This is a genomic window from Bifidobacterium thermophilum (assembly GCF_037482445.1).
Classification (GTDB): Bacteria; Actinomycetota; Actinomycetes; order Actinomycetales; family Bifidobacteriaceae; genus Bifidobacterium; species Bifidobacterium thermophilum_B.
This window is the reverse complement of sequence record NZ_JBBHLY010000002.1, coordinates 57,672-115,342: the sequence shown is the minus strand read 5'-3', so window position 1 is coordinate 115,342 and position 57,671 is coordinate 57,672. Positions and strand designations below refer to the sequence as shown.

43 protein-coding genes, 1 tRNA gene and 1 pseudogene (1 of these 45 only partly in view) are annotated in these 57,671 nt (G+C 62.9%); 30 read left to right on the top strand and 15 right to left on the bottom strand.

Annotated elements, in window-relative coordinates:
- The 3 genes from WD012_RS02275 to murI form a co-directional block, all read right to left on the bottom strand.
- A protein-coding gene (locus tag WD012_RS02275) for a Fic family protein (protein ID WP_339562170.1) crosses the window boundary here: on the bottom strand, positions 1 to 99 show its 5' end (the start). Its footprint begins 1,233 nt before the window's first position; only the first 99 of its 1,332 coding nucleotides appear in the window; it begins with the start codon at positions 97 to 99; the stop codon falls past the left edge of the window.
- A 361-nt stretch (positions 100 to 460) separates the two neighbouring features.
- Positions 461 to 1,306 (bottom strand): patatin-like phospholipase family protein, encoded by an 846-nt coding sequence (locus WD012_RS02270; protein ID WP_339562169.1) that lies wholly within the window; start codon positions 1,304 to 1,306, stop codon positions 461 to 463.
- A gap of 771 nt (positions 1,307 to 2,077) precedes the next feature.
- The gene (murI, locus tag WD012_RS02265) at positions 2,078 to 2,854 is read right to left on the bottom strand and encodes a glutamate racemase (protein WP_339562168.1); all 777 of its coding nucleotides are present in this window, start codon (positions 2,852 to 2,854) and stop codon (positions 2,078 to 2,080) included.
- A 369-nt stretch (positions 2,855 to 3,223) separates the two neighbouring features.
- Here murI and WD012_RS02260 point away from each other — a divergent pair, with 369 nt between their 5' ends.
- Both WD012_RS02260 and dapF read left to right on the top strand, forming a co-directional pair.
- Positions 3,224 to 4,333: a hypothetical protein gene (locus WD012_RS02260; RefSeq protein ID WP_339562167.1), complete on the top strand. Its 1,110-nt coding sequence runs from the start codon at positions 3,224 to 3,226 to the stop codon at positions 4,331 to 4,333.
- A gap of 132 nt (positions 4,334 to 4,465) precedes the next feature.
- Positions 4,466 to 5,365 carry a diaminopimelate epimerase gene (gene dapF, locus WD012_RS02255; RefSeq protein WP_339562166.1) on the top strand — a complete coding sequence of 300 codons (900 nt, stop codon included), beginning with the start codon at positions 4,466 to 4,468 and terminating at the stop codon, positions 5,363 to 5,365.
- Between the two features lie 16 nt (positions 5,366 to 5,381).
- On the opposite strand, the gene WD012_RS02250 is transcribed toward dapF, so the two are convergent.
- Positions 5,382 to 6,086 (bottom strand): vitamin K epoxide reductase family protein, encoded by a 705-nt coding sequence (locus WD012_RS02250; RefSeq protein WP_422614344.1) that lies wholly within the window; start codon positions 6,084 to 6,086, stop codon positions 5,382 to 5,384.
- Between the two features lie 105 nt (positions 6,087 to 6,191).
- On the opposite strand from WD012_RS02250, the gene WD012_RS02245 reads away from it, so the two are divergent.
- Positions 6,192 to 7,115, top strand: coding sequence for a PHP domain-containing protein (locus tag WD012_RS02245; RefSeq protein WP_339562164.1), 924 nt, complete (start codon positions 6,192 to 6,194; stop codon positions 7,113 to 7,115).
- Positions 7,116 to 7,241: 126 nt separating this feature from the next.
- On the opposite strand, the gene WD012_RS02240 is transcribed toward WD012_RS02245, so the two are convergent.
- Together WD012_RS02240 and WD012_RS08530 are read right to left on the bottom strand one after the other, a co-directional pair.
- Positions 7,242 to 7,466, bottom strand: coding sequence for a DUF3107 domain-containing protein (locus WD012_RS02240; RefSeq protein ID WP_026502769.1), 225 nt, complete (start codon positions 7,464 to 7,466; stop codon positions 7,242 to 7,244).
- 871 nt (positions 7,467 to 8,337) lie between these two features.
- Positions 8,338 to 9,576: pseudogene (locus tag WD012_RS08530) on the bottom strand (phosphotransferase); the annotation flags it as partial.
- A 705-nt stretch (positions 9,577 to 10,281) separates the two neighbouring features.
- Between WD012_RS08530 and WD012_RS02230 the strand changes: the two are divergent.
- Positions 10,282 to 11,802, top strand: a complete 1,521-nt coding sequence (locus WD012_RS02230) for an ATP-dependent helicase (protein ID WP_339562163.1) — start codon at positions 10,282 to 10,284, stop codon at positions 11,800 to 11,802.
- An 89-nt stretch (positions 11,803 to 11,891) separates the two neighbouring features.
- Here the strand turns inward: WD012_RS02230 and WD012_RS02225 are convergent, their stop codons facing one another.
- Positions 11,892 to 13,505, bottom strand: a complete 1,614-nt coding sequence (locus tag WD012_RS02225; protein WP_339562162.1) for a zinc-dependent metalloprotease — start codon at positions 13,503 to 13,505, stop codon at positions 11,892 to 11,894.
- A 167-nt stretch (positions 13,506 to 13,672) separates the two neighbouring features.
- On the opposite strand from WD012_RS02225, the gene WD012_RS02220 reads away from it, so the two are divergent.
- Together WD012_RS02220 and WD012_RS02215 are read left to right on the top strand one after the other, a co-directional pair.
- A complete protein-coding gene (locus tag WD012_RS02220) occupies positions 13,673 to 14,521 on the top strand; it encodes a YlbL family protein (RefSeq protein ID WP_422614337.1) in 849 nt (282 codons plus the stop codon).
- A 159-nt stretch (positions 14,522 to 14,680) separates the two neighbouring features.
- The gene (locus WD012_RS02215; protein WP_422614336.1) at positions 14,681 to 15,112 is read left to right on the top strand and encodes a DUF3052 domain-containing protein; all 432 of its coding nucleotides are present in this window, start codon (positions 14,681 to 14,683) and stop codon (positions 15,110 to 15,112) included.
- An 819-nt stretch (positions 15,113 to 15,931) separates the two neighbouring features.
- Here WD012_RS02215 and WD012_RS02210 read toward each other — a convergent pair.
- Positions 15,932 to 16,005 (bottom strand) — tRNA-Val (locus tag WD012_RS02210).
- 180 nt (positions 16,006 to 16,185) lie between these two features.
- Here WD012_RS02210 and WD012_RS02205 point away from each other — a divergent pair.
- The 7 genes from WD012_RS02205 (at position 16,186) to WD012_RS02175 (ending at position 24,592) form a co-directional block, all read left to right on the top strand.
- The gene (locus WD012_RS02205; protein WP_339562160.1) at positions 16,186 to 17,988 is read left to right on the top strand and encodes a DivIVA domain-containing protein; all 1,803 of its coding nucleotides are present in this window, start codon (positions 16,186 to 16,188) and stop codon (positions 17,986 to 17,988) included.
- A 250-nt stretch (positions 17,989 to 18,238) separates the two neighbouring features.
- Positions 18,239 to 19,423, top strand: a complete 1,185-nt coding sequence (dxr, locus tag WD012_RS02200; protein ID WP_339562271.1) for a 1-deoxy-D-xylulose-5-phosphate reductoisomerase — start codon at positions 18,239 to 18,241, stop codon at positions 19,421 to 19,423.
- A 29-nt stretch (positions 19,424 to 19,452) separates the two neighbouring features.
- Complete coding sequence (ispG, locus tag WD012_RS02195) at positions 19,453 to 20,670, top strand: flavodoxin-dependent (E)-4-hydroxy-3-methylbut-2-enyl-diphosphate synthase (RefSeq protein WP_422614342.1); 1,218 nt, start codon at positions 19,453 to 19,455, stop codon at positions 20,668 to 20,670.
- Positions 20,671 to 21,098: 428 nt separating this feature from the next.
- Entirely contained in the window at positions 21,099 to 21,341 is a 243-nt protein-coding gene (locus WD012_RS02190) for a hypothetical protein (protein WP_339562158.1), read from the top strand.
- Complete coding sequence (locus WD012_RS02185; RefSeq protein ID WP_339562157.1) at positions 21,338 to 23,074, top strand: alpha/beta hydrolase family protein; 1,737 nt, start codon at positions 21,338 to 21,340, stop codon at positions 23,072 to 23,074. Before WD012_RS02190 ends, WD012_RS02185 begins: the two co-directional genes overlap by 4 nt.
- A 1-nt stretch (position 23,075) precedes the next feature.
- A complete protein-coding gene (gene recO / locus WD012_RS02180) occupies positions 23,076 to 23,798 on the top strand; it encodes a DNA repair protein RecO (protein ID WP_339562156.1) in 723 nt (240 codons plus the stop codon).
- Positions 23,799 to 23,800: 2 nt separating this feature from the next.
- Complete coding sequence (locus WD012_RS02175; protein WP_339562155.1) at positions 23,801 to 24,592, top strand: isoprenyl transferase; 792 nt, start codon at positions 23,801 to 23,803, stop codon at positions 24,590 to 24,592.
- A gap of 102 nt (positions 24,593 to 24,694) precedes the next feature.
- Here WD012_RS02175 and WD012_RS02170 read toward each other — a convergent pair whose 3' ends face one another.
- From WD012_RS02170 to WD012_RS02150, 5 genes are all read right to left on the bottom strand, one after another.
- On the bottom strand, positions 24,695 to 25,822 hold the full coding sequence (locus WD012_RS02170; RefSeq protein WP_339562154.1) for a LacI family DNA-binding transcriptional regulator: 1,128 nt from the start codon (positions 25,820 to 25,822) through the stop codon (positions 24,695 to 24,697).
- A gap of 392 nt (positions 25,823 to 26,214) precedes the next feature.
- Positions 26,215 to 26,598 (bottom strand): thiamine-binding protein, encoded by a 384-nt coding sequence (locus WD012_RS02165; RefSeq protein WP_339562153.1) that lies wholly within the window; start codon positions 26,596 to 26,598, stop codon positions 26,215 to 26,217.
- A gap of 154 nt (positions 26,599 to 26,752) precedes the next feature.
- The gene (gene thiD, locus WD012_RS02160) at positions 26,753 to 27,580 is read right to left on the bottom strand and encodes a bifunctional hydroxymethylpyrimidine kinase/phosphomethylpyrimidine kinase (protein WP_422614341.1); all 828 of its coding nucleotides are present in this window, start codon (positions 27,578 to 27,580) and stop codon (positions 26,753 to 26,755) included.
- Positions 27,581 to 27,594: 14 nt separating this feature from the next.
- On the bottom strand, positions 27,595 to 30,396 hold the full coding sequence (gene thiC, locus WD012_RS02155; protein ID WP_339562151.1) for a phosphomethylpyrimidine synthase ThiC: 2,802 nt from the start codon (positions 30,394 to 30,396) through the stop codon (positions 27,595 to 27,597).
- Between the two features lie 280 nt (positions 30,397 to 30,676).
- Complete coding sequence (locus WD012_RS02150; protein WP_339562270.1) at positions 30,677 to 31,603, bottom strand: hydroxyethylthiazole kinase; 927 nt, start codon at positions 31,601 to 31,603, stop codon at positions 30,677 to 30,679.
- Positions 31,604 to 33,066: 1,463 nt separating this feature from the next.
- Here WD012_RS02150 and WD012_RS02145 point away from each other — a divergent pair.
- Positions 33,067 to 34,383 (top strand): acyltransferase family protein, encoded by a 1,317-nt coding sequence (locus tag WD012_RS02145; RefSeq protein ID WP_339562150.1) that lies wholly within the window; start codon positions 33,067 to 33,069, stop codon positions 34,381 to 34,383.
- Positions 34,376 to 36,253, top strand: a complete 1,878-nt coding sequence (locus WD012_RS02140; RefSeq protein ID WP_339562149.1) for a hypothetical protein — start codon at positions 34,376 to 34,378, stop codon at positions 36,251 to 36,253. The genes WD012_RS02145 and WD012_RS02140 overlap by 8 nt, the downstream gene beginning before the upstream one ends.
- A 184-nt stretch (positions 36,254 to 36,437) precedes the next feature.
- Here WD012_RS02140 and WD012_RS02135 read toward each other — a convergent pair whose 3' ends face one another.
- Both WD012_RS02135 and WD012_RS02130 read right to left on the bottom strand, forming a co-directional pair.
- Positions 36,438 to 38,726 carry a type IV pilus twitching motility protein PilT gene (locus WD012_RS02135; protein WP_339562148.1) on the bottom strand — a complete coding sequence of 763 codons (2,289 nt, stop codon included), beginning with the start codon at positions 38,724 to 38,726 and terminating at the stop codon, positions 36,438 to 36,440.
- Positions 38,727 to 38,815: 89 nt separating this feature from the next.
- On the bottom strand, positions 38,816 to 40,576 hold the full coding sequence (locus WD012_RS02130) for a GspE/PulE family protein (RefSeq protein WP_339562147.1): 1,761 nt from the start codon (positions 40,574 to 40,576) through the stop codon (positions 38,816 to 38,818).
- 255 nt (positions 40,577 to 40,831) lie between these two features.
- Here WD012_RS02130 and WD012_RS02125 point away from each other — a divergent pair, with 255 nt between their 5' ends.
- The 15 genes from WD012_RS02125 to WD012_RS02055 all read left to right on the top strand — a co-directional run bounded on the left by WD012_RS02125 (position 40,832) and on the right by WD012_RS02055 (position 57,418).
- On the top strand, positions 40,832 to 41,326 hold the full coding sequence (locus tag WD012_RS02125; RefSeq protein WP_339562146.1) for a type IV pilin protein: 495 nt from the start codon (positions 40,832 to 40,834) through the stop codon (positions 41,324 to 41,326).
- 247 nt (positions 41,327 to 41,573) lie between these two features.
- Positions 41,574 to 42,338: a prepilin-type N-terminal cleavage/methylation domain-containing protein gene (locus WD012_RS02120; protein WP_339562145.1), complete on the top strand. Its 765-nt coding sequence runs from the start codon at positions 41,574 to 41,576 to the stop codon at positions 42,336 to 42,338.
- Between the two features lies 1 nt (position 42,339).
- Positions 42,340 to 43,050 (top strand): PulJ/GspJ family protein, encoded by a 711-nt coding sequence (locus WD012_RS02115; RefSeq protein ID WP_339562144.1) that lies wholly within the window; start codon positions 42,340 to 42,342, stop codon positions 43,048 to 43,050.
- Positions 43,051 to 43,356: 306 nt separating this feature from the next.
- Complete coding sequence (locus WD012_RS02110; protein ID WP_339562143.1) at positions 43,357 to 43,827, top strand: prepilin-type N-terminal cleavage/methylation domain-containing protein; 471 nt, start codon at positions 43,357 to 43,359, stop codon at positions 43,825 to 43,827.
- 191 nt (positions 43,828 to 44,018) lie between these two features.
- Positions 44,019 to 45,278, top strand: a complete 1,260-nt coding sequence (locus WD012_RS02105) for a type II secretion system F family protein (protein ID WP_339562142.1) — start codon at positions 44,019 to 44,021, stop codon at positions 45,276 to 45,278.
- Between the two features lie 92 nt (positions 45,279 to 45,370).
- Entirely contained in the window at positions 45,371 to 47,935 is a 2,565-nt protein-coding gene (locus WD012_RS02100) for a hypothetical protein (protein ID WP_339562141.1), read from the top strand.
- On the top strand, positions 47,935 to 48,825 hold the full coding sequence (locus WD012_RS02095; protein WP_339562140.1) for a prepilin peptidase: 891 nt from the start codon (positions 47,935 to 47,937) through the stop codon (positions 48,823 to 48,825). Before WD012_RS02100 ends, WD012_RS02095 begins: the two co-directional genes overlap by 1 nt.
- 24 nt (positions 48,826 to 48,849) lie before the next feature.
- Entirely contained in the window at positions 48,850 to 49,896 is a 1,047-nt protein-coding gene (pilM, locus tag WD012_RS02090) for a type IV pilus assembly protein PilM (RefSeq protein ID WP_339562139.1), read from the top strand.
- Positions 49,893 to 50,891, top strand: a complete 999-nt coding sequence (locus WD012_RS02085) for a hypothetical protein (protein WP_339562138.1) — start codon at positions 49,893 to 49,895, stop codon at positions 50,889 to 50,891. The genes pilM and WD012_RS02085 overlap by 4 nt, the downstream gene beginning before the upstream one ends.
- Before the next feature lie 15 nt (positions 50,892 to 50,906).
- Positions 50,907 to 51,560: a type 4a pilus biogenesis protein PilO gene (gene pilO, locus WD012_RS02080; protein ID WP_339562137.1), complete on the top strand. Its 654-nt coding sequence runs from the start codon at positions 50,907 to 50,909 to the stop codon at positions 51,558 to 51,560.
- A gap of 558 nt (positions 51,561 to 52,118) precedes the next feature.
- Entirely contained in the window at positions 52,119 to 53,639 is a 1,521-nt protein-coding gene (locus WD012_RS02075; RefSeq protein WP_339562136.1) for a glycine--tRNA ligase, read from the top strand.
- A gap of 217 nt (positions 53,640 to 53,856) precedes the next feature.
- Positions 53,857 to 55,038 (top strand): tRNA dihydrouridine synthase DusB, encoded by a 1,182-nt coding sequence (dusB, locus tag WD012_RS02070; RefSeq protein ID WP_339562269.1) that lies wholly within the window; start codon positions 53,857 to 53,859, stop codon positions 55,036 to 55,038.
- Between the two features lie 118 nt (positions 55,039 to 55,156).
- Positions 55,157 to 56,476, top strand: a complete 1,320-nt coding sequence (gene ftsZ, locus WD012_RS02065; RefSeq protein ID WP_422614335.1) for a cell division protein FtsZ — start codon at positions 55,157 to 55,159, stop codon at positions 56,474 to 56,476.
- A 32-nt stretch (positions 56,477 to 56,508) separates the two neighbouring features.
- The gene (locus tag WD012_RS02060; RefSeq protein WP_339562135.1) at positions 56,509 to 56,991 is read left to right on the top strand and encodes a cell division protein SepF; all 483 of its coding nucleotides are present in this window, start codon (positions 56,509 to 56,511) and stop codon (positions 56,989 to 56,991) included.
- A 136-nt stretch (positions 56,992 to 57,127) separates the two neighbouring features.
- Positions 57,128 to 57,418 (top strand): YggT family protein, encoded by a 291-nt coding sequence (locus WD012_RS02055; RefSeq protein ID WP_339562267.1) that lies wholly within the window; start codon positions 57,128 to 57,130, stop codon positions 57,416 to 57,418.
- Positions 57,419 to 57,671: the final 253 nt, after the last annotated feature.

Below are 57,671 nucleotides of genomic sequence, written 5' to 3'. Positions count from 1 at the left end.
TTCAAGTCTGGAAGTTGCGAGTCGATTGTGATTGATGAAAGCATCATGCGACCGGTCGGCGTGGAAAAGCCGTGCGAGAGTCTTATATTCTCCTGCCATGATGACGCTCCTGATCTATTTTTTGCTTCTTAATTATAGAAAGTATAAAATAGATGCCTGTGGCATGCTGCGTCGTGTTTGGAAAACTTCATTTCCAGCACAATTCAGCGTTCATGGTAACAGCAGCTTGCATACCAATGCTTGGAATTATCATCGGCAATGGTTTCGTTTGCTTCTCAGACCTCGCTTGCCCATACCCATGACCATGCCCATCTCCATGACTGTGCAAGTCATGCCGTCGATTCCCGATATCTAGCCGTGGTACCTTAGCGACCCGTGTCGGCGGGTTGTTGGGACGTTTCCTCAGCAACTCGCCGAATCGGGTCACACCCAAAACGGGCGAAATCGCGATTCGTGATGTTCAGCTCTCCAGGAACGCCGGAATCGCCTCGGCAGCGGCATACCCCGCCCGGTACATGCGTTCGAGCCCTTCGAACTTCTTGGTCAGCGTGGACAGCCCGTACAGGGACTCCGGCGCGATGATCAGCGCCTTGCCCTCCTGCTCGTATCGTTTGGCAAGCGCCACCTCGTCGTTGTAGGTCTGGTACCGGTTGAGCAGCCGGTCGGCGGCGGCCGGATACGTGTGTTCCAGAATGCGCGAGGGCATGATGTCCTTTTTCTGCTCGCGCAGCACGTCTTTGAGCCGGGTGAGGATCACTACGACCTTGTCATACCCGTCGTCGAGCGCTTTCTGCACGGGTACGGGGTCGGCGATTCCGCCGTCATAGTAGGGTACGCCGTCGATCACGTACGGCTCGCAGGCGACCGGCACGGCGGATGACGCCTTCATGATGTCGAAATCATCGTAGTGCACGTCGGATTTGTCGAAATACTTCGGCTGGCCGGTTTCGGCGTTGCAGGCGACCACGGTGAATCCGGTCGGGTTCATCTCGAACGCGTCGAAGTCCACCGGGTATTCGCCGTCATGGTTCGACAGCGTGCCATACACGTAGTCAAGCCCGACAAAACTATGGTTTTTCGCGAAGTTCTGGACACTCGCATACTCTTTGCGGTTGGCGTACTCGGTGTAGAACTTGTGGCTGCGGTAGGGCTGGCGCGCGATGTACCCGACCATGTTGGCGCTTCCGGCGGACACGCCGTAGCAATGGTCGAAGTCGATGTGCATTTCCATGAGCCGGTCCATGACCCCGGCCCCGAAGATCGCCCGATATCCGCCGCCGACATCGATAAGCGCCGTTCTTGCCATTTCGTCTCCCTCACACCTGGTGGTCTCGTTGGGCGCATGAGTGGCATGCGCGCATACTGGCGAGCTTACGAGCCATACGTGGACAACGGAACCAAAAAACAGACAGATAAAGCTGAAATGTCGTACGCGCGTGTATTGGGCGGATTGCAAGGTATCCGCCGCTACCGGCCATGGTGGGATGGCGGCGTCATCCGCCTGTGGTGTGACAGCCCGATCGCACGGCGGGCCAGTAGGCGGGTGATACCTGTCGGGTTGCGTGGTTATCTGGCTGTGGTGCAATCAGGCTGTCGCACGGTGGGCGGTTAGGTGGGTGGTGCTGTCAGGTTGCTTGGGTATCTGCCTGCCGTGTGGCGGCCGGGTCGCATGGCTGGCTGATATGGCGGTGGCGCTGTCGGGTTGCGTGGTTATCTGTTTGTGGTGTGATGGCAGGGTCGCATGATGGGCGGATGTGGTGGTGCTGCTGCTGGGTTGTCTTGGTTATCTGGCTGTGGTGTGACGGCTGGGTCGCATGGCGGACTGATATGGTGGCGACGCTGCCGGTTGTCTTGGGTATCTGCCTGCCGTGCGACAGCCTGATTGCACCACGGCGCAATCAGGGCAGAAGCGCCGTTGATGCTCCCGGCTAACCTTCCCGTCGTGCGACAAGCCGGTTGCATCACAGGCGGATACCTCACTCATCCGGCATCCGGCACTGCCATTCGGTACTTGGCACCCGACACCCCGCCCTCGGCCGGCCCGGCTGAGGGCGTCCCGGCCGAGGGCGTCCCGACGCTACCGCGTCAGCAACTGGCGCATCAGCGTCGCCATGTGCTCGCTGGAATCGGAGTTGGCCAGTGAGACGCCGCCCTCCGCATCTTCCGGCGCGAGCTTGCCCAGCGCCTCCAATACCACACGCAAGTGGCGCACGGTCCCCTCATTGCCGTCGATGATCGCGGTGCTGCTGGGCATCAGACGGCGGAAATACTCGCGGAAGAACGGGAAATGCGTGCAGCCGAGCACCACGGAGTCAATCGTCTCGAGGTCGTAGCCATCAAAATACCCGTGCAGCGTGTGTTCGACCAGCTCCCGGTCGTCCAGCCGCCCATGCTCCACGATGTCCACCAACGCCGGGCAGGGCTGCTTGTAGATGACGTTGTCGGCATTGAACCGTGCCATGAGCCTGGCGAATTTCTGTTCGCGCAAGGTCAGCGGGGTAGCGGCGACGATGACATGCTGGGGTACGCCGTGCCCACGGTCGCACGCGACCTTGAGCGCCGGCTCCATGCCGATGATCGGGATGTCGAATTGTTCGCGGAGCGCGTCCACCGCCGCCGAAGTCGCCGTGTTGCACGCGATGACCACCGCCTTGACGCCTTCGCGTAGAAAATCGTTGACGATGGCGAATGACAGGCGGCGTACTTCCTCAGGGGTCTTCGTGCCATACGGCGCGTTCGCGGAGTCGCCGAAATACAGGACCTGCTCGTTGGGCAGATCCTTGACGAGCTCACGCACCACCGTGATGCCGCCCAAACCGGAATCGAACACGCCGATCGGTGCAGTGGAAGTCATGGATCCTCCTTGTCAGCTGTCGCGGGTGCGCTCCCGGCGGCGCCCGCCTGTGCTGATGTTGCCTGTATTGACGGGACTATCGCGATAGTAACACCATCCACGCCGCATCGGCTATGGGCCGGCCCGCCGAAATGGGCGCTGGCGCATACGCTATCTGTATGGCGAAATCCCATAGGCGTGTTGGGCGTGTCGACGCAAAATGTCGAATAAACGATGTCCGATGTCGCAAGCCGTGACTGATAATACGGAATAGAACTGACCATCACCGTGGGATGCGGGAGCGTGACTGCGCACAGCGTGGCAGCACCGCACTGCGGGTGGCGTACCGGACCGTCCATGGACGATACGCCGTGGAGCCAAGGGGACGATATGAAGAATCCAAAGTATGTCGGTATCCTGATTGCCGCGGCGATGCTGCTTGCACCTGGCTCGGCGATCGTGGCGAATGCGGCGCAACCCGCTGTCAGCGCACCGGCGGCCGCCGCGTCTGCCAACAGCACTAAGACGTCGACAGACGACGCATACCGGAACGCAAAAGCCCAATACACCGCCGCACAGGACGCCTACAACCAGGCCGTGGCAAGCCATGAGCAAGCCCAGAGCGACAACCGCGCGGCCCGGCAGCGGTTTGCCGCCGCGACGGCGGCGTTCGACAAGGCCAATGCGAGCAAAACCCAGGCGCTCGCCGCCGGCGCCGAGGCCGTTGCCGCAGCCAAGGCCCTCAAGAGCGCACAGGACGTCGTCGCCGACGCCTATGCGAATGACGCGTCGGTCAGGCTCAACAACCCACCATGCAGCGACGCCGTCAAGCAGGCGGATGCCCGGCTCGACCAGGCCAAGCAGGCCCGGGATGCCGCACGGCAAGCCAATATCTCGGCCCTCGAAGCCAAGCGTCATGCCGACGAACAGGCCGATGCGGACGCCCCGGCGCGCGTGAAGGCCGGCGAGGAGCTTGCCGCCGCCACCAAGGCGAAGGCAGATGCCGCCGCCGCGCTTGTCCGGACCGCGGCGGACGTGGCGGCCGCCAAGGCCGCGTTTACCAAGGCGAAGCTCGACCTTGCCGATGCCGTCGGCAACAAGGTGGCCGGCGATACCGTGAAGAACGCGAGCGACAGCACTGCCGATACCCAGCAGAACACGGCCGGCAACCAGACCGGCAAGGGCGTCACCGCCTCGGCCGACGGCCGGCAGGCTCCGGCCGATGCCGCGACCGCGAAGAACAATGCGACCAATGCGACGAAGAACGGTGGCGCCGGCACGTCCGGCGCCTCGCAGCCCGGCAATGCCGCGTCCGCCGCCACACAGCAGGGCGGCGTCGCCGGAGCGCTCGCCAAGACCGGCATCAGCCCGACCGCATTGATCATCGCGGCATGCGCGCTGGTCGCGGCGATCCCCGCCATCCTGTACGCCCGTCGCGTCTGGTCGATGTACACCGCCAGCAAGACCGCCGGTACCGCATCTGACGCCGACGCCCGGTAATCCTCTCTGCTCTCCGCTCTTTGCGACATGGCAGGACCGCTCCATTGAGTGACGCCGTGTCGCTGTGCGTCGCTGTCCCGCCATCCGGTTCGCGCCGGGCGATTCCTCCCCACGCATGGGTAGACTCGGGGCATGAGTATTCCACAGACGGTTGTCAAGGCGCACGCCACCGGCAACGATTTTGTCATCTACGCGGATCCCGACGGCACGTTCGAGCCGACGCCGGACGAAGTGCGGTTCCTGTGCGACCGGCATTTCGGTATCGGCGGCGACGGCCTGCTGCGCCTGACGCGCCCCCGTTTCGTCAGCGACCTTGATGCCGGCACCGCCGCGCAACTGGAGGCCGATGGGGCCGAATGGTTCATGGATTACCGCAATGCGGACGGTTCCTTGGCCGAGATGTGCGGCAACGGGACGCGCGCGACCGCCCTGTTCGCCCAGCGTCTGGGCTATGCGGACGGCGTCGGCGGTGAACCGTTCCGCCTGGGTACGCGCGCTGGGGTGAAGACCCTGGTGTCGCTGGGCGATGTCGCCCCGTGCGGCCGTGACGTCTTCCGCGTCGACATGGGCCGGTGGAAGCGTGGGACAACGGACGCGTTCAGCGTGACGATTCCGGGTACCGACGGTTCCGCCCGCGGCACGTTCGTCGACATGGGCAATCCGCATGTGGTCAGTGTGATCGGCGACGGCGTCTCATCCCTGCCCGCGGTCGAAGACCTGAACCTGGCTGTCAAGCCGGTGGTCGACCCGGTGCTGGAAACCGACCAGAACGCCGAATTCGTTCACGTTGACGCGACTGATGCGGCGTTGGACAGGGGCAGCGCCACCATGCGCGTCAACGAGCGTGGCGTGGGGGAGACCCTTTCGTGCGGCACCGGCCTGTGCGCCACGGGCGTCACGTTGCTTGCCAAGACCGGCATCCACCATTGGACGATCACGGTGCGCGGCGGCACGCTGCTGGTCGATGTCAGCGACGATCGCGTGTTCCTCACCGGTTCGGCGACCCTCGTCGGCCGCGTAGAACTGCTCTGACCCGCATGCCTCGCGGTCAGCGGAAGATCGCGCTGCCGTCCTTGACCAGGATGATGGCGATGATGGCGAGCACCCACACGACATCGGCCATCAGGTCGTAGTTCAACCGGTAATACGTGCGCAGACCGCGCCCGCCACGCGGGATATCCTGCACGGTGACGGTCGCATGGCTCAACGCCATGAACTGGATGGTGGTCGAGAACATGAGCCCCAGGCACCATGGGCACAACGCCCGGATCACGAACAATGACTGCACGGTCAGCCAATAGGAGAACAGGATCGCGGCCAGCCCGCCGAGCCACGTGCAGGTGGCGAACCACCGGGGCACCCGCACCCGTGCGAGGCCGATGACCGCGATGGTGACGAACACGCTTTCGGCCGCGATGCCGAAGAACGCGTTCGGGAAGCTCAGGTCGCCGAGTCTCACGAGTTCCGCCTGCCAGGATCTGGCGACGTCGGAGCAGGAGAGCACGCTGTTGATATCGCAGCCGAGCAGCTGGTTCGGCCGGCGTGCCAGACGCAGCGTCTCCGCGGACAGCATGAACGAGACGAACAGCGCCGCCGCCGACGCGATGAGCATGATCAGATACGTCCATGTGCTGCCGTGCCGCCAGCCGGAAAGCGCCGGGCCGGTGGCCCCGTCCTGCCGCCGGTCTGCCTGCGGTTGTGTGGTGTCTGCTGTGGTGCGTCCGCTCACGATGCTGCCTTTCCTGTCAGTCATGCCGGTGCCGGTCTTCTTGGCCGGCAGGCGTGTATGATGCCGTGCCATGCCACGCATCCACGCGTGTCGTTGGCCGGTTCTCTGTATTCAGCTTACGATGGTCGTATGACTCTTGCGCGAATTGCCGATACCTCGTCGTGCGATACCTTGCCGTGCGATACCCCGCCATCCGCCGGCTGGGACCTGCACTGCCACACGGTGTTCTCGGACGGCCGGCAGACACCCGAGGACATGGTCCGTGAGGCATGCGACCGCGGGTTGCATGGGGTGGCGATCACCGACCATGACACGACGACCGGCTGGCAGGACGCCGTGGATGCGGCGGAACGCCATCATCTGCCGTTGATCCGCGGCACCGAGGTGACGGCCGACGCTTCAGGCGTATCCGTGCACATGCTCGCCTACCAGTACGACCCGCGCAATGCGCGCGTCACCGACTTGTTCGTTTCGCTACGCAAGGCGCGGCTCACGCGCACCAGGCGCATGGTCGAGCTGATCGCGAAGGATTACCCGATTACCTGGGATGATGTGCTCGCGCAGATCCGCGAGGGCGACGAGACGACGGTCGGCCGCCCGCATATCGCCGACGCGCTGGTTGCCGCCGGTGCCTACCCTGACCGTTCCGCCGCGTTCGCCGGCGCGGTCGGCTCACGCAGCCCGTACTATATCCCGACCCCGTCACCGGATGCCGCCGACGTGGTGCGCGCGGTTCGCCAGGCCGGGGGCGTGAGCGTCATCGCACATGCCGGCGACCCGAGCCGCAACCGTACGCTGCTGTCCGACACGCAGATCGAGATGCTGATCGACGCCGGACTGGACGGTCTTGAAGTATGGCACCGCGGCAACCCGCCGGAACAGCGCGCACGCCTGCTGGCTATCGCGCGGCGGCACGGGCTGCTGGTCACCGGGGGGTCGGACTGGCACGGCAAGGGCGGCAAACCGAACCGGCTGGGGGAGAACCTGACCGATGACCAGACGGTCGCACGCATCATCGAACGGGGCGCTATACCGGCAATCCTGCCGCACTGAACCCCCGAACCGGGAACGCCGGTACATCCCCCGTCCGACGCTTGGACATACGACAATGCCCGGCTCCCAACCGGGGAAGCCGGGCATTGCATCAGCACGGAACGAGAATCTACCGCGTCCTGCAGGTCACAGCGCGCCGAAACCGACGGCGTGCTTGGTTTCCGACCCGATCAGCGCATACCCGAGTGCGGCGCCGGGAACGACGATATGCCGTCCCTTGGTGTCCACCAGGTCGATGATCTTGCCGTTCGCGACCGCGTCATCGATGATGGCGCTCACATGCTCGGCAGTGTCGTCGGAGGTGAAACTCACCGGACGCGCCACGTTCTGGATTCCCAGCTCGATATCCATATCTGCTCCTGTCATACGAGGGTCATTCGTTGATTCTATTGTGCCTATCGCCGGCGGGTTACGCCTTCGGCGTGGTGTCGGCGCTGTGGCCGGCGTGATCAGCCGCGCCACTGTCCGCATCGCTGTCCGTGCTGCTGTCCGCATCGTCGGCCGTATGCTCGCCGGAACCGGTTTGGGGGCCCGGCCCGCCCTGCGCATCCGGTGACGCGCCATCGGTGCGGTCACCCCGGTCGGTCTGGTCGGTCTGGTCGGTGTGATTGCCGGAATCGTCCGCCGGCCTGTCCTGTGCATCATCGGCATGCTGTACGGAGGCCTCCAGATTCCGCCGGGCGTCACGCATCGCCTGCTCCTCACGCTCGAGCAGCGGGATGAGGATGGTTTCCGGCGCATGCTCGGTTCCGGCGCCGTCATCATGGCCGGCCATGCCGTCGGTCGCGCGGAACGCGATGGTCTCGGCGGCACTGTCCTGGAACGCTTCGGCCTCATCCTGCCCCTCGGCCTTCACCCTGACCTGCGCTTCGATATATGTCTGCATGCGCCCGGCGTCGTTCATGGCCCCGTGCATGGCTCGGCCCGCTGTGGCGCCGACCTGCTGGACCGGGAATTGCGCCGATTGTGCGGTACGGGGGAGCGGACGCCCGTCCTGCCCCTGCGCCCGCCCGGCATGGTCCGCCGTTGCGGCGATGGCGTCGCTTCTGGTGTCGTCGCGCGCATCCGTGGAGGCTGTGGCGTCCGCGATGCTTGCGGAGCGCATGCTGTCTGCGGTGCCCGCCGAGGTGTGCGCGTTGCCCAGACGGATACCCCGGATACTGAAGCTCGGCGGCTTGATCGCGATCGTGGGCTCGTTGCCATGCCCGCCGGTATGGGCCTGTACCGGGCGGCTCGCCGTCGAATCATCTGCCGGCGCGACATCACGCTCACCGGCGGCATCGTGCTGGGCCGCCTGGGTGGCTGGGGCCGCCTGGGCGATCTGGGCGGAACCGGTACGGTCCGTCTCATTGGTCTGATCGCCTACACCGGCATTCGTATCATCATCATCCCCGCCGGTCGTATCGCGATGGCGCTGTTCCTCGCGGATCTGCGCATCCCTGCGCTCGCCGGCATCCAGCAGCGTGCCCACGGTGATAGTGCTCGGTGGCTTGGTGCCGGACCGGTGCATAGACGCCGCGGTCGACCGCGAATCCGTGGCAAGGCTCAGCTGGTGGGCGAGTCGTTCGACCTGCGCCTTGAACTGGATGATTTTCTGGCTGTCCGCGTCGGCGAGCGCCTGGATGAATTCGCCGACCTGCTCCATTTGCAGCCAGAGGTTGGCACGCAGCATGATCAGGTCGTCGAGCCGCGAGCCGAGCATGCGCCCATACGCCGACAGCACGGCGTTGCGATGCGATTCGTCGAGCTTGCTGAAGATCCATGCAAGGTCGCGCGCCGGATCGTTGACCTGCATGTCCTGCCAGTTCGTGACGGCGGTGATGGTCGAGCCGGAGAACAGCACGTCGCCGTCATGGAACCCGCCGTGTACCAGGCATGTGGAGAACGACCACAGGCCGTCGGTGTCCAGGACGGCGGTCCAGCTGGAGGTGATTTCCGGGGGGATATGCCCTGCCTGGCGCAGGCGTTTGATCCATGCGACCAGTTGGGCGCGGATCTGCCCGGTCGCGTAGACGGGGTAGTGCTCGCGTTGGATGAACGCCGGGTTCAGCCGGTGGATCGCGCCGATGGCCGTGCCGATGCTCGCGCAATCGTCCAGGGTCAGCAGGTCCAGCGGCCGGGCGGTGCCTTCGCGGTGCGGGCTGATCATCACCGCCGTGGTGCCGGTGGGGCCTTGGGGGTTGTCGCCCTCGGAGCTGGCGAGGACCTGGTCCACGGCGAAGCCGAGCGCGGCGGGCTCCTTTGCCCGTTGCAGCGCCTGTGCGGCTCTGGTCCGCCCGTGCAGACGCTTGCGTCCGGCATCGGTGTCGCTGGCGTGCACGTCGTAGAGGCGTCCGGAGGCGTCCTGGACGACGGCATGGTCGATGCCTCTGGCTTCATCGGTGGCATTGCCCTGGTCGCTGGCGCGCACGCCCGCCACGGAGATGTCCGGCATGACGGCCGATGCCAGGGCCGCCAGCATAAGATCGCTTCGCTGATTCACAGTTCCACAGTAATACAGGGATTCGCCCGAATCGAGCAGCATACGGCATTTCGGGACGTCGATGTCCCTTCCTGCAGGCTTCTCGCAGGCATATTTCCTGCGGCGAGGCGCGGGGTATGGCGATGGCGCGGGATGAGGTTGGCGTGGCTGGGTGCTGGCCGATGGCATATCGTGTGGGGTGGACTCACGCACCCGGCGGGTGGCTGTAGTGCGGGTGGCTGTAGCGCGTGTGGCTGCTGCGGCGGGTGGGAGTTTGGCGAGGATTGGCCGACTGGACGCTGTTCTCCCGCGCGAGTTGCGGGAGTTTATCGAAATCCCGCGCCCCGGCGACAAATCTCCCAACAGGAACGTTGGAATCCCGGGATTCCTGAAAATCGGCCCGGAAGCCGTTCGCGGGAGAACACCACCGGATTCGCGCATCCGCGATAAACTCCCGCGAAACCGTGGGACTTTGCCCGCAAGACGGTTTATCCACGCAGATGTCCCGCACTGGCATGGGAGTTTGCCGGATATAGGCCGCTGTGACACAGACTCCCGTCCATGCAAACCGCAACGGACAAGCCCGTGCCGTTCCCGCGCGTTGCGGATCGGCTTTACAGGTCACTCCGACGGGTCGGCCCCAAGCCCCCAACCGCTCCGCGGTGTGCTTGCGTCCGGTCGTGCCGGCTGACACAATAGCGAGGTATGGATGATTCGGTTGACGAGGATGTGCTCGCAGGGCTGGATGATGCGCAGCGCCAGGCTGCCACGACGCTTGACGGCCCGGTGCGCATCGTGGCATGCGCCGGTGCCGGCAAGACGCGCACCATCACCCGGCGTATCGCCTACGCGTGCACGTCGGGCGCGTGGGATGCCCGAGGAGTGCTCGCCGTCACGTTCTCCGTCAAGGCGGCCGCGGAGATGCGCGCCAGACTCGCCTCGCTCGGGGTCGGCGACCAGGTCACGGCGGCCACGTTCCATTCGGCGGCGCTGCACCAGCTTCGCCGGGTCTGGCCCGACGTGTGCGGCGAGGCGCCGTTCCCGCATGTCACCAACCGCCCCCAGGAGCTGACAGTCCGGGCGTTGCGCCGCACCGTCAACCCGGAAGGCCTCGACCCGTCCCAGACCGGTACGTCAGCGGTGCGTGACGTGCTCGCCGAAATCAACTGGTGCAAGGTCCAGCTCATCGCCCCGGACGATTACGCGCGGGTGTGCGCGGCGATCGGCCGCCGCCCGCCCATCGGCCTGGAACCCGCGCAGTTCGCCGACGTGTATACGGCCTATGAGCTCGAAAAATCCTCGAAAGGGGAGATCGATTTCAACGACATCCTGCTCATGGTGTGCCATGTCATCGACGATGATGCTGATGCCGCGCGCATCATCCGCTCCTCGATCCGCTGGCTGACGGTCGACGAATACCAGGATGTCTCGCCGTTGCAGCATCGCCTGCTGACCCGGTGGCTGGGCGATAACCGCGATATCTGCGTGGTGGGCGATCCCGCGCAGACCATCTACTCGTTCGCCGGTGCCAGCAGCTATGACCTGCTGCACTTCACCGAGGAGTTCGCTCCCGTCGCGGCGGATATCAGCCTGTGCACGGATTACCGTTCCACCCCGCAGATTGTCGGATACGCGAACAGGGTGCTTGCAGCCTCGCCTGACCGTGCGGATTATCTGCGCCTGGAATCCGGCCGCGATGCCGGCCCGCGCGTGGCCAGTACGCGATACGCCGATGACGGGCAGGAGGCGCAGGGGGTGGCCGCGCGCATCGCCCGGCTGGTCGCCCAGGGGGTGCCTGCCTCGGATATCGCCATCCTGTCCAGGATCAACGCACAGCAGCAGACGGTGTGCGCGGCGTTGCGCGCGCAGAAGATACGCTTCCGTGTCCGCCGGGACGCGGGCTGGCAGTCCTCGTCCCTGGCGGATGACGCCCAGGAGAAGGCCGCGATGCTGGAGGCGTTGGGGGTTGCCGGTACCCGTGGCGCCGTGACGGTCTCCACGATCCACGCCTCCAAAGGCTTGGAATTCCGGCACGTGTTCCTGATCGGATGCTCCGAGGGCCTGTTACCGTACGGCTCGCCGGCACCCGGCGAGGCGCTCGAGGAGGAGCGTCGCCTCATGTATGTGGGGGTGACACGAGCCGAGGACACACTGCACCTGTCGTTCGCCGACCGCCAGTCAAGCGACAGCGGGGCGAGCCGTCGTCCCAGCCGGTTCCTTGCCTGAGCGCCCCTGGAATCCTGCGGATCCGGCGGGTGTCTGGCCGTGTGACCGGCGTGGCCGCATGACGCAACGGCTCTTGTGGCGTGACGGGTCTAGCGGAGGTCGCCCGACTCGGCCGCGGGGGTGTCGCCGCCCTTGCCATCGTCGTCGCCGTTGCGGCTGCCGCCGTCATCACCGCTGGTCTGGCCATCGGGGGTGTCCGCATCCGGTTGGCCGGCCTCGCCGGCATCCTGTGCCTCGCCCGCATCCGTCCCGTCATGCTGGCGGGCGTCCTCGTCCAGCAGTTTGGTCAGTTCGGCGTCCCAGTCGATGCTCGACGTGGCCTGGCCGCTGTTCGCCGCCTGGCCTGCGGACGCGCCCGCCGGGGGTGTCGCCGCCCGTGATGCGTCATCATCGGCCAGGTGTGGCAGCAGATCGGGGTGCGACCATTTCGCGTCGCGCTCCTCCACGCCCGACCGTGCGTCGATGCCCGCCCACAGGTCGGCTGCCTCGCGCAGACGCTTGGGACGCAGCTGCAAGCCCAGCAGTGATTCGAAGGTGCGTTGCGCGGCACCGCCGACCGCCCGTTCGCGGCGCATCATCTCACGCAGCTGGTCGAGGTGGGGCAGGTGCGCCATACCGGCCTTCCACGTGACGCAATCCACCCAGCCCTCGACCATGGTCAGCAGCTGTTCGAGGCTTGACAGCGCCTCACGCTGCTCCGGGGTGTCCGGAATCGCCACATTGGTCAGGTTCACGGCGCCGGAGAAGGAATCGGGGTCCATGATCTGCGCGTCGCGCAGCTGCTCCTCCATCGCGTCCAGGTCGATGCTGGTGCCTCGCGCATACTTGCCGATAAGCGCCTCGAACCGCGGCATGAGCCACGGCACGGCGGCGAACAGGCGGGCATGCGCCTCCTCCTGCAAGGCGAGGAACGCGAGCACCTCGCTCTGGTCGATGTCAAGCGAGCGCGCGTATTCGATGGCGTTCTGCGCGATCAGCCCGCCGGCGGGGTTGCCCAGCAGCGGCACGCCCTGGTCGAAACTGCCGCGCACCTCGTGCGACAGGTCGCCGGCGGCGTGTCCGAGCTGCATGGCGAACGACGTGTTCGCCAGGAGTTTCACGATCTGCCCGGGATCCTTGAGATTATCCGGGATCGGCAGCGGGACGGGGCCGGCGTAAATCCCGGCGATCTCGCCGCCGAACGCGTCCCCCAGCCGTTCGGAGACGACCGAGGCGAGCGCATCGTTCATCGCCGAGGCGACAGGTGCCGCGAAGGTCGCCCACGAGTCCAACGTCCCGTTGACCCAGTCGGCGCGTGTCAGCACGTCCGGCTCGCCGGGCGCGGGATCGAAGGCGCAGGCGCTGTCGAGCCACAGGTTCGCCTCGCTTGCCGCACGCCGTACGCTCGCGGCGTCCTGCGCGTTGACGGTACGCCATGAATCCTCGCCGTTGGCGCGTTCCAGCGCGATGGTATTGGCGAGTTTCACATTGATCGGTCCGCGGTCGACCGCCTGCCGCATATCCGCCAGCGAGTTGAGCCCGCCCTGCGTGAACGCCTGCATCATCGCACGCACCTCATCCGGCTTGGGAAGCTTCGACGGGTCCTGCGTCGCCAGCTGGTCGCGGACCTCCTGGGGAAGCTGCGAGAGCTGCTGCCAGGCCATTTCCCCCTGGATTTGGCCGAAACAATCGATGAGCCACTGGTGTATCGCGTTTTCGTCCATGACCTGTCATCCTTTGCATGCATGTTGCCGCGTCATTTGCCTTAAGTATCCCCAATACTACAGTCCGCCGCGCCCGTGTTCGCTCAAGGTGAGGAAACATGGGCGGCACCTGCACGGCCCGTCTTGTGAAGCGCCGTTATACAGGTGCGCTGGCTAGTATGGCGGGTATGAGTCTTACACGTGTCCGTCACGCCGCAGCGGCGTCCATGCGCCGCGCCCGCACCGACTTCAACCGCCGCAGCCTCGGCTATTACGCCGGCGCGTTCTGCGTCCTGCTGTGCATTCTGGTGCTGGTCATGCCCAGCCCGTACGTCGTCGAGACGCCCGGCCCCACACGCAACGTGCTCGGCACCTCGGACGGCAAGCAGATCATCGCGGTTTCCGGAGCCAAGACGCACCGGCAGTCCGGGCGGCTGCTCATGGTCACCGTCAACGCGGCGGGCGTACCCGGGTACGCGATGCCCAATATCCAGACCCTGGCCATGTATATGCGCTCCGACACCACCGTGCTGCCCAGTGAAGCGGTGTTCGCTCCCGGCCAGACCTCGGAGGAATACGACAAGGAATCCCACAAGGAGATGTCCGGCTCGCAAAACGCCGCGACCAGGCAGGCGCTCGCCTATGCGAAGAAGCTCGGAGTGGATGTCAGCGGCGTGCGCGTGACCATGCATATCGACGATATCGGCGGCCCGTCCGCAGGCATGATGTACACGCTCGGCACAATCAGCAAGCTCACCGCGCGCGACGAGACCGGCGGCAAGACCATCGCCGGCACAGGCACGATGGAAAGCGACGGCAAGATCGGTGCGATCGGCGGCATCCGGCTGAAGATGCTCGGCGCCAGGCGTGACGGCGCCACATGGTTCCTCGCCCCGGCCTCCAACTGCGACGAGGTCGCCGGCCATGTGCCGTCCGGCTTGCGTGACGTGAAGGTCTCCACGCTTGACGAGGCGTACCGGGCGCTGGTGGCCATCGGTGAAGGCAAGGGGGAGGGCCTGCCGCATTGCACGGTGTGAACGCTGCGAACGCCGGGAACGTTTTCGGGCACTGTTGCGGGCCGCTGTCCGGGTACGGCGCGGCCAGGTGCCGGTGACTGCCGCACGGCACGGTCCTGGCATGCTGCGGTGTCCACGTAAGGTGCCCCGGTAACACATAAGTTCGCGTGTCTTGCTATATTGTGCAACGTGATTGAAACGGCATTTCAAAACGCTGAAGAGTTCGGTTTCCGCTCTGGGGACATCGTGCAGGAATGGCTGTGGGATGATGACGTCGACGATTCGATCCGTGAGAAGATCGAACAGCTGACGGGCGAGGAACTCGTCGACGAGGACTATGACTCCGCTGTCGATGGGGTCATCATCTGGTGGCGTGACGGCGATGACGAAGACGCGCTCGCCGACACGATCGTCGATGCGTACGCGGTGCTGGGGGACGACGGCCCGATGTGGGTCCTGTGCCCGAAACCGGGGCGCGAGGGCGCGCCGAACGCGAGCACGGTGCAGTCAGCCGCGCAGACCGCCGGCATGAACGCTGCCACCCCGCTGACCGTCAGCAAGGACTGGAACGGCATCCAGCTGCGCGCCTTCGGCAAGGGCTCCGCGCACTGAGCGTTCGGCGGCTTGGGCTGGCCGGGGTGTTCGACTGGCTGGTGCGGCGAACGGACGGCATCGGCTCCCATGGCGGGCGTACGGCTTCGCCGCTGCCGTTCGCTGTCTGATTCCATATTCCCGGGTTCCATATTCCCCGGACCGGTTACGTCGGGGTGCTTCCGAACGTAACCGGTCACCGGTCGAATGAGCCGCATAATGCATTCCCGTGCGGGCAGCACGGCAGTTTGCGCCGCAGGAGCCTGTATCCGGGAGAACTCCCATGCTGGTGCGGGAGATTGTTGCGATCAGGGCGCGTTGGATGTAAAGTCCCGGGGTTTCGCGGGAGTTTATCGCGGATACGCCAATCAGATGCTTTTCTCCCGGCATCGGCGTCACTGGCGATTTTCAAGAATCGCGGAATTCCAACGTTTCTATTGGGAGATTGGTCGTCACGGCATGGGATTTCGACAAACTCCCGCAGGCCGCGTGGGAGAAGAGCGTCAAATTACGGAATCGTCGAGTTCTCCCACGTACGCACGGCGAGTCACTCCAGTCCGTCTCGCATCCGTCCGGCCGGTATCCTCCAGGATGCCCCGGCGAAGATATCCGCAAGAGGCATCGCCCCGTCCTCCTGACCGGTTTTGCCGGGATACCTCCGTACGTAACCGGTCCGTGAGTGAAAACAAGCGCCACCGGATTGCACTGGATTCGTGGCTGATTGTCGGAAGCCGTCCGCATCGCCGACACGGCTGTTGAAACATGGTCACAGCATGGTCAAGGCCATATCGACGTGTGGCATACGGCGCGTATCCCTAGGATTTCGCGGCTTATGGAAAGTGGGCGATGAGGGGCTCGAACCCCCGACATCCACCGTGTAAAGGTGGCGCTCTAGCCAACTGAGCTAATCGCCCGCGAAATTCCACTGTACCGCATGCCGTCCCGCGCGTCGCGTATCCCGGCGTGTTCACGCCCGGACGCCGGCCTGCCCGGTGTGCCGTAAGCGTGCGGCTTATGGGTTTTCCCAGTGAAAGAGTCTAAACAGTCACGTAGAGTTGAGCCATCGGAACATATGTCTAGGAGGTCGGTAGCCAATGGCTAAGAAACCTGAAACCGAGCAGGGTGCGTCAGGTATTGCGCTTGTCAGCAAGCGCAAGTGGGGCTATGACGTGCCCCAGGTCGACGAGTTTCTTGAGCGTGCGCACAAGCTGTACGAAAGCGAAGGCATGCAGCTGACGCAGAAGGACATCCAGAACGTGTCCTTCGATATGCGCAAGGGCGGGTACGCCATCGCGCAGGTCGACGCCGCACTGACACGTCTGGAGCGTGCGGTGGTCGACAAGCAGACCACGTGGGAGATCACGCAGCATGGCCGCGTCGCATGGAAAGCCCAGACCGAGGAGCTGTACCGGCAGATCGCCGAACATGCGAAGCGCCCCCAGCGCAAGCGTTTCGCCGCCGGCACCGGCAAGCAGCCGTCCTACGACCGCAAGCAGGTCGACCGTCTCGTCGACCAGATTGTCGACAAGGCCGCCGCGGAACTCGCCATCGGCGGCGCGGACCACGATTCCGCCAAGAAGGACATCGACCTGAACGCCCAGCGTGTGTCGAACGTGATTTTCACGCAGCGCCGCGGCCGGCGCGGGTATGACGAACGGCAGGTCGACTATTACATCAACGCATGTGTCCAGTTGCTCAGCCGCATCGAATCGTACGCCCGCGTGGCCGATTATGTGGGCGGGCCCGATGAGCAGGCCGCCCAGCAGAGCCAGGGGCTGCCGCAGTTCACCCCCGGATCGGGTGCGGCGGCGTTCGCGGCGGCATCAGCCACGGCTGCAGTCCCGGCGGCTGAAGCCACCCAGTCCTTCGACGCGCTACGGGAGGCGGAGCAGACGATCTTCACCCCCTCGCAACCCGAGACCTCCTCGATGTTCGGCCAGTCCGACCAGCCGGCATCAAACGCGCCCGGCCTGTTCGACCAGCCCGCTTCCGCCGCCCCGATCCCGACGGTCGGCACCTCGTTCTCCCCGGCATCCTCGGTCCCGTCCTTCGATGCCGCGGCGGTGAACCAACAGGCGGTGCCCGCCCAGACGCAGGCCGCCGACCTTCCCTCGTTCGCGACGTCCTCCGATTCCGCGATCCGGGCGGCGCAGGAAAGCCTGCAAGGCAGCCCCTCGCTGGCGGCGCTCGCCGGCAGCCATGCATCCGCGCCGGCGGAGCCAGCCGAATCCCCGTCGGTGAAGCCTTCGTTCGATGCCGATCAGCCGGCTGCCGCCGTTTCGTCCCCGACTTCAGCGATTCCGGCGTTCGATGCAGGGTTCGGGCGGGAGTCCGGCAGCGCATCCGATCGCGCGAAGCTGAACGATATCCCGGGCGTATACACCCCGGCTGCCGCTGCCGCGTCACCGTACACATCGCAGCCTGCTGCGGCTCCGGTCTCCGCGGCACCAGAGGTTCAGCCGGTGATGTCGGATCCCGCTGCGACAGCCGCGTTCGCATCGCCTTTCGGCACTGGAACCCCTGACCGACCCGTCCAGGCTTCCCCGGCCCCGGTGGTACCGCCGTCATTTACGGGCGCTGCGGCAGCGTCGGCCCAGTCCACGGATCACGCCGCGACCGCCGCGTTCGCAGCGCAACCCACAGCGCAACCCGCGGCGTCCGCGGCACCTGCCCAGGTGCCCCCGGCATTCACCCCGGCACCGTCTGCGGCAGCCTCCACTGAAGACACCGCGTCTGCCGCCCAGCAGCCGCAATCCGCGGATCGTGACCAGGCGGCGAAACCGGCATCGGCCGGATTGTTCCCGGAGGCGAATCCCGGTTCCGCCTCCGGTTTCGGCTTCGATATTCCGGATCTGTCGTTCCCCACGTGGAACGACGACGACCAGTCCGGGAAGTGACCGCATCGTATCGTCGTCCCGTGCTCCCCGCCCGTGCTCCCGCGATAGGGGACGTGTCGCGCCAGCATGGCGGGAAACGGGTGTGATGCGTTGCAGCATGTCGCGAGTATCATGTGAACCGCATGAGGGAGTGCTTGCGCTCCCCTGAGGGAATCCCGCTTGAGGGAATCTCCTCTGCGGGAAATGGAACCGGATGGTCCGTCCGGCGTGAGTGCCGGACGGCTGCGAGAAGTAGGAAGCGTCCACTGTGATTAGACAATCCACTGTTATCGTGCTGGGGTCGACCGGGTCGATCGGTACGCAAGGGCTTGATGTCATCGCCCGTCATCCCGACCGGTTCACGGTCACCGGGCTCGCCGCCGGCGGCGGCCACATCGATCTGCTCGCCCGGCAGGCCGCGCTGTTCCACGTGCCGCAGGTCGCCATCGCCGACGAATCCAAGGTCAGGACGCTGCGCGAGGCATTAAACCAGGCCGGGGCGTCGAATACCGCCATCCATGCCGGGCGTCAGGCGGTGATCGCCCTCGCGGGTTGCGGCGCAGACACCGTGCTCAACGGCATCACCGGGTCCATCGGCCTCGAGCCGTCGATCGCCGCATTGCAGGCCGGCTCCCAGCTGGCCTTGGCGAACAAGGAATCGGTGGTCGCCGGCGGGCACCTGCTCTTCAGCGCGCAGGTGCGCGACCAGCAGATCAACCCGGTGGACTCCGAACATTCCGCAATCTGGCAGTCGCTGCGCTCCGGCACGCACGGCGAGGTCGCGAAACTGGTCATCACCGCTTCGGGCGGCCCGTTCCGCGGCATGCACCGCGACCAGTTGGCGGATATCACGCCCGCCCAGGCGTTGAACCACCCCACGTGGCATATGGGCCCGGTGGTCACGGTCAATTCGTCGACCCTGATGAACAAGGGTCTGGAGGTCATCGAGGCGAGCCGCCTGTTCGACATCCCGCCCGAGCGGATCGAAGTGACGGTGCACCCCCAGTCGATCGTGCATTCGATGGTGGAATTCCGCGACGGCGCGACTATCGGCCAGATGTCCCCGCCTGATATGCGTCTGCCGATCGCGCTCGGCTTGTCCGCCCCCGAACGGCTCGGCGATGTCGCCGCGGCATGCGATTGGACGAAGGCGGCGCAGTGGACGTTCGAACCGCTTGACAACGAGGCGTTCCCCGCGGTATCGCTCGCCCGGCAATGCCTTGCCGCTTCGGAGAAGCACACCGCGGTACTCAACGCCGCGAACGAGCAGGCGGTCCAGGCGTTCCTGGACTCCCGTCTGCCGTATCTGGGCATCGTGGACACGGTCAAGGCGGTCATCGACCAGATGGATGCCGGGCTTCGGGGCGATCCGCTGTTCTCATCCGTGGAGGAAATGGGGCAAGTTGAGGGTGAGGCGCGCCAACGTGCCGAGGTTTTGATAAACAAGCAGGTGTGAAGGAAAGCATCAGCATTCAAGACGATGAGTTGACCGCGGGCGGCAAAACGGGGTTCCGCAGGACGGGAACCCCGGATATCAGCGAAAGCCCGCTGCATCCGAGACGCAAGTCCCGCCGCATCATGGTCGGGCCGGTACCGGTGGGCGGGGGCGCGCCGATCTCGGTCCAGTCGATGACCAACACGCCGACGGTGGATGTGAACGCCACCCTGCGGCAGATCGGCGAGCTCGCGCAGGCCGGCTGCGATATCGTGCGAGTCGCCGTACCCAGCCAGGATGATGCGGACGCGCTGCCGGCGATCGTCGCGAAATCACCGCTGCCGGTGATCGCCGATATCCATTTCCAAAGCAAATACGTGTTCCAGGCGATTGACGCCGGGTGCGCCGCGGTGCGCGTCAACCCGGGCAATATCCGCAAGTTCGACGAGGTCGGCCCCTCGATCTGCAAGGCTGCCACGGATGCGGGCATCTCGCTGCGCATCGGCGTGAACGCCGGCTCGCTCGACAAGGAGCTGTACGCGAAATACGGCGGCCCGACCCCCGAGGCCCTGGTCGCCTCCGCGTTGAAGGAAGCCCGCATGTTCGAGGACGTCGGCTTCCATGATTTCAAGATCTCGGTCAAGCACCATGATCCGGTCACCATGGTCCAGACGTACCGGCTGCTCGCCAGCAAGGGGGACTGGCCGCTCCATCTGGGTGTGACCGAGGCGGGCCCGGCATGGCAGGGCACCATCAAGTCGTGCCTCGCATTCGGGGCGCTGCTCGCCGAGGGCATCGGCGACACGATTCGCGTGTCCCTGTCCGCGCCCCCGGTCGAGGAAGTCAAGGTCGGCTGCAAGATCCTCGAATACCTGGGTCTGCGCCAGCGGCATTTCGACATCATCTCCTGCCCGAGCTGCGGCCGCGCGCAGGTCGACGTGATCGAGCTCGCCAAGCAGGTGACGGAAGGCCTCAAGGACATCAAGGCGCCGATTCGCGTGGCGGTCATGGGCTGCATCGTCAACGGCCCGGGCGAAGCCCGTGAGGCCGACCTCGGCGTGGCTTCCGGCAACGGCAAGGGGCAGATCTTCATCAAGGGCAAGGTGATCGAGACCGTGCCGGAGGACCGCATCGTCCCCACGCTGCTCGAGCATGCGCACGAGATCGCCGACCGTCTGGAACGTGAGAACGCCGCCAACGGCACACCCGCCGTGCAGAGCGGACCGGTGGTCGTCCCGATTACCGCAGGAGCGCACCCTGCCCGGTAATACGAACCCTTTCCGATAATACGAACCCTGACCGGTCATGCCGTGCCGCCCTGCTTTCCTGTGCGGCGGTGGCCGTCGGCCGGGCTGCGCCGGCGCCCGCGCACTGCCGGTGGCGCCACCGGGTGATATGACCGGACGGTGTGGCCGAGCTGCGCGGTCAGGTTGTGTGGCCGAGCTGCGGCCAGGTTGCGATTGGCTTCCGTGGCTTGGATTCGCGCCGCCGATTCGCATGGTGTGGAAATGATACCGGGCGATACCGGGGGATTGGCCCCCGCCTGCGTGCATGCCGAACCGTGGCCGGAATCCGGAATCGGCGATATTTCGCCGATTCATTTCCGGCCATCATCCAGCCCGCCCGCCGTATGGCTGCCCGGGCCTTCCACGCCGGCGAAACCGGGGGCCGGAATGCACGGTGCGGAACGGAAACCATGGTCCTGCGCTCTCGTATCGGCATTACGGTTGCCAATAATCATGGGAATCATGCGGTTGTGATGCCCTGGTACGGCCCGATCAACTCCGCACGGCATCCGATCGCCTCCGCACCGTGGATCAGAGTCGTCGATCCTGATGGTGCGGAAAAGATACCGAGCGCCGGTGCGACCATGCAGCTCCCGCACAATCCACTCCTGTTCAAGCGGCCGGCGGAACGGTCGTGGATGCCGTTACAATGAACGATGTGTCGAATCAGGAAGAGCAGACCGCCGCTCGCCCTGCGCAACAGGAGCGGCAGATACCACAGCGGCAGACGTCGGGCGCATGGTCGCGTGTCCACCGTCTCGCCGTGAACGTCCCCATCTTCATCATTCTTCTCGGCATCCTGGTGGGTGTCTCGCATATCACCGCCGTCAGCGCGAACATCCAGCCCACCGGCCAGACCATGTCCATGCTGTCCAGCGACACGTCGGTGACATTCGACAATACGACGGGCGCCACCCTACCCAAGCAGAACACCTACAAGGTGACCAAACGGTACATCACCATCAACGCGAAACGCCCCTCCACCGGCGAAATCCAGAAAATCCGCGTCCTGATCCGCGAACCCGAAGGCGCCGGGGGCAACCGTCCGGGCGTGGTGTTCATGCACGGCGCCGGCTACGGCACCTGTGACAACTCGTTCGGCGACGTCGCCTACGCGCTGTCGTCCGCCGGCTTCGTGACCGCGGTCATCGACAAGCCGGTCTGGTCGACCAATGACATCACCCGCGATTATCCGGCCTCCGCGAAGATCTACGACCAGACCATCAACTACCTGCGTTCCCTTGACCAGGTCGACGCGGGCAAGGTCGGGATCTACGCGACCTCCGAAAGTACGTGGATCAGCTCGTACCTGCTGCAGCAGGACCCGAAGATCGCGTTCCAGGTGCTGCTCAGCCCGATGGTGTTCTCCCCGCGGCAATCCCTGGGCTTCCTCGCCTCGCAGGATTTCACGCTGGTCGGCGCGCATGACGGCTACCAGTCGATCGTCCGCCGCGTGTTCGACATGGACGGCACGATGTTCGGCCTGAAGAACTTCGACCTTGATATCGAGAAACCCGCAGCATACAGTATCCCCACCTTCGTCGCCTACGGGTCGAAGGACGTGATGACCGCCCAGGTCGAAGGCGCCCGCAAGATCCTCGACCTGGCCCATCAGGCCGGCAATTGGGATGTGACGATCCGCAGCTACCCGGTGGCGAACCACGTGCTGCGCCTGGGCAACGAAGCGGACGCAGGTACCGGCTTCGCCGACGACTACGTCAAGGATATGGTCGCTTGGACGGTCGGGACGGCCGCCGGGCTCAAGCAGACCAGCGAGCGGGCCGCCGGTTCGACGCTCTACCAGTCGATCGCCGTGCCGAAGGACCTGCACGCCGACCGGGGGCTGACCGTCTATGGTGCGTGGGTCCATATCGCGATGCTGGTCACCCTGCTGCTCACCATGGTGATCGCCCTGGTCGCCCTGGTGAAGAAACTCGTATTCATCATCCGTCGCAAGGGCCCGGCGCTCGGCTTCACATACGGTTTCGGCGGCGCCCTGCTGAGCCTGACCATCACCACGCTCGCCACCCTGCTGCTGTTCGGCGGCGGATTCGGCCAAGTGGTCATGGGCATCGTCCTGCTCGCCTGGGGTGGCGCCCCCACTGACGACCCGGGCATGATGTACTGGAGCTGGCCGGTCATCCAAGTGGTCTGCACGCTCGTGGTATGGGCGTGGTCGCGCGTATTCGCCCGGCTGATCGAAGTGGCGCAAACGCGCGGCATCGTACGGATCCCCCCAAGCAAAGGCGCCATCGATAACGTGGTCAGCGGCCGCGAGCCCGTCCTCGCCTCCACCAGGCTTGCCCGCGTGCTGTTCTGGGTGACCGCGTTCGCCATGTTCCACGTGCTCCTGTTCTTCGCGTTCTGGGGCCTGTTCATCTACTGACATGCCGCTGTACCGTGATGAAGGCGTGGTGCTGCGCACCATCAAGCTGGGCGAGGCCGACCGCATCGTCACTATCCTCACGCGCAACCATGGCAAGATCCGCGCGGTCGCCAAAGGGGTGCGCCGCGTCAAATCACGCTTCGGCGGCCGTCTTGAGCCGTTCATGCGCGACGACCTGCTCATCGCCGAAGGCCGTTCTCTCGACGTCATCTCGCAGGCCGCCTCGATATCCGCGTACGCGGCGGGCATCATCACGGACTTCGACGCGTACGCCGCCGCCTGCGAGATCGTGGAGACCGCCGACCGGCTGATCTCCACCGAAAACGAGCCCGCCCCCGCCCAATACCTGCTGCTCGCGGGCGCCTTGAACGCCTTGGCGCGCCACGCGCACCCCGCCCGCGTCATCGGCGACTCCTATATGCTGCGTGCGCTGGCGCTCGCCGGGTGGACGCCGCGTCTTGACGCGTGCGTCGTGTGCGGCGAACGCGACCATCTGGATTTCTTCTCGGTGCCTGCCGGCGGCGTGATGTGCGCGAAGGACCATGTGCCCGGTTCGCGGCGGGTCACGCTGGACATGCGCGAGCAGCTGCAGGCGCTGGTCGAGGGGGATTGGGCGGTTCTCGATACTGTGGAGGAGCACCCCGACACGCGCAGACTTGTCGAGGAATGGGGCGAATACTACATGGAGCGTCCGATTCGTTCGCTGCGCTTGTTAGATTCGTAGCTATGGCTTTTGAACATGTGGATTACCAGTCGCTGGACGTGCCGGCGGCGCCCTTCTCCGACCCGTCGATCATCCCTGATTTCCCGAAGGACAAGGTACCACGCCATGTGGGTGTGATCATGGACGGCAACGGCCGCTGGGCCAAGCAGCGCGGCATGATCCGCACCGAGGGCCATCAGGCGGCCGAACCGGTGGTGTTCGACACGATCGCCGCCGCGATCGAGGCGGGGGTGCGCTACCTGAGCCTGTACACGTTCTCGACGGAGAACTGGAAGCGTTCCCCCCAGGAAGTGCGTTTCCTCATGGGCTTTTCGCGTGACATCATCCGTCGCCGTGTAGCCCAGATGGACGAGTGGGGCGTGCGCGTGCGGTGGGCCGGCCGCCGCCCGAAGCTGTGGAAGTCGGTGATCGACGAGCTTGAATCGGCGATGGAACGCACCAAGAACAACAAGGTCATTGACGTGGTGTTCTGCATCAACTATGGCGGCCGCGCCGAAATCGCGGACGCGTGCGCAGATATCGCGCGCGAGGTGCGTGAAGGCAGAATCAAGGGCGACCGCGTCACCGAGAAGATGATTGCCGAGCACCTGTACAACCCTGATATCCCTGATTGTGATCTGGTGATCCGCACGTCCGGCGAGCAGCGCACGTCGAACTTCCTCGCATGGGAGGCGGCGTACGCGGAATTCGATTTCGTGCCCGAACTGTTCCCGGATTACGGGCGTGAGGCGTTCTGGCGGTCCATCGACCATTACATCCACCGTGACCGCAGGTTTGGCGGGGTCAAGAAGTAGAAGTAAGTCACAAGACGCACGGGGTCCGGCGGGCATATTCGCCGGACTCCGTGCGTGCGTCGTATACCGGTCCCGACATCGTCAAGGCCTCTGTCGCATGGTTCAGGCGGCGGTAGGCACACTCCGGCCGATGGTTTCCGAGGTCTGTACAGCCCCGGTGTTCCTTTGTCCACGTGGCTTTCCGGCAATGGATTCCTTCTCGATGATCGAGCAGTGGATCAGCGTCGGCCCGTCTGAATCCAACGGGGGTGTCGGCGCGGCCGTGTATGAAGGCGTGACGCGCTTGTCTTTGATCGGGTCGCGGCCTTCGATCAACGAAATGATCTTGCAGGCGCCCCAGAAGCCCATCTCGTAATGCGGCAACTCCACGCTGGTCAGCGGTGGCACGGTGGTGTCGCAGATGACTTCGTGGTTGTCCACGCCGATCACTGACAGGTCCTTGCCGATGGTCAGCCCGTGCTGGAACGCGTAATCGTATACGTAGACGGCACGGGCGTCATTGAAGGCGAATACGCCGTCCGGGTGCATCCCGTCAAGCAGCGCGCAGACAGCTTCGAGCGCCGGGCGGCCATAGGAGACACGGCTGGTCAACCGCTCGTCGAATGGCAGTCCTGCTTCCTCAAGCGCCTGGCGGTACCCCTTGAGCCGCCCGAACTGGGCGATGGCCGGCTCGTCGCACCCGATGTAGGCGATTCGCCGGCATCCGGCATCGATCAGGCGTTTTGTGGCGTCGTAGCCGATACCGACCTCATCCGGCTCGATCCGGGGGTGGATGGCCGTATGTTCCTCCGCATTGACGACAACAACCTGCAGATCGTCGAGCATCGGCGGCACGCTGACATACCGGTTGGCGAACTTGGCGTAGATGTAGCCGTCCACGCCCCAGCTGAGCATCCGGTCGATATCCCTGTCGATATTGCGTTCACCGTCGGCGTCGATGATGAACATCATGTACCCCAGCTGCCGTGCCGCGTCCTGGGCCCCGTGGATGATCTCGCCCGCGTACGGGGTAGTGGCGACCTGATCGCTGATGAACGCGATGGTGTGGGTCCTGCCGCTGCGCAGTGAGCGGGCCATCGCGTTGGGATGGTACCCGAGTTCGTCCGCTACTTTCCAGATATTCGCTGCTATTTCAGGTTTCACTCGACCTTTGTCGTGGTGGTTGATAACCAGGGAGACCGTGGATATCGACACGCACGCCTTTGCTGCAATGTCTTTCATGGTAACCATAACCCCCCATTGTACTGAAAATTCAGCTGTGGACGTGAAGAAACACGCGAAATGCTACCGGTCCCGGGCTTTGTCGGATACCCCCGTACCGGTGTTGGCCCGACCTTTGGCGGTACCTCGCCGCGGTGTGGCCGTTGAGTTGCACCGCGGCCAGATTGTCTTCAGTCATTCTCGCAGTTGACCGGTATCCCGTCGCGGTGCGACTGTCGCGTCACATGGCGGGAAGATATCATCATATGATGCCGCGGATCCGCGGGTATCTCGTTGTGGTGTGACTGTCGTGTTCCATGGCGGCAGGTTGGCTTCCCGGATGTACGCCGGGCCGGCCGGTATCCCGCTGCGGTGCGACGGGATGATCACACCACGGCGAGATGCCGGCAGCCCCGATGCCGTCACTTGTCTTGATGGCCCTCCTCATCGAGGATCTCGTCGACCAGCTCCTGCTTGGCGTGGATCTGCCCGGTGAACCCTGGCCGGATATCCAGCCGGATGACCACGTCGGTGCGGTAGCCTTGCCCAGCGAGTTTCATGGTCGCGTCGCGGATCGTGGCGAGCACCTGATCAAGATCGCCTTCGATGTTGGTGAACATGGCGTTGGTCTCGTTCGGCAGTCCCGACTGCCGGATCACGTCGACCGCCTGTGCCACGTACGTTGATTTCTCGGGGCTCGCTCCGGCCGGGCTGATGGCGACAGCTGCGACCGTGTTGATGTACGGCTTGCCGGTTTCCGGGTCGACTGGCACTTCCTGGCGTTCCGCATTGCGATTGAGGGTCATTGTGTTCCTTTCCGTTGGGTTCTGCTCGGGAGGTATCCGTGCTATCCATGGGATTCCTCCGTCGATGCCTCGCATGGTTGATTATCTGATGTTGCTTTCTGATTATCTCCGGTCACGATGACGAGTCGTTCGGCGTCCTGCCTGCGGGCCAAGGTCAGCGCGTCCGCCAACGCCACGCGTGATCCATCGGCCCCGACCCGTGCCCGAGGTCCAGCCTCGCGGCGATGGCCCCGGTCAGATACGCCTTACCATCGCGAACCGCCGATGCCAGCGTCTCGCCGCGTGCCAGAGCGCTCGCAATCGCGCTGGACAGCGTGCATCCGGTGCCGTGCGTGTTGGGATTGTCGATATGCTCGCCGCGGAACCACGTGATGTTCCCATCCGTGTCGGCGAGTACGTCACTTGCACCCTGAACGCTGTGCCCGCCTTTGACGAGCACAGCACATCCGTAACGCGAAACCAGACGCCGGGCGGCATTAGCCATGGCATCCGGGGAGTTGATAGAACCCTCACCGGAGCCTTGCCCGCACAACACTTCCGTCTCGGGAATATTAGGGGTGATGAGCCGGCACAACCCGAACAGTCCGGTCAACGCGCTCTCGGCATTCGCGTCGAGCAACCGCGTGCCGCTGGAGGAGACCATGACCGGGTCGAGCACCACATTCGGTGCTTGGTACTTGCGCAGCGCTTCGTCGATGACCGCGATGAGTCGGGCGTTGGAAACCATGCCGATTTTCGTGGCGGCCGGCGGAATATCGGTATATACGGCATCCAGCTGGACGGCGAGGATGTCCGGGCTCACATCTTCGACTGCGCTGACCCCTTGGGTGTTCTGCGCGGTGATCGAGGTGATGGCGCTCATGCCGTACACCCCGCACGCGAGCATGGTCTTCAAATCCGCTTGGATTCCCGCGCCTCCGGAGCAGTCACTGCCGGCGATGGTGAGCACCGCGGGCAGCGTCGTCGGAGCTGCGGTGTGCATGGCTTGTGAGTCGCTCATGCCTGGCTTCCCTCCGCTGCTGCGCTTGAGTCTGCCGCACCTGAGCCGTCTGCGAGTGAATCGTGCGCACCGGAATCGTCCGCACTTGAGCCGGCTTCTTCACTCGTACCAACACCGTCCGCATTGACTCCGGCGACATTCGCGCCGACCTGCACGCCCGCGGCGCCGCCGCGCGAGTCGACCCCGGCCACGATGCGCTCCTGGGCCGCAGCATTTCCATACTTCTTGCGGATATTCTGCGAAATCGCCATCGAGCAGAACTTCGGTCCGCACATCGAGCAGAAATGCGCCATTTTCGCAGGTTCCGCAGGCAGCGTGTCGTCATGGTAGGCGATGGCGGTGTCCGGGTCGTACGACAGGTTGAACTGGTCGAGCCAGCGGAATTCGAAGCGCGCTTTCGAAATCGCGAGGTCGCGGTCCTGCGCGTGCGGGTGGTGCTTGGCGATATCCGCCGCATGGCACGCGATCTTGTACGTGATCACGCCCTGCTTGACATCATCCTTGTTCGGCAGGCCCAGATGCTCCTTCGGCGTCACGTAGCACAGCATCGCGGTACCGTAGCGCGCGATCTCCACACCGCCGATCGCCGAGGTGATGTGGTCGTAGCCGGGCGCCGTGTCGGTGGTCAGCGGGCCGAGCGTGTAGAAGGGAGCGCCCTTGCAAATCGCCTGCTCCATTTCGATGTTCATGCGCACCGTGTCGAAGGGGATGTGCCCCGGCCCTTCGACCATGACCTGCACGTTATGGTCCCACGCGCGCTGGGTGAGCTCGCCCAAGGTCATGAGTTCGGCGATCTGGGCGGCGTCGTTCGCGTCGGCGAGGCTGCCGGGCCGCAGGCCGTCACCGAGCGAGAAGGCCACGTCGTATTTGGCGAAGATATCGCATAATTCGTCGAAATGCGTGTACAGGAAGCTTTCCTGCTCATGCTGCATGCACCATTGCGCCATGATTGAGCCGCCGCGCGAGACGATGCCGGTCACGCGGTTCGCTGTCAGCGGCACATACCGCAGCAACACGCCCGCGTGGATGGTCATGTAGTCGACGCCCTGCTCGCACTGTTCGATCACGGTGTCGCGGAAGAGTTCCCAGCTGAGCTTGGTCGCATCATCCTCGACTTTTTCCAGCGCCTGGTACATCGGCACGGTGCCGATCGGGACGGGGGAGTTGCGCAGGATCCACTCGCGTGTGGTGTGGATATCGTTGCCGGTGGACAGGTCCATCACGGTGTCCGCGCCCCATTTCGTGGCCCACGTGAGCTTGTCGACCTCTTCGTCAATGGACGACGACACCGCGGAATTGCCCATATTCGCGTTGAGTTTGGTAAGGAACTTCGATCCGATGATCATCGGCTCGGCTTCCGGATGGTTGATATTGCACGGCATGACTGCACGGCCTGCGGCGAGTTCGGAACGGACCAGCTCGGTGTCGCAATGCTCGCGGGCGGCGACGAACCGCATTTCCGGCGTGATGATGTTGTGTCGCGCATACCACATCTGCGTGACCGGATGCCCTGAGGCCTTGAGCGGATTGTGTTTGCGGCCGCGCCATTCCTTGGTCGCCTTGCCGCGCTGGACCGCTCGCTTGCCGTCGTCGGCGAGGTTGCGTTCGCGGCCCTGATATTCGGTCACGTCTGCGCGGTCACGAATCCAGTCGAGACGCAGCGGGGCGAGCCCTTCCTTCGGATCGCAGGCCGGGCCTTCCGTGTTGTAGTCGTGGAACGGCGGGTTCGGGCCGACGCCGGGCGTGTCAGAGAGTTTGATTTCGGTGTACGGCACGTCGAGATCGTAGCTGCCGGATTCGTTTTCGAAATGGATGCGCTCGGTTTTGCGGATATGCGCTTTGTCGCGTTGCGTGCAGCCGCGCGCGGCGATGTCCACGCGCTGCTGTTTGGCCAGTCGTGCGGCTTCCTTGGCGGCTTTCGCGTTGGTGAAGCCACCGGGCTGGCCGGATTGCAAACGGTTGAGTGAGGTGGCGGACTCGCTGCCGCCCGCCACCTCATTGGCGTCCCCCACAGATGATGTCCCCGCCGCCGGGGCATGCGAGACCGTACGCGCCGCATACCCGTGATGGCCGCTCCCGCGAACACTCCGCCAAGCATCCACCATGGCTTGTGTGGTGGCTTTCGGATCGTCCGCACCTGCGATCGCCGACACCACGAACCAGCCGGCGGCCTTGGATGCGGCCAGATCGTGCATATCGGCAAGCGTTACGCCACCGCCGATAACGACCGGATAATCGCTTGCCGTGCAGATGGTGTTGATCAGGTCGATGCTCAGGAAATGCTTGCTGCCGTCATCCTCGACGACGATGGCGTCAGGCTTGGTGGTGGAGGGGTGCAGCGGCGCGGCGCCGATATAATCAATGCAGCCGCTCGGCAGTTCGTTGATGAGCTTGACGAGGCTTTCGGTTTCCGCGCTCAGGCCGATGATGGCGTCGTCGCCGAGCAGCTGTCGCGCCTCGCGCGGGTCCATGTCGTCCTGCCCGATATGCACGCCGTCGACCTTGATACCCAGGTTGCGGCACTGCCAGACGACGTCCACGCGGTCGTCGATGACGAAGGCGACTGTGTCGGACTTGCCGTTGTCTTCGATGATCTGCGCGATATCCCGAGCGGTTTCGGTCAGCTGCTTGGCGTCCGCGGTTTTGTCGCGCAGCTGGATGAACGTGGCGCCGCCTTGCAGTGCGTCGTCGACGATATCGCCGACCGGGCGTCCTTTGGTGTCCTGGGACCCGAGGATGCAGTAGGCGGTCAGGTCGAAGGTGTCGCGCATGGAGGCGTATGGATATGGGTTGGTCATGGTGTTCTTTCTGTTGATTGGGCCGGTGCGCGGCCCGTGGTTATCAGGTGTCGTTATATGGTGCACCGCTGAATGGTGCTGATGGCGTGCAAACGATTCATTGGCTTTATTCCAGTGATATCTGCCGGGTATCAGACGACATGATGATTACGTTTGCGTGGAGTGTGCAGCAGTGCCGGTGTCGCACGCCGTGCCGGATGTGTCGGTGGGTCCGTGCCGTGGCGCATCGTCTGTGCGGCCGCCTGGTCGCTGGGCGCTGGCACTTGCGCACGACATCGCGTCAGGCGGCGTCCGCGGTGATCGGGGATTGGGCGACCGCCTGCGCGGTGGTGTTCCACAGGGCGTCGAGGAACGCGGTCTGGAAGCTTCCCGGGCCGTGGCTGTCGCGCTCGGCCTGCTCGCTGGCCCGGTTGTACAGGGCGGATGCGGCGACGGCTGCGGTCAGCGGGTCGGTGACCGCGAGATACGTGGCGACTACTCCGCCAAGGGAACAGCCTGCCCCGGTGATCTTGGTCATCATGGCGCTGCCTCCGGGCAGCCGGTAGACGATGTCGCCGTCGGTCACCAGGTCCGTGGCTCCGGACACGGCTACGGCCGCATGTCCGAGCCCGTTGTGTTCGTGCAAGTATCGTGCGAGCAGGATCGCGGATTCGCGGGCGGCATCAACCTCGTCAACGGCTTCCACGCCGGCCGGCCGCGTGCTTGCCGCGGGTGCGGCATCAGCGGTGTTGCCGGGTGTGCCTGGTGTGCCCAGACCCCACATGTCGGCCAGTGCGATGATTTCGGAGGCGTTGCCGCGCACGATGGTCGGGGGAGCGGCCTTGAAGCCGGTGAGAATCGCCGTGCGCGTGGCGCCGATGCCCGCCGCGACCGGGTCAAGCACCCACGGGTGGCGCTGGTCATGGAACCGTTGCGCGATCTGTGCCAGGGCGTCCTTGAAGAACGGTAGCAATGTACCGACGTTGATATACGTGGAGCCGGCGATGGCGGCGGTGTCGATCACATCATCGGGCAGGAAGCTCATCGCTGCGGTTCCGCCGGATGCCAGCTGTGCGTTGGCGACCAGATTGATGGTCACGAAGTTCGTGAAGGATTGCGCCAGCGGGGTGGTGTCGCGCACCTGCCGGGTGGCTGCTTCGATCCGGTGGCGCAGGCTTTCGATCTGCTGCCGGGGTTCGTCAGGGCCCGATGGTACCGGGGCCGGCATTGCGGTGGCTGCTGTGGCGGTTGTTGGTGCGGCCTCGGGCTTGGTCGGCGGTGTGGCTGGTGATGACCCGCCCATGCCGATAGGCGCGGCGACACAATGGTATGGCTGATCAGATGAGACGTTCGCGCTCATGTGCTGCTCCCTACGATGGTTCTAACCAACAGGTTCTAAGGGTCAGGCGTCATGCCTTTCTCAGCCTTGCCTTGCGGTTCGGCTCCCCTGCACTGCATTACGGGTGCCATGCTAGGGTTCGCCGTGGACACGGGTGACTGTTCTCTGGCTCCTGTTCCGTATGGTGCATTTCGGGATGTGACATCGCGGGTCTGGAGGTCTGGGCCGGTCCGGCGTTGCGGCCGGGTGATCATCCTGATTCGCGAATCGTTGGAATCATGCGGTTTGGGGTTCGCGTCCCTGCCACCAGCGACGGCGATTACCGTCTCAGTGCTTGGTTACCGTTCCACACGATGCAGACCACCCCGAGAAATCACAGCTATGGAGCGCGATTGCCGCCCGCCGCAGCGTTCTCGCAATCCTCGCTCGCTAAAAACCGCGGAATACCAAGGATTCGCGCGGTCGGCACAATCCTGGGGACAGCGCCGGTCCTCGGTTACCTTTCCATACGATGGGAATCACCTCGAGGAATCACCGGTGCGGAGGCCGCGAGCTTGGTCGGCGAAGCCGGGCAGGATATCAGTCCTGCAGGAATCCGCGGAATATCAATGATTCTATGGTGGCAAGTCCTTGTCGCTTCGCGCCGGTCCTCGGTTACCTTTCCATACGATGGGAATCATCCCGAGGAATCACCGGTGCGGAGGCCGGGTTGGTGCCGAGAATTGATTGCCGGGTGAGGAGCCGCGCAATGTCAAGGTTCGAAAACCACAGGATCATTGTCCCATCACATCACTTCTCGGTTACTTTTCCATACGATGGGAATCACCCCGCGTAATCACCAGCGTGGAGGTCCGGGGCCGCCCCGGGGTGTGCGGCTGGTATGTCTGCTTGTCCGAGAACCGCGGAATACCAAGGATTCGCGCGAGCCTCGCAATCAGCCGGCCCGCCCTGTCCCTCGGTCACCTCTCCATACGATGGGAATCACCCCGAGGAATCACTGGTATGGAGGCCGTGAGCCTAGCCGCATGCCTTGCCCGGGTGCCGAACACCCCAAGAACCGCCAGATGCCAAGGATTCTCGTCCGAGGTGATTCCCATATCTCGTACCATCGCACGGTTGCTGTTCCACACCATGCGTTCAAGACGCCGATATCCCCGACGCGGAAGGCCCGAGCCCCGGTCTCATCGCAGCCCCGTGGTTGGTGGTCTGTTGTACAGTGTGGATGGTCATGACAACGATGGCATCCTAATGTCGGGATGGCCGTCGCCGAATGCGTTTCCGGCACGAGATTCCAGCGTGGCATAGCGTGCCGCCTTAGAGAGAGTTAGAGAATACGAGATAAGGAATTGGCGTTGAATCCAGCAAACAATGTGCAAACGATGGCATCCTCGGATTCCGAGATGCATGTTGAAATGCACGCTGCAGCGATTCGCAGGGGACCGCGTTCATCATCGCGCGACGCTTCTTCTGCCTCACCGTTCAGCCTTGTGATGCGGCGATGGCGGAGCCGTGAGTCAGGTGTTGAAGGCCTGCGCATTATCGCCATGGTGATGATTGTTGCATATCACGCATACTGGTATGGTATCGGGGAGCAGAACGTTCCTCTCGGAACATCGGCGTTCGATCTCTTTCTGCTAGCCTTGAGCCCGCTGGGGAAAACCGGTGTGGCCATATTCTTCCTTATCACTGCCTGGTATTTATGCGAGCGTGATGCGCCCACGTTCCGCTCGTCGTTGAAGAAAGCCTGTTATCTTGAGCTTGAAGTACTGACATACAATCTTGTTCTGTTTCTGGAATATCGTATTATCGTCCCGAATGCCCCGCTGTCGGTCGATGATATCGTCGGTAACCTTTTCCCGGTTTCTTCGAACACCTTATGGTATGCGACGGCGTATATCCTGTTCCTCTTGGTGTACCCGTTTGTTACCGCGGCATTGCGCGCTATCGGTCCGGGTATGCATGCACGTTTGGTGTTGCTGCTGTTTGCGATTTGGGGTATCGGCTATGGGTTGACGCGATATGCGACGTGGGAGTTCCCGACGTTCAGTTTTTTGTATTTTGTGTATCTGTATATTTTACTGTCGTATTATCGCTGGTATTTGCAGGAGATGGCGACTCCCGCAGCCTGGCTGATGGTGGCAACGGGCTGTCTGATTCTTATCATCCACATTGTTTCCTGTGTTGTCGCATTCCGATATACCGGTAACCGCAGCTATATGAACTACGATCATTTGTTCTTGACCAAGGAAGGAAAGCTTCCTGTGTTGCTTGTGGCATTCGGCCTTGTATCATTGGCTGTCCGGTGCCATCGTCATATTGTCGTGGTCAATGCCGCGGCATCGGCCATGTTTGGCGTATATGTGATGCACGAAAGTGTTCTCTTGCGTGATCTGTTATGGACGGAGTTGTTCCCTCTGCGCCAGGTTGAAACTTGGGGTGCTCCGATCGCCGTGCTCATCGCGGTCATTCTGGGCATTGTCGTTTTCGGTGCAATCGTTGACATTCTCCGTCAGCTGCTATTTGCGATGACTATTGATAAGCATTTCAGCGCTTGGTTTGATGCGGCGTATTGTTGGCTGTGCGGCTGTAGGCTGGCGCAGTGGTTGCGTGCATCGCTTCAACCAGTGAAGGGTTCGTGCATGACACAGAAGGGTGGGCATCATGAGTAACGCTGTTGGAATGGACGCCGCGACCTTGCGCCGTCCTGCTGATGAGCGTCGTGTGTACTGCATTCGCACATGGTTTGCTGTGCCGAAGAATCTGGTGCATGTCGGGGTGTTCGTGGTGTATCTCGCTGTGGTGATCACGGTGATGTGCTTCCACGAGCCGTGGTTTGATGAGGCCCAATCGTGGTTGATTGCCCGGGACTGCTCGTGGCATGATTTGCTGTTCTCGCGTACCCATTACGAGGGGCATCCTCCGCTGTGGTGGACGCTGCTGGCGATTCCGGCGAAGACAGGTGTTCCGTATGAGATCGGCCTGAAAGGCGTGCAGTTGCTGACGGCCGCCTTGATGATCTGGCTGCTGGTCTTCCACACGGCGTTGCCTGAATTGCTGAAGGTGGTGCTGCCGTTCACATATTTCTTGTGCTATCAGTATGGCGTGATTTCGCGTCCGTATGCGTTGATTATTGCCGCGATGCTACTCGTCGGCCTCGCTTGGGAGCACAAGGATGAGCATCCCTGGCGGTTGGTGCTGAGCATGATACTGCTGTGCTTGGGCAGTTCGTATGGTCTGGCGATTTGTGCCGGTCTCGCTATGATATGGGTGCTTGATGTGCTGCTTTCCGCGAAGCATGGTGGTATACGCGCGATGATGCGGAATCTGGTGTCGTCTCCAGCCAGATTCGTGGCATGGCTGACACTGTTGGCTGCTGCGGTGGCTTTGCTGCTTGATGTGTGGCCTGCGAAGAACGTGTATCACGGTATTTTTGATGTCAATGCACCGATTGTCCCGTGGGTGCAGCGCTGGGAGTATGTGTGGCTGTTCTTCCCTTCGGATACGCTGTTCACTTCATTTACCGATGACATCAACATCTTGTTCATGCGCCCCGCGTGGACCGACTTGGTGTATGCCGCTGTGGTATCGCTGCTCATGTGGGCGGTGTTGGGTTGGATCGCCCGCAGGCGTGGCTTGCTGGCTGAATTGTTTGTTCCGTACACGGTGTTGAGCCTGGTGTTCTGCTCGCACGCGTATGCACACCATATTGGCGTGGTGCTTGGCTATCTGCTCATGGTGCTCACCATGTGCTGCGCCCGATGGCCGTTGTCTCGTGACGATATCCCCAAGCGGCTGGTATCTCGTTGGGATGCTGGAATGAAGGCTATTGCGGCGCGGCAAGGAGAACGTTCCGCCCGCCGGTACGCTCGTGCGTGCGCGGTACTGGTCGTGCTGCCGTTCCTGATTGGCGTGTATTGGACCGCGTATTCAAGTATCTGTGATATTCGCTATGCCTATAGCAGTTCCCGTGCAATAGCCTCGTTTATCGAACGGTACAATTTGGAGCACTACCGTTGGATGACCGGATGGAGCCGAATGTCCTCGAAGGTTCCGAATAGTTCCTTCAGCCAGTGGTATAGGACACAGAACGGGAATGTATATTGCGCGAGTAAAACGGACAAATGTGTGGATTTCACGTCATGGTCGGGTGGGTCGCTGATTGTCGCCAATCCTTACTTTGATGTCAATCTCGTCGATAATGCTTACCAAGGTCGTACCTACCTGTCGTGGGAGTGGATGATCGACCAGAAGCAGCGTGCCGCGCAGGATATCGCCGAGTGGCGGTCCAAGCCCGAACCCGAGTTCTATGACACGTCATATCAGCCGTTCTATTTCACCACGCTCGGCTATGACCGCAATGACTATGTGAAGTATTACATCGATACCACCATCACCCCGTGGAAGGACACGTGGCATCGCGGCGAGAATGAGATCTATATCCGCAAGGACGTCTACAAGAAGATCTTCCACAAGGATCCGCCGGCTTCCGGTATCGACGATTCCGTGTGGGCGAATCATCCAGGCGCTCCAAGAACATAGCCGGTTCCCGCGCGGCATGTCCTTCGGCGTCCTCCGTTGTCTCCCCGCACCGCAATGACACCCCCATCCGCCGCGCGTATACACAAACCGGTTACGCCGAGCACCCGCTCAACGTAACCGGTTTGTATATCAGTGGCTTGGCTGCGCCCACAGGGCTCCGGATGAGCCCGCAATCTCGGCCGGGTCAGTGCGTGGTCATCTTGTCGAAGTCCTCCTTGACCTGTACGCGGGTCAGGGCGTCCTCGTACTTGACCTTGCCTTCGTTGACGAGGCGGGCGAGATCCTGGTCGAGCGTGTGCATGCCCTTGTCGGCGCCGGACTGCAGCTGGCTGCGGATCTGGTAGGCTTTCTCGCCGCGGATCAGTGCCGCGATGGCGGGCGTGGCGTACATGACTTCGGTGGCGGGCACGCGGCCGCGGCCCTCGGCGCGCGGCAGCAGGGTCTGCACGATCACGGCCTGCAACGTGGATGCCACCTGCACGCGGATCTGCTGCTGCTGGTTTTCCGGGTATACGTCGATGAGACGGTCGACGGTGCTGGCTGCGTCCTGCGTGTGCAGGGTGGCGAAGACCAAGTGGCCGGTTTCCACTGCCGTCAGTGCGGTGGAGATGGTTTCGAGGTCTCGCAGCTCGCCGACCATGATGATGTCTGGGTCTTCACGAAGCGCATGCTTGAGCGCTTCGGCGAAGCTCAGCGTGTCGGTGCCGACTTCGCGCTGGCTGACGATGCAGTTCTTGTGGTGGTGCACGAATTCGATCGGGTCTTCGATGGTGATGATGTGGTCGTGGCGTTCCTGGTTCGCCTTGTCCACGATCGCCGCAAGGGTGGTGGACTTACCGGATCCGGTAGGGCCGCACACCAGCACGAGGCCGCGCGGCAGGAGCGCGAGGTTGGCGATGCGCGGGTCGAGGCCGAGCTGCTGGGCGTCCTTGATTTCCAGCGGAATGGTTCGCAGCGCGATGCTTACGCCCGAACGGTCCTGGTATACGTTGACGCGGAATCGCACCAGCTCGCCGATGGAGAAGGACACGTCGAGCTCCAGGTCGCGTTCGAAGCGGGAGAGCTCCTCGTCGGTGGTGATGACGCGCGTGGCGGCGAGCGTATGTTCCTTGTCCCACACGCTGGTGTGCTGCGCGGGCTGGAGTTTGCCGTCCACGCGGAGCATCGGATGGTCGCCGACCACCAGGTGCAGGTCGGACGCTTTCAGCTCGACGAGCTGTTCGATGGCCGTCACGAACTCCTCGTCGGCATCCGGGTATTCTTCCCGCATGGTTTTGGCGACCAGCGCGGCGCGCTCTTTCTGCTCCTTGGTTGATGTGGGTTTGCCGTCTTTGCCGTTGGCTTGCGGAACGATGAAGGTCGGCTGGTTCGGGTTAGCCGGCCGGGCGATGCGCATGGTCGACTCCCCGGGCATCGGGTTCGGGTTGGCTGGCCGGCCGTACGCTCCGGGCGCGGCAGGCTGGCGCAGCCCGATGGATTCCGCTTGCCGTGGCATGCCGGACATCGGGCTGGCGGGTGCGGCGGCTACACGCGGCATGGCTTGGGTTTGTGCGGTACGTGGATCAGTGTCGGCGGTTGCGACTTTGCGTGCGTCACGCTGGTGCCAGAAGGAGCGATTCATCTTGGTGTTCCTTGTTTGTTCGGCTTGTTCGGCTTGCTCGGTTGCCGGGTTCGACGCGGGGGAGTGCTCCTGCCCGTCGGCGTTCGCCTGGCCCTTCGCTGGGCGGGCGAACAGCGAATGATGTTCAGCTTGCGCCGGTGCGGCCGTATGGCTCGTCGGGGCGGTACCGGCCGTCTGGGAATAGCTTTGCCGCGCCTGCAAGGCGGTATCATTGCCCAGGAATCCGGATTCCGTGGTCTTCTGCGGGTAGGGGGATTCGGCTTGAAGCTGCCGCTTGCGTCGTTCCTCCTCCTGTGCTGCCCGGGCTGCGGCCTGTGCCGCGGCCTGCTCTTCGGCCTGCCGTTGTCGCAACGCCGCTTCCCGCGCCTGCTCCTGCTGCCGGACTTGCCCGCGGGCTGCTTCGAGTTCAGCCTCCTTCTGCCGCTGGCGTTCGGCCTCGAGTTGCGCTTCACGGGCGGCTTCCGCCTCACGTGCGGCCCGCGCACGTTCCTCCGCGGCGGCGGCTTCCTGCGCCTCGCGTTCGGCTTCCGCCTGGGCTTGGGCTTCGGCCCGCGCTTTCTCCGCTGCTTCCTTGCGTTTGCGTTCATCATCCCTGATGGACTGCGGCAAGTCGTTTTCGGTCACATGCATCACATGGTCGGGCGTGTTCAGCACGCTGAAAATGCTTTGCATCTGCGGGTCGGTGGCCTGCAGCGCGTCCTCGTCGGAGGAGTGCCGGCCACGCCGCGGGTCCTCGCTGAAATCCGGGGCGGTGCTGGGGAAGGTCACGCCTTTGAGATCCGCGAGATACCCGGTGTCCTCACTTGGATACTCATCCCATGTGGGGTTGTTGCTGCTGTCTTCACTGGTCATGTCCGGTCCTTTACGTCAGTGTAATTGGGAGGATGAAGTCTGGGAAGCCCCCGCCTTGCGCCCGTGGCAACGGGCGGGTGGCCATACGATCATACGGTGACGCGCAACACCTCTTCCACCGAGGTGATACCCGCCAGGGCTTTCGCCCAACCGTCCTCACGCAAGCTGGTCATGCCGTTCGCCTTGGCGGCCTCCTCGATTTCCAGCGAGGTGGCGCCTTTGGCGATGAGCTCCTCCATGGTGGTATCCACACCCATCACCTGCTGGATGGCCACACGGCCTTTGTATCCGGTGTTGGAGCATTCACGGCACCCAACCGGCCGCCACACGGTCGGCAGTTCGTCGCCCGGCTTGTACGGGATACCCATCATGGTCAGCTCGGCGGGAGTGGCCTTGTCTTCCCTGCGGCACCGTTTGCACAGGCGGCGGGCCAGACGCTGCGCCATCACCGCGGCCAGCGACGAGCTGACCAGGAACGGCTCCACACCCATCTCACTCAAGCGCGTCACCGCGCTCGGCGCATCATTGGTATGCAGGGTAGACAGCACCAGATGGCCGGTCAGTGACGCCTCGATGGCGATGGTCGCGGTCTCCTGGTCTCGGATCTCGCCGATAAGCACCACATCCGGGTCGGCTCGCAGAATGGAACGCAAGGCCGCCGCGAACGTCAAACCGGCCTTGTTGTTCACCTGCACCTGGTTGATGCCGCGCATACGGAACTCCACCGGGTCCTCAACGGTGATGATGTTGATTTCCGGCTTGGCTACATCACCCAGCGTGGCATACAGGGTGGTGGACTTGCCCGAACCGGTCGGGCCGGTGACCAGCACCATGCCGTACGGCCTGCTATACGCCTTCTGGAACACCTCGAAATTTCGCTTCGAGAAGTTCAGGTCCTCAACTTTCAAATTGCCGGCAGGAGTGGAGAGGATACGCATGACCACTGTCTCGCCCCACACGGTCGGCAGGGTGGCCACACGCAGATCCACGCTTTTGCCCGCATGGCGTACGGTGATACGGCCATCCTGCGGTTTGCGGCGCTCGCCGATGTCAAGGTCGGCCATGACCTTGATGCGGCTGATGACGCCTTGGATCATGGCTTTGGGGGCCTTCTGGAATACGTGGAGCACGCCGTCGATGCGGTAACGCACTTCGAGGCCGTCTTCCTGTGGTTCGATGTGGATATCGGAGCAGTTGTCGTCGATGGCCTGGTTGATGAGCAGGTTGACGAACCGGGCGACGGGGGAGATGTCTTCTTCCTCGTCGTTCTCGGTGTCCACGATTTTCTTGGCGCTGGCGGCCACCTCGTGCGAGATCTCGTTGAGTTCGGCGTTGGCGCGCAGGAAGCGGTTGATGGCCGCCTGCACCTGCGAGGCGGTGGCGACCATGGGGATGACCTGCATGCCGGTGGACGCGGAGATGTCGTCGATGGCGGCGAAATCGTTCGGCTTGGCCATGGCGAGGGCGAGCCTGCCGTTGATGATGGAGATCGGCAGCAGCTTGCTGCGGCGGCACAACTCGTCGGGCACCATGTTGACGACGCCGGGGTCGACCTGGTATTCGTCCAGGTCGACGAACGGCAGGCTCATATGCCGTGCAAGGTCCATGGCCTTGTCGCGCTCGCTTTGCTCGTCTGTGGTTCCTGTGTCTTCGCTGTCGGTGTCGTCGGGCGTATAGGTGCTGGTCGCGGCGTGGCGTGGCGTGCTCGGGGTGAAGATGGTGTTGGTGTCTGGCGCGTTGGCTTCGGGGGTGTCGCCGTAGCTTGCCCCGATATTGGGGGTTGGTTCGGGGGTACGGTTGTTCTCGTCGTTCTTTCGTCCGAATGAGAAGAATCCACCTGAAGCGCTCATGACTTCCTCCCTCTATGCGCCCCATACGCCACTGCATGGGGGTACGGAAATACCGTGCCAACGGATTCACTATAGCTCATAAGGGTGGCGGTTTTCGACAGTTCCGGCGATTTGATGAACGTCAAAGGTTCTACTCTCTGCCGGGTGCCGGTATGCAACCGCCTGCGGTGTGTCGTGGCATATACTGGGGGTATCCATGCCCCCGTCCAATGGAGGCGGCGGGATGGCCGCATTATGCCCCATACTGTAGGGGCAATGAGTTCGGAGGTGTTCACGGTGCAGTGCGTGAGACGTGAGTTGCGACGCAGAGGCCGCGGCGAAGCGGGTTTCTCCCTGGTCGAATTGCTGGTTGTGGTGATTATTCTCGGTATCCTTGCCGCCATAGCGGTGCCGATTTATTTGAACCAGCGTAGGGCGGCCTGGCGTGCTTCAGTGGAGTCGGATGTGCGCAATATCTCGACGGTAATGGAGACGGCGCTGGCCGATGACAACGGCGATTACAGCAAAATCACCATGACAGGCGGAAAAACGGGTTGCAACAACACCGAATGCACGTTCACCGAAGGTAACGCAGGGAAAATCGGTAAGAATACGGTTACGATTTCCAATGGGAATGAGATTACCGTGCAGGTGAATGCTTCGTCAAAGCGCATGGAGGCGTGGGGAACGAATGTAGGATTCGATGGGAAATACAAGTATTATTATTACGATTCAACGGGGACCACAGAGTGGCGCCCGACCAGGCCGTGATATTTTCGGCGTGTCGTGCCAAGACCCGTGTGGGAACGCTTTCGGGCATTGCCGCACGGGTCTTGTATATTGCGGGGTCAAACGTTACACAACACCATGCCGTATTGGTGGCATGCAATCATGCCGGAACGAAGCGTGGCAAGCCGGGCGATGTACCGGACGATATAATGGCGCACAGGGTCTTCTTCCGTGGCAGGCATGGCCGCCGACTGCGGAATCCAGAGTCGGCGAGAACAGAGGAGAATATATGGTGATGGATCAGCAGTCGTCATCGATATCCCGGATTTTGGCGCGCTGCAGGCGTGGTCGCGAGCAATGGCGTAATGAGCGGGGCTTCACCCTGATCGAGGTGATCGTGTCCATCGCCTTGGTGTTGGTTGCCGGCTTGGCCGCGGCACAGTTCACCATCACCGCCATCCACACTTCGCAAGGGCAGCAGCAGCGTGCCGCCGCAGTGAGTATCGCCAACGGCTCGTTGGAACAGGCTGAAGCGCTGCTGGGCTCGAACAAGCCGCAGGATTACGCACAGACCTTGGTCAAAGGCGTCAAGGAAAACGAATCCAAAGCGGCATGGAAGGCTGTCTCAGACTTGGGCGCGGTGTCGGCCGACGACATGGACCTGTTCTATCAATTGGATTCCACGTCCGATACCGGCGGTGTAACAGTCAAACGCACGGCAAATCCCGAGGAGTCCCGCAGCGGCACGTTCACCGTGTACACCGTGCTGGGCAAGTGCTATCGCAAGCAGGGCACGGCGGCATGCAAGTCCGCAAGCGCCTTGGGGCTGCCGACCAGCGGCTTGCAATCCGGCTCGACCGATGTCTCGTCCCAGGTATGGTCGAATACTGATATGCCGACCGCACCATTCAAGAACAGTGCTGATACACATACCTACATTCCCATGCTGCGGGTGATGGTGGCGGTCACCTGGCCTGATGTCGCAGGCTCGACCAAGACCTGCGTCTATGCGACGTCCCGGCTGATTGACCCCAATGAAGACAAGGCGATCTGATATGAGTGCGAGTAAAGGCAATACCACGGGCAAACGCAGTCTCGCGTCACTGCTTCGGCTCCATGTGCGACGCGTCAGCCGGGGCGAAACCGGTATGACCCTGGTCGAGATGATGGTCTCGCTGGGGATTTTCATGCTGTTCTCCTCGATGTTCGTCGCTTCGGTGGTTTCTTTTATCAGGGCGACGAGCGTGAGCAGTCTGCGGGCCATGTCGACCAGTTCCATGACGACTGCGTCCCAACGGGTGGAGCGGCTGGTGCGGTACGCGGCTGACGCCCAGGTGGACCCGGGCGGGGAGACACTCACCCTGTATATACCGGGCGAGGCCGCCACCAAGGCCAGCGTGGGCGCTACCGGGGTCGGCCAATGCGTGGTGCTTACTTATACGCCCGCCACCTGGTCCGCGGACATGGTGGACACGTATGGCACCCTCAAGTGGGAGTCACGCGATGAGACGGTCAGTGCCTATACCGACCGTGGGGTTCTGCTGTCGTCGCTATTCAACAATCCCGGCGCCGCCCCAGCTTCGGCGTCGGGTATCTACCGCCAGAAGATGTTCGCCCTTGATGCGTCAACGAACACGGTGACGTTCTCGCCGGTCGTCGGGGGGTATGCCGGAGGCAGGGCGGTCACCAGCAACACGGTGAGCCGTTTCCCGGTGGGCAATGCCGGCGCCGACCCCGATTGGACAATCGCCAAGCATTGCCCGTGATCCGCGGTGACAACGCTTTCAACGCGGTTCGTGTCCCCGCCTGCACTGTTTTGCAGGCGGGGACACGCTGTATTAGCTGGATGGGAGAGCATGTGAACAATGGATATATCGGCTGTGAAACAGGATAGAAAAACGTCAAAGGTTTGATGTTCGACACGCCGATGACATCGTTTGCAAAACTGCTATATTCATAAACATCAGCACGACAAGCTGAACGGGCGAGAGTCCGGAACGCATATCCAGCGTTGGGTGTGCGCAGTCCAAAGTGGCTGCTGTGCGGCAGCCGGAGTGGAAGGAATACAGAACATGAAGAGCGTACAGAAGGCTTTGAAGCGTCGCGCCGACAATGAGAAGGGCTTCACCCTGGTCGAGCTTCTCGTCGTCGTCATCATCCTCGGCATCCTCGCTGCCATCGCCGTCCCGATCTACCTCAACCAGCGCAAATCCGCATGGAACGGCTCCACCGAGTCCGATGTCAAGAACGCCAGCCTCGTGGTCGAGTCCGCTGGTACCACGGCTGGTGGGAAGTACAATGACCTGGAGCTTACCAGTGATGAAGCTGGCAAGACACCTATTACTGAATGCGCATACGCCACCACAGCAACCACTATGCCTCCGTGCTATATTTCAGGCAATAAGGTCAACCTGACCAAGGGTGTTACCCTGAAGTTCACCTTCAATGAAAATGATTACAAGATTGAAGGCTCGAATACTAATGCCACCGGTCTGAAGATCTATACATATGATTCCAATGTGGGCACTGTCTCTCACAACTGAGCATAAGACGGGCAGCAAAATCGCAACTGCCTAGCCGGAGCTCATGAGGTAAGCGGTCTGTGCAGACCAAGCAGGTCCGCACAGACCGCTTACCCGTTTCCATTACCAATCACACAACACCAAACCAGATGTGCCGGTACCGCGGGGGCGGGCCGGACTGACGCGTATCGAAGCCGAACAAGGGAGTACCGATGCCAGCAGAAGTTGCCGCAAAACCGGTGCAGTGGAAGTATGAGGCCATCAGCGCTGATGGCGCCACCAAGACCAAGGGTACCGTCGAGGCGATCACGCTCGACCAGGCGATCGGACGCATCCAGAAACTCGGGCTGATACCGCTCAACGTGGTCGACCCCACCCAGGCGACGGGCCTGAACAAGAACCTTGAAATCCCCGGATTCAAGCGTTACCCGTCCAAGAAGGACTTCGCCGTCATGGCACGCCAGTTGGCGACCATGGTAGGCGCGGGTGTCTCCCTTATCCGCGCCCTCAACATCGTCACCGAGCAGACGCACAACCAGCAGCTGCGCGAGGCGCTCCGCTCCTGTGCGAGCCTCATCGAAAGCGGCAGCTCCTTCTCGGACGCCATGAGCCAGAGCGGCGACATCTTCCCGCCCATCATGATCCACATGGTCAGCGCCGGCGAGGCAGGCGGCTTCCTTGACGACTCGCTCAAGACCGTGGCCGACAACTTCGAATCCGACGTCCGGCTCCAAGGGCAGATCAAATCAGCCATGGCATACCCGGTCATCGTGCTCGTCATCGCGTTCATCCTGGTTGGCGTCATGCTGCTCACCATCGTGCCGAGCTTCGCTTCCATGTACGAGTCCATGGGCGCACAGTTGCCGGCCCTGACCATGGTGCTGGTCGCTATGGGCAAGGCCGCGCCGATCGTCATTCCGCTGCTGCTCGTCGCGATCTTCGGCTTCTCGATCTACTGGCGCCAGAACCGCAACAAGGAGTACATCCGCAGCTGGTGGGAGCCGTTCAAACTGCGTGTGCCCGTGTTCGGCCAACTGAACACTGCGGTCGCGCTCAGCCGTTTCTGCCGCAACTTCTCATCCATGCTGCGCTCCGGCGTCCCGATCCTCGAAGCGCTCAACATCGTCGGCAAGACCTCCGGCAACTACGCCATCGAAACCGCGTCCATCCGCATTTCGGCGGACGTCGAGAAAGGCTACCGCCTGGCCGACAGCATGGGCAGGGAACCGGTGTTCCCGCAGATGCTCGTGCAGATGGTCTCCATCGGCGAGGATTCCGGCGCCATCGACCAGATGGTCGAAAGCGCCGGCAAAGCGTACGAGGACGAGGTCCAGAGCATCGCCAAGCAGCTCACTTCGCTGCTCGAACCGATCATGATCTGCATCCTCGGTGTCATCGTCGGCTTCATGGTCGTCGCCCTGTACCTGCCGATGTTCCACATGTTCGACGCCATGAACAGCATGGCGTCCTGACCGGCACAGAAAAGCGATCTGCGCGCAGGCATAGCACACAGGTAAAACTATTCGAGAAACACGAGGAAGAACTTCAGGGGAGGACCGCGGCGATGAAGCAGTCATGGCTATGGAAGCACGTTGAATCCCAGGTCGGCGACCGGGTGCGCCGCATGATGCGCGGCAACGAGACCGGTGTCGCCATGCTCATGGCGCTGATCTTCGTGGTGATCCTCATCGTCACCACCACACTGGTGGCGAGCGTGCTCATCGCACAATTTGCGCCCTACCGCAGGAACACGCAGAACGCCCAGGCTGCCGTGGTGGCCGAGAATGGCCTGCAAAGCGGCCTGAGCTACCTGCGTGAGGCCGAAGCTGGTGCCTCCAGCCTGCTGCCGTCCACGACCACGGATACGACCAAAGCGTCGCTGGACGACGAGTACACGGTCGACACCACGTCGTCGAGCGGCGTACAAGTGGTGCTCAACAACGCGTCCGACACCACGTCCACCACCTCGACCGCATCCACAGCCGACTACACCACCCGCAACTGGACCTACGGCGTCACCATCCAGTTCTACAAAGACAATCCCGCCACCACCGCGTCTGCCGCCCCACTCACCGAAGCCCAAGTGAGAAGCGGCGGCGATATCAATTACGCCGCCGTGACCTCCCGTGCATATTTCGACCGCTACGGAAGCGGCCGCACTACAACCGTCAAGCCGATTCGCGTAATGTGGGCCGTCTACCAGTTCGGCGTCAGCACCACCACCACGGTCACCACGCCGTCTGTCAGCGGCGGTGGCGGCGGCCGCCTCGGCATGGGCTTCTACGCCGCGGCGCCGTTCAGCACATTCGGCAGGGAAACGCAGCCGATATGGGGCAATGTTGCCATCAGCAGCGGCACCGCTGCCGATGCTGTACTGTCCGGGGAAGTGGCATTCTCCAATGCCGCGAATGAAAGCGCCTCGCACGAGCTAAATGGTTCCAGCGTCATGAATCCCGCCAACCAGACCTGTATGGTGGCTACGACGCGAGGAGACCTCAGCCTGAATGACAATCTGTCGCTCAACGACATCGTGAATCTCTCCGACCCTGACCCGCTTCCCAAGGAAGGCTCAATCCTTCTCATTCTGCCACAGGCCTATGTGTCCGGTGCAAGAGACGGCAAAGACGTATACACCTATACCGAGCAGTGCCAGTCGGGTGGCGCATATAAGAACCTGAACAACTGGGTGTATTGGAAAGACGACAGCATCCGCCCGACTTCGCGCTTGGATCTGTGCGTGACCGGCGTCGATATCACATCATCCAAGATGCCCGCGCGCCTTGAGAAGTGCGGCAATTCGTACGGTCCGAATAATCAGTCCGATTATTACACTGATCCAGATCATAAGGCGCAGATTGCCGAGAAGACCGATCCCAAAAGCCTGCTCAATAAATACCAGAAGTGGGTCTTCTACAACGGATTCATCAATGCCGGATATCTCAACGACAATGTAAAGAAGAAAAGCGATTATATTTCGCAATTCAAGTCGAAACTTACTGCCGATCAGCTCAGCTCGTTCGATAGCTTGCCGGAGGCGTCCGGGTATTCGCTCGGCGGGATACAGGATTCACAATCCGGCGATGGCGATACGAAAGTGCAATATCTGTATCTTTCGAATGCCAATAACAAGCTGTATGCCGATGGTGGCTTCAGCGGCGGTAATATCAGCGGCTTCAACCCCAGCTTCGCCAGCGGTTCCTATCACTATCTCATGTCCAGCGGATGGGGACACAATGATTTGACCGGCACTGGTTGGTGGGATAACGGTGGCGCTACCGAAGACGCTACCGCATCCTTCGGCCAGGCGGGAGAGTCCGGACGGGCGACCAATCAGTTGGTCAGCGAAACGTCAGGGTACTGCCTCATGGCCACGAATGACGGCAAGGATGCATACAGCGATACCTGCTACGTGGGGACAGGGGATTGGAACCCATACTGCTATGTTTCCGAATTCGTCAACAAGGTCGGCGATAAAGATACCAGCCGGGCGACGGGCTGTGCGACGTCAGTCAGTGAAACCGATGCAAATATTGGCACTGCACGCAACAGGCACAACAATCACGGATTGGACGCCTTCCCATGGAAGAACGATGTCGTGCAATACAACGAGGATCCCGACGGCAACGGCGTATCAACGACATTGTGGACTTGGGTCGGCAATAACGGTAGCGCAGTGAAGAAGTACTACCAGTTCTCCGAATGGTCGTCGTCCGGCAGTTTTACTGCTCCGAAGCTCGTCGATTCCGAGGCAGCTGCGACGCATTTCACACGATACAGCAGCAAAGCTTCTGACCAATACAAGAAGGGAACCCTTCAAACGGCCAGTGACAAATGCCTGACGGAAATCTATCCTGGTGACACGATCAACGGCACTGCCGCGTATCCGAGAAAGGATGGCCGCACCGCCGTCGCCCTTGTACCATGCGCCACCGCTGGTACCGACTACATTGTCAAGGACTATCGTGGTCGCGCCATCAAGTCCCAGATCTGGAACGCTGACGTCGCGTTCAGCTCTTCCGGCCCCAGCGGCGGTAGCGGCGGCACCACCACCGTTGTCCCCGGGCCGAGCACCGCAGGCTCCAACGGTTTCATCTTCACCCGTGAGCTCACCCGGGACGGGAGCATCTGATGGTTCCGGTACTTGCAACATCATTCCGCGCACTCGCGGCATCGCCGCAAAGCGCGGGGGAGAACACCCTCGCCTACGGTGATACCGTGACCACGGTGGTGGTCGCCGTGTTCGCGTTCGTGCTCGGCTGCGTGATCGGCTCATTCCTCAACGTGGTCATCTGGCGGGTGCCGAACCATATCAGCCTGGTCAACCCCAAGCGCAGCTTCTGCCCGAACTGCAAGGCGCAGATCGCGTGGCACGACAACATCCCCATCATCTCGTGGCTCGTATTGCGCGCCAAATGCCGCAACTGCCACCAGCCGATCTCCGGGCGCTACCCGGCGGTCGAACTGCTCGGCGGGCTCGCCGCCCTCGCCGTCGTGCTCGGCGGCGCATGGCACGCCTACCCGCTGTGGATGCTGCCCGACCTCCTGTTCTTCGCGTGGCTGTCCATCGTCGTCGCGTTCATCGACTTCGACTTCCACAAGATCCTCAACGTCATCATCTACCCGTCGATCATCGTCACGCTCCTGCTGCTGGTCCTCGCCTCATGGGGGACCGGCTCATGGCCGGCCCTCGGCAGGGCGGCCATAGCCGGGGCAGTGCTCGCGCTGTTCTATCTGCTCCTCGGATTCCTCTGGCCAGGCGGCATGGGAATGGGAGACGTCAAACTTGCCGTGCTCATCGGACTCAACCTCGGGTGGCTCGGCTGGCAACAATTCATCGTCGGCGGATTCGCCGCATTCATCATCGGAGGTGCCATCAGCGTCATACTGCTCGCAACGAAGCGCGTAACCATCCATGGCGGCATACCATTCGGCCCGTCCATGGTCATCGGAGCCTGGGTCGGCATACTGTTCGGCATGCCGATAGCGCAAGCCTACCTGCAACTGGTCGGGCTCGCGTAAAGGGAAGAGAACACAGGAGGGACTATGAAGTCCATAGGGGCACTGACCATATCGAATGACTCCATATGTGCGGCAACCATAGCGGAGCCATTCACCAGCAAACCGGTCATCAAAAAATACAAGATGCTGCCGCTACCGCACGGGGCAGTCGTCGACGGCGAGGCAACCAACCGCAACGCCGTCACCGGACTCGTCAAAAACATGGTCAAATACGGCGACCTGCCCAAAGACGACGTCTACATGGTGTATTCCAGCCGGCGCATGATCTTCCGCGAAGCCAGCTTCCCGGAAATGCCATTGCCGGAACTGCGTGAGACCCTGCCATTCCAAGCCAAAGACAAGATCGCGCTGCCCGTCAACGAGTCCCTGCTCGACTTCGTGCCCATCCGGCGTGAAGAAACCCAGGCCGGCGCGTTCCTCCACGGGCTCATCGTCGCCACCCTCAGCAACGGCGTCGAACACACCGCGCAAGCCGTCGAAGAAGCAGGCGTCACTATCGAATCCATCGACGCGAGCGCCTTCTCCCTCGCCCGCCTGTTCAGCGGGCAAGCCGTCGACCATGCCGCCGCCGTCGTCAACATCGGCGGCAACAGCACCGACGTCGTCATCATCGACCACACGCGGCTCGCCTATATGCGTGTCGTGCCGTCAGGCGGAGACGACGTCACCGACGCCATCTCCAACTCCATCGGCGTCACCTACGAGCAGGCACTCGAAATCAAGCGGCACATCGGCCTGCAAAACGTGGTCGGCGACACCCGGCTCGAAAAAGCCGAGGAAGCCATCCGCGAAACCATCGCCCAGCTCGTCGTCGGCATCAGGAACACCCTCAACTCCTACGACCAGCAGCACCCGCAATCCCCAGTCACCGAAGTCCTGCTCACCGGCCCCGGCTCCGTACTCGTCGGCCTGCCGCCGGTACTGGCCAGCTCGATCGGCAAAGTCGTCAAGATCGCCGACCCGTTCGCCCCATTCGAACTGTCCAAAGAAGCCAAGGACCAGAACATGACCGTGCACGCGGCCGACTACGCCGTCGTGCTGGGACTTGCGCTCGGAAGGAGACCGCGATGAGCCTGCTGAACAACAAAAAAGGCAACCACCAGCCAGACAACACCGCCAAACCGCAGGACGCCGGCGACAACAAGCGCGCCTCGCGCAAAGCCCAACGCCCAGGCGCATCCAAGCCGCGCAACAGCCACGGCCAAGCCAATGAGCGCGGCAAGAAATCCGCGCTCAACATGGACCTCTCGCAACTTGGCAAAACCCGCCGCGCCGGCAAGCCCACCCCGGAAGACCAGTGGACCTACCGTGCCGACCTCATGCCCAAGTCGATTATCGCGCTCAACCGCGATCGCGACATCCAGCGGATCATGAGCTTCGTGCTCGCCGGGGTAGTGGTCGTCGCCATCATCGTCACCATCGGCATGCAAATCGCCGTCGGTCGCGCGCGCAGCGCCACTGCCGACGCCCAGCAGGAGCAGATGTCCCTGCAACGCAAGAAAGCCGAATACAAGGACGTCGAAGACGTGCTCAACTCGCTCGCCGGTACCCGCCAGTCCGTGCTCGCCACGCTCTACGCGGAAGTCGACTGGACCGACGTGGCCAACAACCTCAACAGCGCGTTGCCGCCCAACTGCTCCTACCAGAGCGTCTCCTTAAGCGAATACAACGCCGCCACCGGCGCGACCGGCTCCAGCTCATCCGGCAGCGACCAAAGCGTGTGGGGCAACAACGGTGCCATCCAGGTGCAGTTCACCGTCAAATCCGGTGACTTCATCTCCGCGCAGACCTTCATCTCCAGCTTCATGCAGCTGCCCGGCTACGTGACCGGCGACATCAGCTCCGTCTCCGGAGACGCCGACAACGGTTACACGTACACCGGCACCCTGTCATTCAAGCTCGACCCGTACACCACCGACCGTTCAGACGGCTCCGCAGGCGCGGACGCCGCCGACCGCAAGCTCCTCAAGCAGCTGCGCGAACAGCTCGAGACGCTCGCCGGCGGCAACCAGACCGAAAGCTCCAGCAGCTCCAGCAGCTCCAGCTCGAGCAGCTCCAGCAAGTGAGAAGGGACGTGAACGATGAAAATCAACAAGCATAAGATCATCTGGATGGTACTCGCCGCGGCCGTCGTCGTCGTGCTGCTGATCATGTGGCTCGTCGGCATCTCGCCACGACGCCAGCAGATCGCGGAAGCCAACGCGCAGACCGCGCAGATCGAGCAGCAGAACCAGAAGCTCAGCGACGAAATCACCAAACTCAGCGTCGCCAGCATCAACATCCAGCTGCAGAAGAGCCGACTCGCACAGATCCAGAGGCAGATCCCGGCCACCTACAACCAGTCCGAGTTCATCGCCTCGCTTAACCAGGCGGCCGCCGACTCCGGCGTCACCATCTCCAGCGTGAGCTTCTCCTCGGCGGTCGACGCGCAGCTGCCCACCGCGGCATCCAACAACATCAGCACCGGCCGGCTCGTGCAGGTGCCCGTCACCATCGCAGCCTCCGGCAACTACGATGCGCTGCGGAACTTCGTGACCGGGATCCAGCACATCGAGCGCATCGACCTCGCGACCAACGTGAGCTACAGCATCGGCGACGATCCCAACCAGTCGACTGTTTCCGTCAACAGCTACATCTGGGCGCTCCTGCCGAGTTCGAACTCGAACTCCGCGAACGCCTCGGTCAGCTCGGGGTCGTCGGCCTCATCCTCTTCGTCATCCTCCTCAGGCAACTGAGCCGGCATTGACGGCCATCCGGCCGGTCCGCCGCTGACCTCTTCGGCGGGCCGGCCGCCACTCCACTCTTCCGGGCGCGGGCTGCCTCCCTTCTTATCCCCCTATGGACGGGCAGCACGCGTCCGGAACTTTTTATGCCCGCGGTGGTTGGATCCGGGGCGTCTGCCGCCTCACCGGCCGTCATCGTGTGAGGATTCGTTCACACGATGGAAGATTTGGCGCCGTCTGGCAGGGTTTTGGATTGGTCTGGGTGTTGTTGTGTGAGGATTGGCTCACACCGTGGGGTTTGGGTGGTTTAGAATCGGCCTGTCGGGTTGGTATGGGGGCCGATGTGTGAGGATTCGTTCACATGATGGGAATCGGGTTGCTCGGAATCGGCCCGTCGGACTGGTCTGGTGGGCATTCTGTGAGGATTCGCTCACCAATCGGCCCGTTGTCTGCTCGCGCAGCTCCGTCGACCCGCATCGGCCCCGCCGTTTGCCTGCAAGCTGTCAGTGTATGCCGGTAAACTAGGCATGCCTAATACGTCAACAAAACCGTCAAACCAGAAGGTGCATTGTGGCTAGTTCTAAACTCGATGAAGTCGTCTCCCTCGCCAAGCGTCGCGGGTTCGTTTTCCCCGCCGGCGAGATCTACGGTGGAACCCGTTCTGCGTGGGATTACGGCCCGCTTGGTGTCGCGCTGAAAGACAACATCAAGCGCGAGTGGTGGCGTTCCATGGTCGTCACCCGCGGCGATGTGGTCGGTGTCGACACCTCCATCATCCTGCCGCCGGAAGTGTGGGTCGCATCCGGTCACGTGTCCGTGTTCAATGACCCGCTCATCGAATGCCTCAACTGCCACAAGCGCCAGCGTGCCGACAAGCTGCAGGAATCCTACGCCGAAAAGCACGGCGACAAGATGCCGGAGAACGGCCTTGCCGACATCGTGTGCCCGGATTGCGGCGTGCGCGGCAAGTGGACCGAACCGCGCGACTTCAACATGATGCTGCGCACCCACCTCGGCCCGGTCGAGGACGAGAACTCGCTGCACTATCTGCGCCCGGAAACCGCGCAGGGCATCTTCGTGGACTTCAAGAACGTGATGATGGCGAGCCGCTCCAAGCCGCCGTTCGGCATCGCGAACATGGGCAAGTCCTTCCGCAACGAGATCACGCCCGGCAACTTCATCTTCCGCACCCGCGAGTTCGAGCAGATGGAGATGGAGTTCTTCGTCGAGCCCGGCACCGATGAGGACTGGCACCAGTACTGGATCGACACCCGCACCCGCTGGTACCTCGACCTGGGCATCAACCCGGCCAACCTGCGCCATTACGAGCACCCGAAGGAGAAGCTCGCGCATTATTCCAAGCGCACGGTCGACATCGAATACAAGTTCGGCTTCCAGGGCTCCGATTGGGGTGAGCTCGAGGGCATCGCGAACCGTACCGACTTCGACCTGTCCGCCCATGCGAAGCATTCCGGCGAGGACCTGAGCTACTTCAACCAGGCCACCGGCGAGAAGTACGTGCCGTACGTGATCGAGCCGGCCGCCGGCCTGACCCGCTCCCTGATGGCCTTCCTCGTGGATGCCTACGATGTGGACGAGGCACCGAACACCAAGGGCGGTGTGGACAAGCGTACGGTGCTGCGCCTCGACCCGCGTCTGGCCCCGGTCAAGGCCGCGGTGCTGCCGCTGAGCAAGAAGCCGCAGCTGCAGACCATCGCCCACAACCTGGCCGCCGACCTGCGTCAGCACGAGTGGATGATCGACTACGACGAGGCAGGCGCCATCGGCCGCCGCTACCGTCGTGAGGACGAGATCGGCACCCCGCTGTGCATCACCGTCGACTTCGACACCATCGACGACAACGCGGTCACCATCCGCGAGCGCGACACCATGCAGCAGGAGCGTGTCAGCCTCGACAAGGTCGCCGATTACGTGGCGGACCGCGTCAGCGAGAAGCGCGTGCGCTACCCCGAAGGCCCGGCCAGCGTCACCGGTGTGAAGGCGGCCGACGGCGGTGTGGACGTTTCGCAGGAAAGCGGCATCGACGAGACCCAGCCCGTCAAGATCGCCGAAGCCGGCGGCCTGTACTGATAGCCAGGCAGTAGTCTGCTGCTGCGGTCCGGTTACCCGGATGATCCGGCGTAACCGGACCGCGGGGAGTCGTACGGGCGCCTGTTCGCGCCTGGGCTATGGTGCCGTGCGGCGGCATTGGACAAACGGATATAAGGAATACGAGGGTATGAGCAAGACCGAAGAGGACATCATCGACGAGCGTGGCGACTCCCGGCTCGGTGAGGACCCTCGTTCTATGGCCGCTGCGGCGTCGGCCCATACCGGCACGGTGCGTATCGGACCGGTGGACTTGGGCCGCATCCACGTGCCGACCCCCGTCATGCTCTCCCCGATGGCGGGGGTGACCAACTGGCCGTTCCGCGTCATCTGCGAAAGCTACGGGCCTGATGGCCTGTATGTCGCCGAGATGATCACCGCACGGGCGCTGGTCGCGCGCAACCCCAAGGCGTTGCGCCTGTGCCGGTTTGCGCCGGGCGAGAAGATCCGCTCCCTGCAGCTGTACGGCGTCGACCCGTCCATCGTGGAACAGGCCGCACGTATTGTCGTCGACAATGCCATGGCCGACCATATCGACCTGAACTTCGGCTGCCCGGTACCGAAAGTCACCCGCCGTGGCGGCGGATCGGCACTGCCGTGGAAGACCGATTTGTTCACCGAGGTCATCCACCGCGTGGTCTGTGTGTGCGAGCCCGCGGGCATCCCGGTGACCGCGAAGATCCGTGTCGGCATCGACCACGAGCATGAGACGTTCCTTGATGCCGGGCACATCGCCCAGGAGGAGGGGTGTGCCGCGGTGACGCTGCACGCGCGCACCACGGCTGAATATTATGGTGGGCACTCCGATTGGAGCCGCATCGGCGAACTCGTGGAGCATCTGGACATCCCCGTGTTTGGCAACGGCGACATCTGGGGTGCCGATGATGCGCTCGAGATGGTCCGCCAGACCGGTTGTGCGGGCGTGGCCATCGGCCGTGGATGCCAGGGGCGCCCGTGGCTGTTCGCCGACATCAGGCACGCCTTCGAAGGCAGCAGTGAGCGGACGAACCCGAACCTGGGCCAGGTATGCCAGGTGATCCTGCGCCACGCCGGCCTGCTCGTGGAGTTTTACGATGGTGACGAGCGGATGGCCGTGCACGATCTGCGCAAGCACATCGCGTGGTACCTCAAGGGGTTCCCGGTCGGCGGTTCGACGCGCAAGGCCTTCATGGAATGTGAAAGTATTGCGGATGTCAAGCGTGTCATGGACGGCCTCGACCCGCAGGCGCCATACCCGGCCCGGGTCATCGACAAGCCCCGCGGACGCGTGCGCTACGCGAAGAAAGTGCACGTGCCGTACGGTTGGCTGGAGTCGCGCACCACGACCCACGAGCAGCGCGAAACGCTCTTCGGGGACGATCCGATGGACGTAAGCTATTGACGGAAATATCGGCGGCGTGTTGCGACACGTGAAAAAATCGCGGTACATACCGAGAAATAACGTATGTTCTACTGGTTGTTGCGCTAGAGTTGAGCATAACCGTAAGTGACAGGAGACAATGGTGAGCGAGATTGCCCAGACAGACAATTTCAACGACAAGACCAACATCAAGGTCGTGGGGGTCGGCGGCGCCGGCGGCAATGCAGTCAACCGAATGATTGCCGAAGGTCTGCAAAACGTTGAATTTGTGGCCATCAACACCGATGCCAAGGACCTCATGCGGTCCGACGCCGACATCAAGATCTCGCTCAACGACGCCTCAAGCCGTGGCCTCGGCGCCGGCGCCGACCCCGAGAAGGGCGCGAAAGCCGCGCAGGACCACCAGTCCGATATCGAAGAAGCCCTGAAGGGCGCCGACATGGTCTTCGTGACCTGCGGCGAGGGCGGCGGCACTGGTACCGGCGCCAGCCCGATCGTCGCACGCGCCGCCAAGCAGCAGGGCGCGCTCACCATCGCCGTGGTCACCAAGCCGTTCAGCTTCGAAGGCCCCCGCCGTGAAGCCTCCGCCAAGCTCGGCATCGAGAACCTGCGCAAGGAAGTCGACGCAATCATCGTCATCCCGAACGACCGTCTGCTGGAACTGTCCGACAAGTCCATCGGCATCGTGGACGCGTTCAAGACCGCCGACACCGCATTGCTCGCCGGTGTGCAGGGCATCACCGACCTGATTACCATGAACTCCTACATCCACGTGGACTTCTCCGATGTCACCACGATTCTGCGTGGCGCCGGCACCGCACTGTTCGGCATCGGTTCCGCCCGTGGGGAAGACCGCGCCACCCAGGCCGCCGAAATCGCCATCAGCTCCCCGCTGCTCGAGGAAAGCATCGAAGGCGCGCAGGGCGCACTGGTCAACATTTCCGGCCCGACCGACCTCAAGCTGCTCGAAGCGTCCGCCGCCGTCGAATTGGTACGCAAGGCTATCCACCCCGAAGCGCAGATCATCTGGGGCCTCGCACTCGACGACGCGTACGGCGACGAAGTGCGTGTCACCGTCATCGCCGCAGGCTTCGACAAGACCGCGAAGGAAGCCGAAGCGGCCGCGGCCGCAGCAGAGCCTTCCGACGCCGCCGCGCCGGCTGCGGATACCACGAATGCCGCCGCCCCGCAGGTCGCGACCCCGGCCGCAGGCCAGACGCCGAGCGGCAACCTGATCGATGCCGGCGCACAGAATCCCGCAGCTGCCCAGCCGCAGCGCCCCGCGACGCCGTACATCCCCCAGCAGGCCCCGCAGAACCAGCAGACCGGATACGGCTACGGTGCCAACGGCTACGGCAACAACGGCTACAATAACGATGGAGATGCGACTACCGAACACCAGGTCATTCCGCCGAACGATCCAGCCGGCGACCTTGACATCCCCGATTTCCTTCGGTGAGCATACGGCACGAGTAAGCAAAAGGAGCTGAGATGGCTGGGTTCATGAAGAACGCGATGTCCTACTTGGGCATGTCCGACGTGGTCGATGACGATGATGACCTGCTCGAGCAGGAGGATGACGACAAGGAGTCCAAGTTCGATTCGGACCACACTGTAGCGCCCATGTCGCCGTCGCAGCCCGCGAGCCAGTCGGCGCCATCCGCCGGCAGGGGGGCGAACCCGTTCCCGAACCGTGTCAACCGCATCACGACCATCCACCCGAAAACCTATGATGACGCGCAGATGGTCGGCCGTGCGATCCGTGACGGCGTGCCCGTGGTGCTGAACCTCACCGGTGTGCCGGAAGCCATCGCCTACCGCATCGTCGACTTCTCCGCCGGCGTGGTGTTCGGCGTCCGAGGCTCCATCGAACGGGTGACGCCGCGCGTGTTCCTTCTGAGCCCTGCACAGATCAACATCAAGGTCGAGGAACCCGAATCGAAGACTGCAGGCCACGACCTGTTCAACGACTGACCGCCCGATAGGCCTGTCCGCTGGCGCACCCGTCTCCTGATGCCGGCGGCGTACGGGATATCACGCATGGGATTCACGGTTCGGAGGGCTTCGGTGAGCGCGAAATCGCCGAAGCCCTCCTGCTATGCTTGCCTCTATGATCTCCTCTGTGCTTGCCATCGTGTTCAGGATTATCGATTGGGCGATCGGGGCGTATATCACCGTCCTGTTCATCCGCATGATTCTCGACTGGGCCTTCATGCTTGCCCCGCGATGGCGGCCGAGAGGCATTGTCGCCGACCTCATCCAGATCATCTATGACCTGACGGAACCGCCGCTCAGATGGCTGCGGCGGTATATTCCGCCGCTGCAAATGGGGCCGATCGCCTTCGACTTGAGTTTCATGGTGCTGTACTTCGTGCTCGTACTGCTCCAGGTGCTGATCTGAGCCGTGCCAATCATGTGCGGCGCACAACCCGCCCGCCACGCGGCCATGACGTGACCATAACGTCGCGGGCGGGCGACGGCGGCAGGACCCCGGGGCCTATAGGCCCCGGGGTCCTGCCGGATGGGGGAGATTGCGCCGAATCCGCTGACGCGATGATAATCTCCCGGGAGAACTGTGTGATTCGGCGCAATCCTGGACAACCTTCCAGACGAATCGTTGGAATCATGCGGGTCACATCATCCAGTCGTTGGGA

Excerpts from the sequence above, each read along its gene's own strand:
- WD012_RS02270 (WP_339562169.1), bottom strand. The coding sequence starts at position 1,306 with ATGGCAAGAACGGCGCTTATCGATGTCGGCGGCGGATATCGGGCGATC.
- murI (WP_339562168.1), bottom strand. The coding sequence starts at position 2,854 with ATGACTTCCACTGCACCGATCGGCGTGTTCGATTCCGGTTTGGGCGGC.
- WD012_RS02260 (WP_339562167.1), top strand. The coding sequence starts at position 3,224 with ATGAAGAATCCAAAGTATGTCGGTATCCTGATTGCCGCGGCGATGCTG.
- dapF (WP_339562166.1), top strand. The coding sequence starts at position 4,466 with ATGAGTATTCCACAGACGGTTGTCAAGGCGCACGCCACCGGCAACGAT.
- WD012_RS02250 (WP_422614344.1), bottom strand. The coding sequence starts at position 6,086 with ATGACTGACAGGAAAGGCAGCATCGTGAGCGGACGCACCACAGCAGAC.
- WD012_RS02245 (WP_339562164.1), top strand. The coding sequence starts at position 6,192 with ATGACTCTTGCGCGAATTGCCGATACCTCGTCGTGCGATACCTTGCCG.
- WD012_RS02240 (WP_026502769.1), bottom strand. The coding sequence starts at position 7,466 with ATGGATATCGAGCTGGGAATCCAGAACGTGGCGCGTCCGGTGAGTTTC.
- WD012_RS02230 (WP_339562163.1), top strand. The coding sequence starts at position 10,282 with ATGGATGATTCGGTTGACGAGGATGTGCTCGCAGGGCTGGATGATGCG.
- WD012_RS02225 (WP_339562162.1), bottom strand. The coding sequence starts at position 13,505 with ATGGACGAAAACGCGATACACCAGTGGCTCATCGATTGTTTCGGCCAA.
- WD012_RS02220 (WP_422614337.1), top strand. The coding sequence starts at position 13,673 with ATGAGTCTTACACGTGTCCGTCACGCCGCAGCGGCGTCCATGCGCCGC.
- WD012_RS02205 (WP_339562160.1), top strand. The coding sequence starts at position 16,186 with ATGGCTAAGAAACCTGAAACCGAGCAGGGTGCGTCAGGTATTGCGCTT.
- WD012_RS02190 (WP_339562158.1), top strand. The coding sequence starts at position 21,099 with ATGGTCCTGCGCTCTCGTATCGGCATTACGGTTGCCAATAATCATGGG.
- WD012_RS02185 (WP_339562157.1), top strand. The coding sequence starts at position 21,338 with ATGAACGATGTGTCGAATCAGGAAGAGCAGACCGCCGCTCGCCCTGCG.
- recO (WP_339562156.1), top strand. The coding sequence starts at position 23,076 with ATGCCGCTGTACCGTGATGAAGGCGTGGTGCTGCGCACCATCAAGCTG.
- WD012_RS02175 (WP_339562155.1), top strand. The coding sequence starts at position 23,801 with ATGGCTTTTGAACATGTGGATTACCAGTCGCTGGACGTGCCGGCGGCG.
- WD012_RS02170 (WP_339562154.1), bottom strand. The coding sequence starts at position 25,822 with ATGGTTACCATGAAAGACATTGCAGCAAAGGCGTGCGTGTCGATATCC.
- WD012_RS02165 (WP_339562153.1), bottom strand. The coding sequence starts at position 26,598 with ATGACCCTCAATCGCAATGCGGAACGCCAGGAAGTGCCAGTCGACCCG.
- thiD (WP_422614341.1), bottom strand. The coding sequence starts at position 27,580 with ATGCACACCGCAGCTCCGACGACGCTGCCCGCGGTGCTCACCATCGCC.
- thiC (WP_339562151.1), bottom strand. The coding sequence starts at position 30,396 with ATGACCAACCCATATCCATACGCCTCCATGCGCGACACCTTCGACCTG.
- WD012_RS02150 (WP_339562270.1), bottom strand. The coding sequence starts at position 31,603 with ATGCCGGCCCCGGTACCATCGGGCCCTGACGAACCCCGGCAGCAGATC.
- WD012_RS02140 (WP_339562149.1), top strand. The coding sequence starts at position 34,376 with ATGAGTAACGCTGTTGGAATGGACGCCGCGACCTTGCGCCGTCCTGCT.
- WD012_RS02135 (WP_339562148.1), bottom strand. The coding sequence starts at position 38,726 with ATGACCAGTGAAGACAGCAGCAACAACCCCACATGGGATGAGTATCCA.
- WD012_RS02130 (WP_339562147.1), bottom strand. The coding sequence starts at position 40,576 with ATGAGCGCTTCAGGTGGATTCTTCTCATTCGGACGAAAGAACGACGAG.
- WD012_RS02125 (WP_339562146.1), top strand. The coding sequence starts at position 40,832 with ATGAGTTCGGAGGTGTTCACGGTGCAGTGCGTGAGACGTGAGTTGCGA.
- WD012_RS02120 (WP_339562145.1), top strand. The coding sequence starts at position 41,574 with ATGGTGATGGATCAGCAGTCGTCATCGATATCCCGGATTTTGGCGCGC.
- WD012_RS02115 (WP_339562144.1), top strand. The coding sequence starts at position 42,340 with ATGAGTGCGAGTAAAGGCAATACCACGGGCAAACGCAGTCTCGCGTCA.
- WD012_RS02110 (WP_339562143.1), top strand. The coding sequence starts at position 43,357 with ATGAAGAGCGTACAGAAGGCTTTGAAGCGTCGCGCCGACAATGAGAAG.
- WD012_RS02105 (WP_339562142.1), top strand. The coding sequence starts at position 44,019 with ATGCCAGCAGAAGTTGCCGCAAAACCGGTGCAGTGGAAGTATGAGGCC.
- WD012_RS02100 (WP_339562141.1), top strand. The coding sequence starts at position 45,371 with ATGAAGCAGTCATGGCTATGGAAGCACGTTGAATCCCAGGTCGGCGAC.
- WD012_RS02095 (WP_339562140.1), top strand. The coding sequence starts at position 47,935 with ATGGTTCCGGTACTTGCAACATCATTCCGCGCACTCGCGGCATCGCCG.
- pilM (WP_339562139.1), top strand. The coding sequence starts at position 48,850 with ATGAAGTCCATAGGGGCACTGACCATATCGAATGACTCCATATGTGCG.
- WD012_RS02085 (WP_339562138.1), top strand. The coding sequence starts at position 49,893 with ATGAGCCTGCTGAACAACAAAAAAGGCAACCACCAGCCAGACAACACC.
- pilO (WP_339562137.1), top strand. The coding sequence starts at position 50,907 with ATGAAAATCAACAAGCATAAGATCATCTGGATGGTACTCGCCGCGGCC.
- dusB (WP_339562269.1), top strand. The coding sequence starts at position 53,857 with ATGGCCGCTGCGGCGTCGGCCCATACCGGCACGGTGCGTATCGGACCG.
- ftsZ (WP_422614335.1), top strand. The coding sequence starts at position 55,157 with ATGGTGAGCGAGATTGCCCAGACAGACAATTTCAACGACAAGACCAAC.
- WD012_RS02060 (WP_339562135.1), top strand. The coding sequence starts at position 56,509 with ATGGCTGGGTTCATGAAGAACGCGATGTCCTACTTGGGCATGTCCGAC.
- WD012_RS02055 (WP_339562267.1), top strand. The coding sequence starts at position 57,128 with ATGATCTCCTCTGTGCTTGCCATCGTGTTCAGGATTATCGATTGGGCG.